This is a genomic window from Rhodococcus sp. 5G237, from assembly GCF_053764735.1.
In genome coordinates, this window is record NZ_JBSNCD010000003.1 from 56,439 (window position 1) to 114,109 (window position 57,671).

General features: G+C 69.2%; 51 protein-coding genes (2 of these 51 cut by a window edge). 26 read left to right on the forward strand and 25 right to left on the reverse strand.

What is annotated here, in order from left to right; translation table 11 throughout:
* Together ACWPOC_RS07035 and ACWPOC_RS07040 are read left to right on the forward strand one after the other, a co-directional pair.
* Positions 1-666, forward strand: partial view of a dihydrolipoamide acetyltransferase family protein gene (locus ACWPOC_RS07035; RefSeq protein WP_455408266.1) — the 3' portion only. The gene continues 630 nt to the left of window position 1, outside the view; 666 of the gene's 1,296 nt are visible here — the last part of the coding sequence; its start codon lies off the left edge, out of view; its stop codon occupies positions 664-666.
* Positions 667-697: 31 nt separating this feature from the next.
* Positions 698-1,867, forward strand: coding sequence for an MFS transporter (locus ACWPOC_RS07040; RefSeq protein ID WP_120282081.1), 1,170 nt, complete (start codon positions 698-700; stop codon positions 1,865-1,867).
* A gap of 61 nt (positions 1,868-1,928) precedes the next feature.
* On the opposite strand, the gene ACWPOC_RS07045 is transcribed toward ACWPOC_RS07040, so the two are convergent.
* From ACWPOC_RS07045 to ACWPOC_RS07055, 3 genes are read right to left on the reverse strand one after another with little or no spacing between them, the layout of a single operon-like run.
* Positions 1,929-3,353 (reverse strand): NAD(P)(+) transhydrogenase (Re/Si-specific) subunit beta, encoded by a 1,425-nt coding sequence (locus tag ACWPOC_RS07045; RefSeq protein WP_455408267.1) that lies wholly within the window; start codon positions 3,351-3,353, stop codon positions 1,929-1,931.
* Positions 3,353-3,682, reverse strand: coding sequence for an NAD(P) transhydrogenase subunit alpha (locus ACWPOC_RS07050; protein ID WP_006552916.1), 330 nt, complete (start codon positions 3,680-3,682; stop codon positions 3,353-3,355). Before ACWPOC_RS07050 ends, ACWPOC_RS07045 begins: the two co-directional genes overlap by 1 nt.
* Positions 3,683-4,810: a Re/Si-specific NAD(P)(+) transhydrogenase subunit alpha gene (locus ACWPOC_RS07055; protein ID WP_455408268.1), complete on the reverse strand. Its 1,128-nt coding sequence runs from the start codon at positions 4,808-4,810 to the stop codon at positions 3,683-3,685. It abuts the gene before it with no gap.
* A gap of 437 nt (positions 4,811-5,247) precedes the next feature.
* Here ACWPOC_RS07055 and ACWPOC_RS07060 point away from each other — a divergent pair, with 437 nt between their 5' ends.
* The 6 genes from ACWPOC_RS07060 to ACWPOC_RS07085 are packed head-to-tail and all read left to right on the forward strand — an operon-like array spanning position 5,248 to position 8,436.
* On the forward strand, positions 5,248-5,406 hold the full coding sequence (locus tag ACWPOC_RS07060; RefSeq protein WP_167388354.1) for a hypothetical protein: 159 nt from the start codon (positions 5,248-5,250) through the stop codon (positions 5,404-5,406).
* A 22-nt stretch (positions 5,407-5,428) separates the two neighbouring features.
* Positions 5,429-6,193: an SIR2 family NAD-dependent protein deacylase gene (locus tag ACWPOC_RS07065; protein ID WP_085469577.1), complete on the forward strand. Its 765-nt coding sequence runs from the start codon at positions 5,429-5,431 to the stop codon at positions 6,191-6,193.
* 9 nt (positions 6,194-6,202) lie between these two features.
* A complete protein-coding gene (locus ACWPOC_RS07070) occupies positions 6,203-6,643 on the forward strand; it encodes an HIT family protein (protein ID WP_059383670.1) in 441 nt (146 codons plus the stop codon).
* Positions 6,640-7,494: a maleylpyruvate isomerase family mycothiol-dependent enzyme gene (locus ACWPOC_RS07075; RefSeq protein ID WP_145707235.1), complete on the forward strand. Its 855-nt coding sequence runs from the start codon at positions 6,640-6,642 to the stop codon at positions 7,492-7,494. Before ACWPOC_RS07070 ends, ACWPOC_RS07075 begins: the two co-directional genes overlap by 4 nt.
* A 4-nt stretch (positions 7,495-7,498) precedes the next feature.
* Complete coding sequence (locus ACWPOC_RS07080; protein ID WP_455408269.1) at positions 7,499-8,149, forward strand: Type 1 glutamine amidotransferase-like domain-containing protein; 651 nt, start codon at positions 7,499-7,501, stop codon at positions 8,147-8,149.
* A complete protein-coding gene (locus ACWPOC_RS07085) occupies positions 8,146-8,436 on the forward strand; it encodes a GNAT family N-acetyltransferase (RefSeq protein ID WP_059383667.1) in 291 nt (96 codons plus the stop codon). Before ACWPOC_RS07080 ends, ACWPOC_RS07085 begins: the two co-directional genes overlap by 4 nt.
* A 4-nt stretch (positions 8,437-8,440) precedes the next feature.
* On the opposite strand, the gene ACWPOC_RS07090 is transcribed toward ACWPOC_RS07085, so the two are convergent.
* The 5 genes from ACWPOC_RS07090 to ACWPOC_RS07110 form a co-directional block, all read right to left on the reverse strand.
* A complete protein-coding gene (locus ACWPOC_RS07090) occupies positions 8,441-10,093 on the reverse strand; it encodes an ABC transporter permease (protein ID WP_059383666.1) in 1,653 nt (550 codons plus the stop codon).
* Positions 10,090-11,034, reverse strand: a complete 945-nt coding sequence (locus tag ACWPOC_RS07095) for an ABC transporter ATP-binding protein (RefSeq protein ID WP_059383665.1) — start codon at positions 11,032-11,034, stop codon at positions 10,090-10,092. The genes ACWPOC_RS07090 and ACWPOC_RS07095 overlap by 4 nt, the downstream gene beginning before the upstream one ends.
* Before the next feature lie 10 nt (positions 11,035-11,044).
* Positions 11,045-11,701, reverse strand: a complete 657-nt coding sequence (locus ACWPOC_RS07100) for a TetR/AcrR family transcriptional regulator (RefSeq protein ID WP_059383664.1) — start codon at positions 11,699-11,701, stop codon at positions 11,045-11,047.
* 104 nt (positions 11,702-11,805) lie between these two features.
* Complete coding sequence (locus ACWPOC_RS07105) at positions 11,806-13,344, reverse strand: carboxylesterase/lipase family protein (RefSeq protein WP_059383663.1); 1,539 nt, start codon at positions 13,342-13,344, stop codon at positions 11,806-11,808.
* A gap of 93 nt (positions 13,345-13,437) precedes the next feature.
* Positions 13,438-13,752: a non-ribosomal peptide synthetase gene (locus tag ACWPOC_RS07110; protein WP_225623759.1), complete on the reverse strand. Its 315-nt coding sequence runs from the start codon at positions 13,750-13,752 to the stop codon at positions 13,438-13,440.
* A gap of 341 nt (positions 13,753-14,093) precedes the next feature.
* Between ACWPOC_RS07110 and ACWPOC_RS07115 the strand changes: the two genes are divergently transcribed.
* A complete protein-coding gene (locus ACWPOC_RS07115; protein WP_455408270.1) occupies positions 14,094-15,092 on the forward strand; it encodes an alpha/beta hydrolase in 999 nt (332 codons plus the stop codon).
* A 49-nt stretch (positions 15,093-15,141) separates the two neighbouring features.
* On the opposite strand, the gene ACWPOC_RS07120 is transcribed toward ACWPOC_RS07115, so the two are convergent.
* The gene (locus tag ACWPOC_RS07120) at positions 15,142-15,348 is read right to left on the reverse strand and encodes a hypothetical protein (RefSeq protein ID WP_202400096.1); all 207 of its coding nucleotides are present in this window, start codon (positions 15,346-15,348) and stop codon (positions 15,142-15,144) included.
* A 149-nt stretch (positions 15,349-15,497) separates the two neighbouring features.
* Between ACWPOC_RS07120 and ACWPOC_RS07125 the strand changes: the two genes are divergently transcribed.
* Entirely contained in the window at positions 15,498-16,931 is a 1,434-nt protein-coding gene (locus tag ACWPOC_RS07125; RefSeq protein ID WP_268655481.1) for a T3SS (YopN, CesT) and YbjN peptide-binding chaperone 1, read from the forward strand.
* Here ACWPOC_RS07125 and ACWPOC_RS07130 read toward each other — a convergent pair.
* Entirely contained in the window at positions 16,922-17,452 is a 531-nt protein-coding gene (locus ACWPOC_RS07130; RefSeq protein ID WP_159418730.1) for an O-acetyl-ADP-ribose deacetylase, read from the reverse strand. The two genes, ACWPOC_RS07125 and ACWPOC_RS07130, sit on opposite strands and share 10 nt — an antisense overlap.
* Positions 17,453-17,513: 61 nt before the next feature.
* Between ACWPOC_RS07130 and malQ the strand changes: the two genes are divergently transcribed.
* A complete protein-coding gene (gene malQ, locus ACWPOC_RS07135) occupies positions 17,514-19,637 on the forward strand; it encodes a 4-alpha-glucanotransferase (protein ID WP_159418731.1) in 2,124 nt (707 codons plus the stop codon).
* 75 nt (positions 19,638-19,712) lie between these two features.
* Here the strand turns inward: malQ and ACWPOC_RS07140 are convergent, their stop codons facing one another.
* The gene (locus ACWPOC_RS07140; protein WP_268655479.1) at positions 19,713-21,503 is read right to left on the reverse strand and encodes an AMP-dependent synthetase/ligase; all 1,791 of its coding nucleotides are present in this window, start codon (positions 21,501-21,503) and stop codon (positions 19,713-19,715) included.
* Positions 21,496-21,984, reverse strand: a complete 489-nt coding sequence (locus tag ACWPOC_RS07145; protein ID WP_120282064.1) for a MarR family winged helix-turn-helix transcriptional regulator — start codon at positions 21,982-21,984, stop codon at positions 21,496-21,498. Before ACWPOC_RS07145 ends, ACWPOC_RS07140 begins: the two co-directional genes overlap by 8 nt.
* Positions 21,985-22,159: 175 nt before the next feature.
* Here ACWPOC_RS07145 and ACWPOC_RS07150 point away from each other — a divergent pair, with 175 nt between their 5' ends.
* The 3 genes from ACWPOC_RS07150 to ACWPOC_RS07160 are packed head-to-tail and all read left to right on the forward strand — an operon-like array spanning position 22,160 to position 29,099.
* Complete coding sequence (locus tag ACWPOC_RS07150) at positions 22,160-23,734, forward strand: DUF2397 domain-containing protein (protein WP_455408271.1); 1,575 nt, start codon at positions 22,160-22,162, stop codon at positions 23,732-23,734.
* Entirely contained in the window at positions 23,731-24,876 is a 1,146-nt protein-coding gene (locus ACWPOC_RS07155; RefSeq protein WP_455408272.1) for a TIGR02678 family protein, read from the forward strand. Before ACWPOC_RS07150 ends, ACWPOC_RS07155 begins: the two co-directional genes overlap by 4 nt.
* Positions 24,873-29,099: a TIGR02680 family protein gene (locus ACWPOC_RS07160; protein ID WP_455408273.1), complete on the forward strand. Its 4,227-nt coding sequence runs from the start codon at positions 24,873-24,875 to the stop codon at positions 29,097-29,099. The genes ACWPOC_RS07155 and ACWPOC_RS07160 overlap by 4 nt, the downstream gene beginning before the upstream one ends.
* A 94-nt stretch (positions 29,100-29,193) precedes the next feature.
* Here ACWPOC_RS07160 and ACWPOC_RS07165 read toward each other — a convergent pair whose 3' ends face one another.
* Both ACWPOC_RS07165 and ACWPOC_RS07170 read right to left on the reverse strand, forming a co-directional pair.
* The gene (locus ACWPOC_RS07165; RefSeq protein WP_455408274.1) at positions 29,194-30,378 is read right to left on the reverse strand and encodes a thiolase family protein; all 1,185 of its coding nucleotides are present in this window, start codon (positions 30,376-30,378) and stop codon (positions 29,194-29,196) included.
* A 192-nt stretch (positions 30,379-30,570) separates the two neighbouring features.
* Positions 30,571-31,554 (reverse strand): hypothetical protein, encoded by a 984-nt coding sequence (locus ACWPOC_RS07170; RefSeq protein ID WP_455408275.1) that lies wholly within the window; start codon positions 31,552-31,554, stop codon positions 30,571-30,573.
* A gap of 319 nt (positions 31,555-31,873) precedes the next feature.
* Here ACWPOC_RS07170 and ACWPOC_RS07175 point away from each other — a divergent pair, with 319 nt between their 5' ends.
* Positions 31,874-32,170: a chorismate mutase gene (locus ACWPOC_RS07175; RefSeq protein ID WP_085469565.1), complete on the forward strand. Its 297-nt coding sequence runs from the start codon at positions 31,874-31,876 to the stop codon at positions 32,168-32,170.
* 155 nt (positions 32,171-32,325) lie between these two features.
* Entirely contained in the window at positions 32,326-33,123 is a 798-nt protein-coding gene (locus tag ACWPOC_RS07180; RefSeq protein ID WP_060654350.1) for an SDR family NAD(P)-dependent oxidoreductase, read from the forward strand.
* Between the two features lie 27 nt (positions 33,124-33,150).
* On the opposite strand, the gene ACWPOC_RS07185 is transcribed toward ACWPOC_RS07180, so the two are convergent.
* Positions 33,151-34,575 (reverse strand): aldehyde dehydrogenase family protein, encoded by a 1,425-nt coding sequence (locus ACWPOC_RS07185; protein WP_349536257.1) that lies wholly within the window; start codon positions 34,573-34,575, stop codon positions 33,151-33,153.
* 329 nt (positions 34,576-34,904) lie between these two features.
* On the opposite strand from ACWPOC_RS07185, the gene ACWPOC_RS07190 reads away from it, so the two are divergent.
* The 5 genes from ACWPOC_RS07190 to ACWPOC_RS07210 all read left to right on the forward strand — a co-directional run bounded on the left by ACWPOC_RS07190 (position 34,905) and on the right by ACWPOC_RS07210 (position 45,650).
* Positions 34,905-40,400, forward strand: coding sequence for a glutamate synthase-related protein (locus ACWPOC_RS07190; protein ID WP_455408276.1), 5,496 nt, complete (start codon positions 34,905-34,907; stop codon positions 40,398-40,400).
* A complete protein-coding gene (locus ACWPOC_RS07195) occupies positions 40,397-42,160 on the forward strand; it encodes a sulfite reductase subunit alpha (protein ID WP_455408277.1) in 1,764 nt (587 codons plus the stop codon). The genes ACWPOC_RS07190 and ACWPOC_RS07195 overlap by 4 nt, the downstream gene beginning before the upstream one ends.
* A 150-nt stretch (positions 42,161-42,310) precedes the next feature.
* Entirely contained in the window at positions 42,311-44,353 is a 2,043-nt protein-coding gene (locus tag ACWPOC_RS07200) for an elongation factor G-like protein EF-G2 (protein WP_455408278.1), read from the forward strand.
* Positions 44,354-44,391: 38 nt separating this feature from the next.
* Positions 44,392-45,165 carry a PIG-L deacetylase family protein gene (locus ACWPOC_RS07205; RefSeq protein WP_230792013.1) on the forward strand — a complete coding sequence of 258 codons (774 nt, stop codon included), beginning with the start codon at positions 44,392-44,394 and terminating at the stop codon, positions 45,163-45,165.
* Positions 45,166-45,188: 23 nt separating this feature from the next.
* Positions 45,189-45,650: an SRPBCC family protein gene (locus tag ACWPOC_RS07210; protein WP_455408279.1), complete on the forward strand. Its 462-nt coding sequence runs from the start codon at positions 45,189-45,191 to the stop codon at positions 45,648-45,650.
* 1 nt (position 45,651) lies between these two features.
* Here ACWPOC_RS07210 and ACWPOC_RS07215 read toward each other — a convergent pair whose 3' ends face one another.
* Entirely contained in the window at positions 45,652-46,149 is a 498-nt protein-coding gene (locus ACWPOC_RS07215) for a beta-class carbonic anhydrase (protein ID WP_455408280.1), read from the reverse strand.
* A gap of 160 nt (positions 46,150-46,309) precedes the next feature.
* On the opposite strand from ACWPOC_RS07215, the gene ACWPOC_RS07220 reads away from it, so the two are divergent.
* Positions 46,310-46,504 carry a hypothetical protein gene (locus ACWPOC_RS07220; RefSeq protein ID WP_006552878.1) on the forward strand — a complete coding sequence of 65 codons (195 nt, stop codon included), beginning with the start codon at positions 46,310-46,312 and terminating at the stop codon, positions 46,502-46,504.
* Positions 46,505-46,511: 7 nt separating this feature from the next.
* On the opposite strand, the gene ACWPOC_RS07225 is transcribed toward ACWPOC_RS07220, so the two are convergent.
* Together ACWPOC_RS07225 and ACWPOC_RS07230 are read right to left on the reverse strand one after the other, a co-directional pair.
* Entirely contained in the window at positions 46,512-47,642 is a 1,131-nt protein-coding gene (locus ACWPOC_RS07225; RefSeq protein ID WP_423660579.1) for an iron-containing alcohol dehydrogenase, read from the reverse strand.
* Between the two features lie 116 nt (positions 47,643-47,758).
* Positions 47,759-48,739, reverse strand: a complete 981-nt coding sequence (locus ACWPOC_RS07230; RefSeq protein ID WP_455408281.1) for an ADP-ribosylglycohydrolase family protein — start codon at positions 48,737-48,739, stop codon at positions 47,759-47,761.
* 61 nt (positions 48,740-48,800) lie between these two features.
* Between ACWPOC_RS07230 and ACWPOC_RS07235 the strand changes: the two genes are divergently transcribed.
* Entirely contained in the window at positions 48,801-49,466 is a 666-nt protein-coding gene (locus ACWPOC_RS07235) for an NUDIX hydrolase (protein ID WP_059383645.1), read from the forward strand.
* Positions 49,467-49,470: 4 nt separating this feature from the next.
* On the opposite strand, the gene ACWPOC_RS07240 is transcribed toward ACWPOC_RS07235, so the two are convergent.
* Together ACWPOC_RS07240 and ACWPOC_RS07245 are read right to left on the reverse strand one after the other, a co-directional pair.
* On the reverse strand, positions 49,471-50,379 hold the full coding sequence (locus ACWPOC_RS07240) for a pseudouridine-5'-phosphate glycosidase (protein WP_106200222.1): 909 nt from the start codon (positions 50,377-50,379) through the stop codon (positions 49,471-49,473).
* Positions 50,380-50,399: 20 nt separating this feature from the next.
* Complete coding sequence (locus tag ACWPOC_RS07245) at positions 50,400-50,960, reverse strand: TIGR03086 family metal-binding protein (RefSeq protein WP_455408282.1); 561 nt, start codon at positions 50,958-50,960, stop codon at positions 50,400-50,402.
* A gap of 36 nt (positions 50,961-50,996) precedes the next feature.
* On the opposite strand from ACWPOC_RS07245, the gene ACWPOC_RS07250 reads away from it, so the two are divergent.
* The gene (locus ACWPOC_RS07250; protein ID WP_455408283.1) at positions 50,997-51,869 is read left to right on the forward strand and encodes a helix-turn-helix domain-containing protein; all 873 of its coding nucleotides are present in this window, start codon (positions 50,997-50,999) and stop codon (positions 51,867-51,869) included.
* Between the two features lie 155 nt (positions 51,870-52,024).
* Entirely contained in the window at positions 52,025-52,300 is a 276-nt protein-coding gene (locus tag ACWPOC_RS07255) for a hypothetical protein (protein ID WP_006552872.1), read from the forward strand.
* Between the two features lie 66 nt (positions 52,301-52,366).
* Here the strand turns inward: ACWPOC_RS07255 and ACWPOC_RS07260 are convergent, their stop codons facing one another.
* Positions 52,367-53,146 (reverse strand): maleylpyruvate isomerase family mycothiol-dependent enzyme, encoded by a 780-nt coding sequence (locus ACWPOC_RS07260; RefSeq protein WP_447816476.1) that lies wholly within the window; start codon positions 53,144-53,146, stop codon positions 52,367-52,369.
* A gap of 58 nt (positions 53,147-53,204) precedes the next feature.
* Here ACWPOC_RS07260 and ACWPOC_RS07265 point away from each other — a divergent pair, with 58 nt between their 5' ends.
* Positions 53,205-53,642: a PPOX class F420-dependent oxidoreductase gene (locus ACWPOC_RS07265; protein WP_455408470.1), complete on the forward strand. Its 438-nt coding sequence runs from the start codon at positions 53,205-53,207 to the stop codon at positions 53,640-53,642.
* Here ACWPOC_RS07265 and ACWPOC_RS07270 read toward each other — a convergent pair.
* The 4 genes from ACWPOC_RS07270 to ACWPOC_RS07285 form a co-directional block, all read right to left on the reverse strand.
* Positions 53,624-54,835 carry an MFS transporter gene (locus tag ACWPOC_RS07270; protein WP_455408284.1) on the reverse strand — a complete coding sequence of 404 codons (1,212 nt, stop codon included), beginning with the start codon at positions 54,833-54,835 and terminating at the stop codon, positions 53,624-53,626. The genes ACWPOC_RS07265 and ACWPOC_RS07270 overlap by 19 nt on opposite strands.
* 5 nt (positions 54,836-54,840) lie before the next feature.
* Entirely contained in the window at positions 54,841-55,758 is a 918-nt protein-coding gene (locus tag ACWPOC_RS07275; protein ID WP_455408285.1) for a TauD/TfdA dioxygenase family protein, read from the reverse strand.
* A 51-nt stretch (positions 55,759-55,809) separates the two neighbouring features.
* Entirely contained in the window at positions 55,810-56,880 is a 1,071-nt protein-coding gene (locus ACWPOC_RS07280) for a PhnD/SsuA/transferrin family substrate-binding protein (protein ID WP_455408286.1), read from the reverse strand.
* Positions 56,881-56,945: 65 nt separating this feature from the next.
* Positions 56,946-57,671, reverse strand: partial view of an ABC transporter ATP-binding protein gene (locus ACWPOC_RS07285; RefSeq protein WP_051032979.1) — the 3' portion only. 18 nt of this gene lie beyond the right edge of the window; the window shows 726 of its 744 coding nt (coding positions 19-744); its start codon lies off the right edge, out of view — the gene reads right to left on this strand; its stop codon occupies positions 56,946-56,948.

Below are 57,671 nucleotides of genomic sequence, written 5' to 3' on the forward strand. Positions count from 1 at the left end.
CGGACCGCCGAGGCAGTCTCCCGCAGCGCCTTCACCGCCCCGCACGCCAGCGTCTTCCTCACGTGCGACGCGACCGCCACCGTCGACCTGGTGTCGACCCTGCGCGCGTCGCCGGCCTTCGAGGGTGTCCGTCCGACAGCGCTGAGCATCGTCTCCCGCGCGCTGTTGCACGCGATCGCCGACGAGCCGTCGCTCAACGCGCACTGGGACGACGACACGGGTGAGATCGTGCTCCACCACGACGTGCATCTCGGGATCGCCACCGCGACCTCGGACGGCCTGAAGGTTCCCGTGGTCCGGGAGGCCCAGCGCCTGTCGTTGCCACGCCTGGCCCGGTCGATCGCCGAGGTCGCCGACCGCGCGCGGACGGGCCGCTCCACGCCGTCCGAGCTGACGGGTTCGACGGTCTCGGTGACGAACGTCGGGGTGTTCGGGGTGGACGGGGGAACACCGATCCTCAATCCCGGCGAGTCGGCGATCCTCGCCGTCGGCGCGATCTCCGACCGCCCGTGGGTCGTGGACGGTGCTCTCGCGATCCGGAAGGTGGTCACGTTGTCGCTGTCGTTCGATCACCGGCTCGTCGACGGGGAGCAGGCGGGACGGGCACTCGCGACGATCGGCGCGTTCCTGGGCGATCCCGTGCCCATGCTCCTCGCCGACACGTAGGGGCCGCGAACGCTCGGTAGCGTGCCTCCACGTGGTGGATTCGCAACGGACGACGGACCGGCTCGCGCACGCCCGTTCCGCGGTGTTCGCGATCTTCGGGCTCAACGGCTTCCTGCTCGCCCTGTGGGTCGTCCACATCCCGGCGATCCGGGAACGGGTGGGCATCGATCACGCGGCGCTCGGATCGTTGCTGTTGCTGCTCGCCCTCGGGGCGCTGGGCGGGATGCACGTGACGGGTCGGCTCGCCGACCGGATCGGTAGCCACCGCACGACGATCGTCTTCGCTCTGATGCTGTCCCTGACGGTGGTCGGGCCGGGCCTGGCCACGGCGCCGTGGCAGCTCGGACTCGCTCTCGCAGTGTTCGGTTTCGCGAACGGCGCGCTGGACGTGTCGATGAACTCCCAGGCGGTCGTGGTCGAACAGCGGTATCGGCGACCGATCATGTCGGCCTTCCACGGGTTGTTCTCCGCGGGCGGGATCGCCGGGTCGCTGGTGGGCGCGGCCACCCTGGCCGCCGGGGTCCGTCCCGCGGTCACGCTCGCGGTCGCCGGGGTCGTCGCGGCCGCGGCGGTGGGCCGGGCGGGGCCGCGCCTCGTCCGGACGGAGCCTCCGACCCGATCGTCGTCACCGGGGCCCCGGGCCGGTTACTCGCGCCGCGTGGTGCTGCTCGGAGGTGTGGCGTTCGCGCTGATGCTGTGCGAGGGGGTCGCGAACGACTGGAGTGCGCTGCAGGTGCAGGAACGGCTCGGCAGTCCGGAGTCGGTGGCCGCGCTCGCGTTCGGTGCGTTCTCGGCGACCATGACGATCGGACGCTTCGTCGCCGACCGGGTCACCGCCCGGTTCGGCAGCGCCGCCGTCATCCGGTACGGAACGCTGGTCGCCGCGGTCGGGATCGGCGCCGTGGCACTGTCGCCGTGGCTGGTCCTCACACTCGCCGGGTGGGCGTTGTTCGGCCTGGGGTTGTCCGGTGCCCTCCCGCAGCTGTTCAGCGCCGCGGGCAATCTCGATTCGGGATCCCCCGGCGCGAACATGTCCCGCGTCGTCGGTCTGGGTTATCTGGGTTTCCTGGCCGGCCCGGCATGCATCGGGTGGATCGCCGAGGCGACCTCCCTCACAACGGCGATGGTCGTACCGCTCGCATGCGTGCTGCTCGCCGCACTGCTGGCTCCCGTACTGACGCCGACGGCGCCCACGCGGTGATCCGCGTGGGCGCCGTGACGGAGCAGCGACAGGTCCGGCAGGCCTACAGGGCCTACAACGCCTACAGGGCCTTCAGTTCCTCGGTGACCTCCGAGACCATCTTCTTCGCGTCACCGAACAGCATCGACGTGTTGTCGGCGGTGAACAGCGGGTTGTCGATACCGGCGTAACCGGAGCTCATCGAGCGCTTGAGCACGATGACCGACTTCGACTGGTCGACGTTGAGGATCGGCATGCCGTAGATCGGGCTCGTCGAGTCCAGGCGGGCAGCCGGGTTGGTGACGTCGTTCGCGCCGATGACGATGGTGACATCGGTGCGGCCGAACTCGCCGTTGATGTCGTCCATCTCCTTCATCGCGTCGTATTCGACGTCGGCCTCGGCGAGCAGGACGTTCATGTGGCCGGGCATACGACCGGCGACCGGGTGGATCGCGTACTTGACCTCGACACCGCGGTCCTCGAGCAGCGCCGCCATCTCCTTGACGGCGTGCTGTGCCTGGGCGACGGCCAGGCCGTAGCCGGGCACGACGATGACCTGGTTGGCGTACGCCATCTGGATGGCGGCGTCCGAGGCCGAGGTGGCCTTGACCGTGCCACCCGACGCCGAGGCCACACCTGCGGCCGCCTCGCCACCGCCGAAGGCGCCGAAGACGATCGCGGGGATCGACCGGTTCATTGCCTTGGCCATGAGGTTGGTCAGGATGGTGCCCGAGGCGCCGACGATCATGCCCGCGACGATCATGGCCTGGTTGTTCAGCGCGAGACCGGCGGCTGCTGCCGACAGACCCGTCAGGGCGTTGAGCAGCGAGATCACGACGGGCATGTCCGCGCCGCCGATCGGCAGCACGACGAACAGACCCATCAGGCCGGCGGCGACGAGCAGTGCCAGGATCCACCACGAGGCGAGCGGCTCACCGTCGGCGCTGATGCCGATGTAGACGGCGATGGCGATCGACGCGAGGACGAGCACGATGTTGGCCAGCTGGAACAGCTTCGCCGACGCGACGAGCTTCTTCTCGAGGTTCTTGTTCAGCAGTTCCTGCAGCTTCGCGAAGGCGACGAGCGAACCCCAGAACGAGATCGAGCCGATGATCGCGGCGAACAGCGAACCGACGATCATGACCACGGTCGGGTCGTCGTCCAGCGTCGTGAAGCTGGTGGACTCGAGATATTCGGCCCACGCGATGAGCGCGACGGTGCCACCACCGACGCCGTTGAACAGTGCGACCAGCTGCGGCATGGCCGTCATCTTGGTCTTCAGTGCCGGCGGGACGCCGAGGATGATGCCGACGGCCAGACCGCCGATGATCAGACCCCAGTTCTCCGTGTGGCGGATGTCGATGAGCACCGCGACGACCGCGATGAACATACCGACGGCGGCGATGTAGTTGCCGCGGACGGCGGTCTTCGGGCCCGTCAGACCCGACAGACCGTAGATGAACATCGCGAAGGCGATGATGTACAGGACCGAGACGAGGTAGCCCATCAGGCGTCAGCCCCCTTCTTCTGTGCAGCCGGGGAGTCCTTGCGCTGCTTGAACATCCCGAGCATGCGGTCGGTGACGACGAAGCCACCGACGACGTTCAGGGTGCCGAAGACCAGAGCGACGAACAGGATGATCTTGATGCCCCAGTGGGCATCACCGGGCAGATGACCGAGCACGACGAGTGCGCCGAGCACGACGATGCCGTGGATCGCGTTGGTGCCCGACATCAGCGGCGTGTGCAGCGTGTTCGGCACCTTGGAGATGACGGCGAAACCGACGAATCCGGCCAGGACCAGAATCGCGATGTTCGCGAGTAGTTCGTTGTACATCTAGGAGTTCTCCTTCGAACGCGTCACGCAGGCAGCCGCGAGGATCTCGTCCGAGAAGTCCGGGGCCAGGGCACCGGACTCGTCGAGCAGCAGCTCGATCAGCGCGTACACGTTCTTCGAGTAGAGCTCGGAGGCATGCTCCGGCATCGTCGCGGGCAGGTTGAGCGGCGAGCAGATGGTGACGTCGTGCTTGACGACGGTCTGCCCCGGCTCGGTGAGTTCGCAGTTGCCACCGGTCTCGCCGGCGAGGTCGACGATCACCGAACCCGGCTTCATCCCTTCGACCGCGGCGGCGGTCACCAGGCGCGGCGCCGGGCGGCCCGGCACGAGCGCGGTGGTGATGACGACGTCGAAGCCCTTGATGGCGTCTTCGAGCGCCTGCTGCTGCTGGGCCCGCTCGGCCTCGGTGAGCTCGCGTGCGTAGCCACCCTCACCGGCGGCGTCGATGCCGAGGTCGAGCCACTGGGCACCGACCGACCGGACCTGGTCGGCGACCTCGGGACGCACGTCGTATCCGGTGGTGCGGCCACCGAGACGCTTCGCCGTGGCGAGCGCCTGCAGACCCGCGACGCCCACACCGAGCACCAGCACGGTCGCCGGCTTCACGGTGCCTGCGGCGGTGGTGAGCATCGGGAAGAAGCGCGTGGATTCGCTCGCCGCGACCAGCACGGCCTTGTAACCGGCGACGTTCGCCTGCGACGACAGGGCATCCATGACCTGCGCGCGGGAGATACGAGGAATGGCCTCGACGGCGTACGCCTCGACACCGGCCTGCGTCAGGGAGCCGATCTGGTTGTCGGCGTTGCGCGGGGCGAGGAAGCCGATCAGGCGCTGACCGGACTTCAGGCGTGCGATCTCGGCGTCGCTCGGCGGAGCGACCATGACGACGATGTCGGCGGACCAGGCGTCGCCGACGGTCGCGCCGGCTTCCTTGTAAGCCGCATCCGGAATGAGCGCGCCCTGGCCGGCACCGGACTCGACGACGACGTCGAGCCCCTTGCCGATCAAGGAGGGCACGATCTTCGGTACGAGCGCGACCCGCCGTTCCCCGTCGTTCGTCTCACGAACCACGCCGACGGTCGGACGGCGGTGCGCTCCGCTCCCCGTGTTCGATCCTTCGGTACTCAATTCTTGACTCCTGCGTCGATGAAAGTGCGCGTCGTGCCGCGATCGGCGGCGAAAGATGCGTTATCGAAGGCCATGTGACGGCCCGTCATGCACTGAAAGGCTTAAGCAGACCTACCGTGCCCTCCCGTGACCTCGCAACCTGGTGAAATCATCTGAATCGAGTCCGAACAGCAAGATGGCGCAAGTTTGTGAGGCAGCTCACCTCACAAATGCCATTTTCCTCCGGTGAGCAAGAGCGTGGAGGACGATCGGAAACGGTCCCGGGAACGGGCCGGGAAACGGCCTCCGAAGCGAAAGAAGGCGGTGTGCAAACAGATTCGTTCCGCGTGTACCGATCGACGGTGTGTACCGATTCAGAACACTTCGGAATCGATTCAGATACCGCGTCGCCGAACGACATCTTTGCGCTCGTCCGGCAGGCGGCGTAAGGGGCTCTCATGAGTCACGACCGCGAGAAGGACCACGACGACGACCTCGGCGGCGACCCGGTCTGCTGGCTCCATCTCCTCTGCCCCGACTGCGGAGCGATGCTCACCTCCGAGGAGGAGCCGTGCCCGCGATGCGGCAGGGAGCACCCGATCCCGGATCCCTCCTGACCCGAGCACCTAACCTGGCCACATGAACGTGCCGGCCCCCGTCCTCGACCTCGCCCGCTCGGCCCGCCGCGTCGCCGTCCTCACCGGTGCCGGGATGTCCGCCGAGAGCGGTGTCCCCACCTTCCGCGACGCGCAGACCGGGTTGTGGGAGAACTTCGACGCCACCGCGCTCGCCACACCGGAGGCGTGGGCGGACGATCCGGCTACGGTCTGGGCCTGGTACCAGTGGCGGGTCGCGCTCGTCCGCCGGGTGCAGCCCAATGCCGGACACCTGGCGCTCGCCGACTGGGCACGGGCGGCCCACGTGCAGATCGTGACGCAGAACGTCGACGACCTCCACGAGCGGGCCGGAAGCTCCGAGGTCACCCATCTGCACGGAAGCCTGTTCGCCCCACGCTGCAGCAGGTGCGAGCGCGCCGTCGACCTTCCCGATCCGCCGGAGGATCCCGTCGCTCGTCTCGATCCGCCGTCGTGCCCCGCATGCGGAGGCGACGGGCGGCCGGGCGTCGTGTGGTTCGGCGAGATGTTGCCGCAGGAACCGTGGGAGACCGCGACCGAGTCCCTGCGTGATGCCGACCTGCTGCTCGTCGTCGGCACCTCGGGTGTCGTCTACCCGGCGGCCGGCCTGCCGTCGCTCGCACGCAGTCACGGCGTACCGGTGGTGCAGATCGATCCACGCGAGACCGATCTGAGCGATCAGGTCGACCATGCCTGGCGCACCACTGCTGCCGTCGGTCTCCCCGCCCTCGTCGACACACTGGAGATCGGGGCCGACACACCGCGTTAAGGTGACCCGGTGAGTTCCTGTGTGTTCTGCGCCATAGCCGACGGCAGCGGTCCGGCGACACGGGTGTACGAGGACGACGAGGTCGTGGCCTTCCTCGACATCCGACCGATCGCGCGCGGGCACACCCTCGTGATCCCCCGCGTGCACACCGCACGCCTCGAGGAGCTCGATCCGGCGTCGGGTGCGGCAGTCTTCCGTGCCGGACAACGGATCGCCCGGGCGATGGCCCGTTCCGAACTCGCCACCGACGGAACCAATCTCGTCCTGAACGACGGACGAGCAGCCTTCCAGACCGTCTTCCACACCCATCTGCACCTCCTGCCCCGCTGGAACGGCGATCGTGTCCGGATGGGTATCGGTCTGGTCCGCCGTCGCCCCCACGACCCCGAGACCACCGCGGCGATCATCCGCGCCGGTCTCGAACGTCTCACCGCCGAGGAGCACCAGTGACATCACAGCCCGACACCACCCCCGACACCTCCGCTGCCGAGTTCCCGATCGACACGATCCGGCCGCTGCTGCTCGAGCAGTTCGCCGTGCTCGACGACCTGCTGGCGGGACTGACCGAGGACGAGTGGACGACCGCCACCTGCCTGCCGGGATGGACCGTCAAGGACATCACTGCGCATCTCATCGGCACCGAGTCGATGCTCGCGGGCATCGAGGCTCCGCGCGTCGAACGCGACGTGCGCTCGTTCGACCACGTGCGCAACGACATCGCGGCCTTCAACGAGTTGTGGGTGGAGTCGTTGCGTCCCGTCCCCGGCGCGGACGTGCTCGAGCGGTACCGCGAGATCGTCGCCCTGCGCACGGAGCAACTCGGCGCGATGACCCAGGAGGACTTCGGGAAACAGTCGAACACTCCCGTCGGGCCGGCACCGTACGGGCGCTTCATGCGGATCCGCGTGTTCGACTGCTGGCTCCACGAACTCGACATCTGCGACGCGCTCGGCAGGACGGGCAGCGAGGGCGGCCCGCGTGCCGAACTCGGATCCGCGGAGGTCTTCGGTGCGGTTCCGTTCATCGTCGGCAAGCGCGGCAAGGCCCCCGAGGGAGCGCGCATCACGCTCGAACTCACCGGTCCCCTCGCGCGCACCATCCACATCGAGGTGCACGGACGGGCCACCGAGGTGCCGGCCCTGTCCGAACCGGTCACGACCACGATCGCGATGGACTCCGGGTTGTTCGTTCGGCTCGCCGGTGGACGCGTGCGCGCCGAGGACCGGATCGAGGAGATCTCCCTCGGCGGCGACACCGAGGTCGGACGCCGCATCGTCGACAACCTCGCGTTCACGATCTGACGTCGTGCGGCTGTTCCTGTCCTCCTACCGGTTCGGCACCGATCCGGACGCCTTCGTCCGGTTGACGACGCCGGGCCGGATCGCGGTGATCGCGAACGCCGCCGACGCGTGGCCCGCCTCGGCCCGCACGGCGGCGGTCACGAGCGAGATGGGCCCGCTGCGGTCGCTCGGCTTCGAACCGGAGGAGGTGGATCTACGTGATCACCTCGACGATCCCGACTCGCTCCGGCGGCGCCTGTCGGACTTCACGTCCGTGTGGGTGCGCGGCGGCAACACTTTCGTCCTGCGAGCGCAATTGGCCCGCAGCGGAGGCGATACCGTGCTCACGGATCTGGTGAGCGACAACCGTCTCGTGTACGGGGGCTACAGCGCCGGGGCCTGTGTCGCCACACCGTCGCTGCGCGGCATCGAGTTCTCCGACGACCCCGACGAGGTCGCCGCGACCTGCGGTGTCCCGGTGGTGTGGGACGGACTCGGCTGGGTCGAACACGCGATCGTGCCGCACGCCGGTGACTCGCTGCTGGCCGACGACGGGATACGGCAGACCCTGCGCTACCTGCGCGAGCACGACGTCGAACACGTGGCGTTGACCGACGACGACGCGATCGTCGTCGACACTCCTCCCGGTCACGCCCCGAGTACGGTGAGATCATGACGCAGAACATCGACGGCACCGAACCCCGGATCGAGCACGACGCCGACAAGGCCCGTTTCGCGCTCTATCTCGGCGACGACCTCGCGGCCTACGCCGACTACACGCAGCACGGCGACCTGCGGGACTTCGACCACACCGTCACCGACCCGCAGTTCCGCGGCAAGGGCCTCGCCGGGATCGTGGTGAAGCACGCCCTCGACGAGACCAGGAAGCAGGGACTGAAGATCGGTACGTCCTGCTCGTACGTCGAGAAGTTCGTCTCCGAACATCCCGAATACCGCAACTGATCCGTCACACCTGCACGTCGCGGCGGCGGAAACCGACGATCGCCGCTGCGACGAGCAGCACCGCCGCAACCGCCGGGACGATCAGCGGCATCACCGTCACCCCCTCTGCGGGCACCAGCGGGACATGCGAGAACGGCGACAGTGCGACGAGTTCGTCGGGGAGGTTCAGCATCTCGCCGAGCCACGCGACGAACACCATCCACACCACGAGCACCCACACGAGCCCGGTGGCACGCGGCACGCAGCCCAGCAGCGCGAACGCCACGGCGACCACGAGGATCGCAGCCGGCGCGTAGGCCAGGGACGCCGCGATCATCCGCGGCATCCACCCCCAGTCGCCCACCGCGAGCGCGACCCCCAGTCCGGTCGCAGCACCGGAGACGAGCAGCGCCACGACCAACTGGACGACGATCACGCCGAGTGCCGCGAACAGCCATGCGCTGCGCGCCGTTCCGGTGACGATCACGAGACCGGAACGTCCACCGTCCTCCTCGCTGCGCATCCGCATCACGCCGGACACACCGAAGGCGGTGGCGCCGAGAGCGAGGAACATCAGCATCATCCCGGAGAATGAGGCGGTGAGGGCGTCGGGGTCCACGCCGACCATGTCCAGCACCTGCGGCATCTCGTCAATGAGGTCCTCGACGGAGCTGGCGAGAGCGCCCATCGCGACGCCGAACAGGACCAGTCCCGTCAGCCAGCCCACGAAGGCTCCGCGCAGCAGGCGGCGGATCAGACCGACCGGACCGAGCAACGCGGAATTTGCCTCGGCGGGTCCGGGTTTCGGTGCCCGCAGTCCGGCTCCGAGGTCGCGGCGCCGCGACAGTGCGACGGCGACGGTGAGCAGCACGACCGTCGTGGCGACGGACAACAACAGCGGCCACCACCGCTCGTCGACGTAGAGCCGGGTCTGCTGGGCCCAGGCGATCGGCGAGAGCCACGACAGCCACGAGCCGGTCGACTCGATGATGTCGCCGGCGCCGCGGACGAAGAAGGCCGCAGCGAGCACTGCGAGCGCGGTACCCGTGGCCGAGCGGGAGTGTTCGCCGAACTGGGCGGTCACTGCCGCGACCGCACCGAAGAGCACCCCGGTGACGGCGGAGGCCACACCGAAGGCGACCGAGCCGACGACATCGAGCCCGCCTGCGATGAGCGCGACGGTGATACCGGTGCCCACGATGAGGTTCGCGACCGAGACCAGCATCAGGGCGGCCGCCGGCGGAGCATAGGCCCCGACGGGCAGCGCCCGCAGAAGTTCGAGCCGGCCGGATTCCTCCTGCGCCCGGGTGTGCCGCACGACGAGCAGGATGCTCATGATCGCGGTCGCGACGAAGACGGTCAGGCTCAGTTCGTTCGCGGTCATCGCCCCGAGCGTGTAGTTGTCGATCCCGTAGGCCGGGCCCGTCATGAGTACGGCAGCCGGATTCTCCAGCAGGGCAGCACGGGCCTGACGGGAGGCCTCGTCGGGATAGACCGCGGCCAGGCTGAGGACGGTCGACCACACCGTGAAGGCGAGCGCGAGGGTCCAGACGGTGATGCGCACGCGGTCCAGCCGCAGGTAGAGCCGCAGCAGGGTGCCGAGCCCGGTGAACGGTGCCGCGGACGTCGCGGAGGTACCGCTCGGGGTCGGTACAGCTGTCGGTGTCGTCGTGGTCATCGTGAGGACACCTCCTCCACCGCACCGGCGCCGTTCCCGTCACCGGTGTCGAAGGTGTCGCCGTAGTGCCGCATGAACAGCTCTTCGAGCGACGGGGGCGTGATGGTGAGGTTCTCGACGCCGAGTCCGGCGAGTTCCTGCAGGACCGGGGCGAGGGCGGTGTTGTCGACGTCGAACGCGAGCCGGCCGTCGTCGGCGTAGAGGTCGTGGACCCCGGAGAGCCCGCCCAGTCGCTCGGCAGGGGCACTCGTGGTGGCCCGCACGGACGAGCGCGTCAGGTGCCGCAACTGCGCGAGGGTGCCGGTCTCGACGTCGCGCCCGGCCCGGATGATCGTCACCGTGTCGCAGAGCTTCTCGACCTCGGCGAGGATGTGGCTGGACAACAGGACGGTCGCGCCGCGGTCGCGGAGCCCTCGCACCTCGTCGGTGAACACCGCCTCCATGAGCGGGTCGAGACCCGAGGTGGGTTCGTCGAGCAGGTAGAGCTCGGCGTCCGATGCGAGTGCGGCGACGAGTGCGACCTTCTGCCGGTTGCCCTTCGAATAGGTGCGGGCCTTCTTCGTCGGATCGAGTTCGAACCGCTCGAGGAGTTCGGCGCGACGACGCGTGCGGACCTCGCCCCCGCGGATGCGGGTGAGGACGTCGATGATCTCGCCACCGGTGAGGGTGGGCCACAGGTTCGTGTCGCCGGGCACGTACGCGAGCCGGCGGTGGATCGCGACGGCGTCGGTCCACGGGTCGAGTCCGAGGACGCGGACGGTGCCGGAATCGGCACGCAGCATTCCGAGCAGCACGCGGATCGCTGTGGACTTGCCGGCGCCGTTCGGTCCGAGGAATCCGGCGACGGTACCGCGTTCGACGGTCATCGAGAAGCCGTCGAGGGCTCTCGTGGTTCCGAATGTCTTGACGACGTCGCGGATTTCGATGATCTGGGTGTCCATCTTTCCTCCGTCAGGAGTCGGGGGGTGCCTTCCGTGCTGCCAGAAATGCCTCGAGGAGCGTCGAGTCCGTCAGCAACGGCTCGGTGTAGAGCTCGAGCATCGGCAGCATGAGGCGCTCGGTGTAGGAACGCAGCCTGGCAGGAAACGTCTCGAGATCGAGATACTCGTCCGGACCCGGAAGGTCCATGAGCACGGCGCCGACGCTGAACGAGATGAGGGCGCGTGCTCGTTCGGAGGGGAACCGGCTGGGCCGCACGGTTCCGGCAGCCACCGCCTCTTCGAGATATGCCTCGGTGTCGGCGACGAGTCGGTCGAGGAAGTCGGCGGCGGGTGCACCGCCGGCCCGGAGGGTGCGGAAGAGATAGGCGACCGTGGTCGCGTAGTTCTCGATGTGCTCCATCTGGTCGTTCAGCGCGGCCGGCCCGGCCTGCGGGTCGAGGACGGCACTCTTCGCCTGCCGGATCCCGTCGAGCACGTACCGGTCGCAGTGTTCCTTCAATCCGGCGCGGGATCCGAAGTGATGCACGATCAGCGAAGCGCTGACGCCGCACTCTGCGGCGATGGTGCGTAGTGGCACGCCGACGCCGTACGCGGCGATGCACCGGATCGCGGCGTCGCGGATCCGTGCACGGGTGGTGAGGTCTTCACCGGCGACGGTTGAACGCACGTTTCAAGCGTTGCACACGTGTTCAACCGGATCAACGCACGGAATGTGTCATCGAAGGGTGTACCGCCGGTACTTGCAGATGTGCTCGGCGCTTCGGGATGCGCTCAGGTGAAGGCCATGACCTGACTGCCCCAGACCCGGCGCATCTCGCCGTCCGGATCCGACTCGACCCTGTCCGTGGAGTCGATGAGCAGGGTCGAACGTTCCTCCACCTCGTACTGCGGCCAGTGCTTCGAGCCGTCCAGCGCCGCCGGCACGCCGTGGTGCGCGAACGCGAGCCAGCGCCGCTGCACACGCCCGGAGACCTCCCCGGCGGACCTGCGGCCGCCGAGCCAGAAGGTCGGATCCCGACCGAGGGTGCCGAAATTACCGAATACGTAAGGTAATTCGGTTGCGTGCCCGGCACCGATCCGCGCAGCCTTGAGCATCGGGGTGGCGTGGTCGAAGCGGTACACCCAGGTCGGCGAATGCGCGCTGTGCGCTTCGGCGACCCACAGCACCGGCATCCGGAAACCGGCATCGCGCGAGAGTGCCATCGCTCCGGCGGGTTTGGGCAGGTCGGGATACGCCGCGACGATCTCGGCAAGACGCTCGGGAGGCAGATCCGTCCGATCGTCGGCCAGCGCCTTGAACATCGCTTGCACGGCCGTATCGTTCACGGGCATCAACGGCGACTTCATGAAGCGGAAGATCGACGGCTCGTCCTTGTTCGAGCCGATGATCAGCGGGATCCGGTGCGACAGCCCCTTCTGGAAGGCAGCGACCGGATACTTCGGCACCAGGTCGCGATCGACGACCGGGGTCATGGCGAGCGTTCCCGGCACCTTCGTGGGGGTCTCGGCGACGAGCACTTCCGACGCCTCGACCAGTGTGTCGGTCGACATCGTGAGCAGTTCGGCGGCTCGGGACGGCGGTAGGTCGAGGATCTCGAGGAAGCGCTGCGCGACCGTCGCGGCACGTTCGCTGCCGTACACCGAGGTGGCGGGCGGCGACTGGGCGATCGCGCGATGGAAGAAGCCTTCGGCCTTCGGGACCGTCATGAGTGTGGTGACCGACCCCGCACCGGACGATTCCCCGAAGAGCGTGACGCAGTCCGGATCGCCCCCGAAGTCGGCGATGCAGTCGCGCACCCACTCGAGGGCGGCGATCTGGTCCCGGAGACCGACGTTGGATTCGAAGGTGGCATCGGGTGTGGAGAACGACGACAGATCGAGGAAACCGAGCGCACCGAGCCGGTAGTTGATCGTGACGACCACGACATCGCCGCTCTCGCACAGGATTCGGCCGTCGTAGATCTTCTGACCCGAGTATCCGATGATGTAGGCGCCCCCGTGGATCCAGACCATGACGGGGCGGCGGCGGCCGTCGGGCGGCGGCGCCCAGATGTTGAGCGAGAGACAGTCCTCGCTCAACGTCATCTCGGGTTCGATCCCGATCGGACTCTGCCGACTCTGCGGAGCGATCGGTCCGAATCGTGCGCCGTCGAGGACGCCGTCCCACGGTTCCGGTGGTAACGGCGACCGGAACCGCCGGGAACCGGTCGGGGCCGCGTACGGGATGCCCTTCCAGACGTAGACCCCGCCGTCGCGATATCCGCGGACCTCGCCGTATTTGCAGGCGACGGTGAGCGTGTCGTCCTCCACGTGGCCTCCCACCCCGGTCGGTACCGCCGTGCAGTACCGTTCACTTCGTTCGTCGACCTACCGATTCGATGATGGTGGATGCCGGGTCGGTTGTCAGCCGGCTGCGGAGAGAGGTTCGGGGGCCACACAGTCGACGAGATCGATCACGAGTGCGTCGAGTACGTCGCGCAGGTCGCCGCGCGCCGAGTCGGCGAGCGCCGGGAAGACGGTCGCGAGCGCGATGGGCACGAGCGAGGCCTTTCCGAGCAGGATCCCCATGGCCGCATCGAGCTTGACGACCTCGTCGTGCAGCCGGGCGTAGGTGGTGGTGTCCACGCCGTGCGCCACGGCGATCCGGTCGGGCTCGCATGCCGCGGCGTCCGCCACCATCCGGGGCAGGTTCTCCGCGGTGATCTCGTCGGCACTCATGCTTGCAACGTCGAATTTACGCAACATCTCGCCTTCGTTCGTCCCCCAGGAGCGACGCCGGGCCGCGCGCCGCAGTCGAAACATACAGTCAGTGTGGCCCGAAAAGTACGGAATGTGTAGAAGGTCCGGAAAACTTTTTGCACTGCCGGTACCTGACAGAAGGTACATCGCCGAGAACCCACCTTCACCCGGAATCATCACCCTGAGACCAGGACCACAACGATTGCTCCGCGAACCCTCGCGACCTGGATGAACGGGCGTATCCTCGTAAATCCGAAGTCCGTGCAGCCACCCCGACCGGGTCCGACCACGACTCCGGGCAGACCGAGGAGGTACCGGTCGTGAGCGTCGCCCACGCCGAGTTGCTCCCTCTGCCCGCGCACCGCGCCACGACGCGCGAGTTCGCGGGGGTGAGCACTCAGTCCCGTGCCCTGTCCTTCTCCGTGCGTCGTACCGTGCGGCCGTTCATCGAGGCGTGGTCGTACGCCCCGACTCTCCCCTGGCCGGCGTCGGCGATCGACCACCTCGCGTTCCCTCTCGTGCCGGTGCCCGGCACGCATCGTCGACGGGTCGATCTCCCGACGTGCCGGGCGGAACTGCTGTGGGCGCCCGGCGCCGCACCGCCGGTCGGCCGGCACGGCACGGCCGTCCTGTACCTGCACGGTGGCGCGTTCCTGTGCTGCGGCCTCACCACGCACCGCCATCTGGTCTCCCGCATCTCCGCCGCAACCGGCGCGCCGGTTCTGGCGGTCGGTTACCGCATGCTGCCCCGCCATCCGATCCGGCGCGCGGTCGAGGACGGGCTCGACGGATTGCGCTGGCTCGTGGCACACGGCTACCCGGTCGAGCGTGTCGTGATCGCCGGGGACTCCGCGGGTGGCTTCCTCACCTTCGCCGTCGCCCACGAAGCCGTACGCCTCGGCATCGGCCGTCCGGCCGGCACCGTCGCCCTGTCACCCCTCACCGATCTCGACCCGCGGGGCAAGCTCGACCATCCCAATTCGCACCGGTGCGCCGTCTTCCCACGACGCGCCGTCGGCGTCCTGTCGACCCTCGTCGATCGCGCCGAGCGCCTCGGTGGCGAAGGCGCCGAGCCGGTCGCCTCCCCCGTCGATCTCGACCTGTCCGAGATGCCTCCCGCACTCATCCAGACCGGATCCGAGGAGATGACCTACGTCGACGCCGAGCTGATGGCCCGGCGGCTGCAACTCGCCGGCGTCTCCACCGAACTCCAGGTGTGGGAGAAACAGGTGCACGTCTTCCAGGCCGCGGCGGGGATCGTCCCGGAGAGCGGCCGCGCGCTCGCCGAAATCGGCCGCTTCGTGCGTGAACTGCGGTGAGACCCGCCTCCCGACGCCATTGCCCTCGAGCCCGCCCCGGCGAGCACGGTCATATCGAGACCCGGATCGCATAGTCCGCCACGGCATCCGTGGTGCATTCGGGTGTTCCGGCCGGTACGACGACGGGCCACACGGACGGATCGGCCGACCGTCCTGCGGGGATGCGGGCCGGCAGGGTCCGGACGAGACGGATGATGGCGTCGATCATGCGTCGATGGTCGGGCACCTCCGGACGGATCGACACGGTTTCGTTCACCGGGATCGGAACACCTCGGCGGGCCGTCGCAGGCCGAGAACCGTGTGCTTGGGCAAGCCGTCGCTCGTGCGACCCAGCGGAGGAATGCCTGTCGGTGCCGGCGACTAGTCTTTCTCTCGGCTCGACCGCACAGAGAAGGGGGTCCGATCATGGCCGACGCGCAGACCCGGTTCGACCAGGACGTCGACGCGGCCTGGCGCGAGTTCCGCACGCGCCTGGCCGACCATGTCGCGGCCATGTGCGACGGCGACGGCCTGGTCCTCGAACCCTTCACCGACGAGGCCGGTGGCCCTGCCGGGCCGTGCGTGCAGTTCTACGCGTGGGGAGACCGGCTCGTCCGCTGCGAGGTCCCGTCCAACGCACACCTCGCCCCCGACCGGCACCTCACCCCGGTCGACGAGCAGATGCTCCTCGAACTCGGGCTGCAGGCGCCCTCCCGCGGACCGGACGATCCGGAGGACGGCGGATCCCCGGCGTTCTGGATCGATCGTCCTGGCAGCTGGGCCGATCAGCTCGCCGTCATCGCCGTGCGTGCACTTCGTTCGGTGTGGGGTGTTCCCCACCCCCTCTTCCTGCGGGCCGAGACGTTCGGAACGGAGCGCTCGGTCACCGAGCTCACCTCGTTCCTCGTGCCCGAGACACCCCAGGCGGACCGCACCCAGGCCCCGGAGGTCCCGCTCGCGGTCGTCCCCACCGGCGACGACCATGTGCGCGAACTGATCGAATCCACCCTGCACGAGCGGATCGACGATCTGCCCGCCTGGGACGAGGACGGCGATCTCGTCCTGCGGATCGCCGGAGTGCTGGTGTTCGTCGGTGTCGGCCCCGGAGGCGGCACCGTCGACCTGTTCGCACCGATCGTCCATTCCATCACCGGACGCACGCGGGCCGCCGAGATCTGCGTCGACCTCAACCGCCGGTGGCCGCACCTGAAGTTCGTGCTGGTCGACGACCGCCTCGCGATCGTCGACCGTGTTCCGGCCGCGCCGTTCGCCCCGGCGCACCTGCTCGGATCGCTCGAGACCATCACTCAGTTCCTCGACACCGTCGACAGTTCGTTCGCCACCCACATCGGTGGCTCGCTGCTGCGCGATCAGGGATTCGACGGGGCGACGGGCGGTGCGACCGATCCGCCCTGGGGCGACGTCTCGCAGTTACCCGACGCCGAGGACGATCTGCCGGTGGCCCTGCTCGCGGTGCGCGACTTCCATCTCGACGGCGCGACCGATGTCGCCGCGAGCACCGTCGCGGCGATCGGCGATCGCAATCCCGAACAGTTGCGGCGGTTCCTCACCATCAGCACCGAACTGCAGGTGTGGTGGGACGGCGAGTCGCAGACCCGCGAGGCAGCGCTCAACACCGACGGTGCTCGGGAGGCACGGGCTCGGGCACTCGAATGGGAGGCGACGAGCCGCTCGCTCGCGGAGGCCCTGCAGTTCCTCGAACAGGGCGAGGGCACCGACTCGGCCGGATCGCGCGCATCGAGATCGAGCGCCGGCCGTGAGGCGTCGCCCGAGCAGCCCGCACTGTTCGACAACCCCGACGAACCGACCCTCTTCGACGGCTTCGGTGATTACTCCTGAGCTGATCCCGCTCGGGACACGGCGCGACGGAGCGCGTCGACAGCGGCGTTGTCGAAGCCGACGAGTACGACGGTCTCCACATCCGTCTGCGTCTCCCGGATGGTGGTGACGGCCTGCAGGGCGGCGTCGTCGAGCGGCCAGCCGTAGACGCCGGCCGAGACGAGCGGGGACGACACCGTGCGGGCGCCGAGGTCCTGCGCGACGAGCAGACTGTTGCGGTACGCCGAACGCAGGATCCCGGATCGGTCCTCGTGCGCCGACCACACCGGGCCCACGGTGTGGATCACCCATCGCGCCGGGAGACGCCCCGCGGGAGTCGCCACCGCACGGCCCGGTTCGAGTCCGTCGGGTAGCGAGGTCGCGCGGAGTTCGCGGCAGGCCGCGAGGATCTCCGGGCCGCCCGCCCGGTGGATCGCACCGTCCACTCCTCCGCCCCCGAGCAGGGAGGAGTTCGCGGCGTTGACGATCGCATCCACCGCGATGGTGGTGATGTCGCCGTGCGCGATGTCGAGAGCGGTCACGCTGTCGACCATATGTTCCGCGCGCTGCCCCCGAGTCGTTTTGCTGGCATGATTCAGGACCGTGACGTCCTCGGCGAAGCTGCGCGAACTGGCCGGAAAGCACGGCATCACCACCACCTACACGGGATGGGGTGGACGCGACCACGATGTCTCCGACGAGACGTTGCGGCGCGTACTCGCCGCGCTCGACGTCCCGGCCGGGACGGACGACGAGGTCGTGGCATCGATCGCCGACTTCGACGACCGCCCGTGGCGCTGCATGCTCCCGCCCGCGCTCGTGGTCGTCGAGGGCGACGACCGGACGTTCCCGGTGCACGTGCCGCACGGCGACCCGGTGTCGGTGTGGGTCGTTGCCGAGGACGGGGCGGAGGTCGACGTCGAGCAGCTCGACGTGTGGGTGGACCCGCGGACCGTCGACGGCCGGCTCGTGGGCCGCGCGACCTTCGCCGTTCCTCGACTGCCCCTCGGCTGGCATGTCGTGCACGCCCGCAGCAACGACATCGAGACCACCGCGGTCCTGGTCGTGACCCCGCGCCGGTTGTCCACCGCCGACCGGCTGCTCGAGAAGAAGCGCTGGGGTCTTGCGGCCCAGATCTATTCGGTGCGCAGCCGCCGGTCGTGGGGCATCGGTGATTTCGCCGACCTGGCCGATCTGGCGGCGATCACGGCCGGTTACGGCGGCGACTTCGTCCTGATCAACCCCGTGCACGCGGCCGAGCCCGTGCCGCCGCACGAACCGTCGCCCTACCTGCCGTCGTCGCGGCGTTTCGTCGACCCGCTGTACCTGCGTATCGAGGACATCCCGGAGTTGGCCTACCTCCCCGCGAAACACCGCAAGGAACTCGACGAGCACGCGCAGCGCGCGGCGAAGGCGAACCGGAAGGCACGGCGTCTCGACCGGGATGCGACCTTCCGCGCGAAACTCGACGTCCTCGAGCGCGTGTACCGGGTGCCACTCGGCCCCGCTCGACGCGCACGGTACGAGGCGTTCTGCGCCGAGGGTGGGCAGGCGCTCGACGACTTCGCGCTGTGGTGCGCGCTGTACGAGAAGTTCGGCGACCGCGCCGACCGGTGGGCGTCGCGCGCCCCGAGCCCCGACGACCCGAAGGTCGCCCGGTTGCGCGAGCGACTGGCCTCGCGGATCGACTTCCACCGGTGGCTGCAGTGGTTGTGCGACGAGCAGCTCGCGAACGCCCAAACCGCTTCGCTCGCAGCCGGTTCCGATATCGGCATCGTGCACGACCTCGCGGTGGGTGTCGGCCCGCACGGCGCCGACGCCTGGACACTGGGCGACGCGCTGGCGTCGGGCGTCACGGTGGGCGCCCCCGCCGACGACTTCAACCGCAACGGTCAGAACTGGAATCAGCCGCCGTGGCGGCCGGATCGTCTTGCGGAGCTGGGATACATCCCCTTCCGCGATGTGGTGCGCTCGGCGTTGCGGCACGCGGGCGGTGTCCGGGCCGATCACATCCTGGGACTGTTCCGCACCTGGTGGGTGCCGGAGGGGATGTCGCCTGCCGACGGCGCGTACGTCCGCAGCGACCACGAGGCACTCGTCGGCATCCTGGCGCTCGAGGCGCATCGCGCCGGCGCCGTGGTCGTGGGTGAGGACCTCGGGGTCTTCGAGGAGTGGGTGCAGGAGTATCTTGCCGAGCGCGGCATCGCCGGGACGTCGATCCTGTGGTTCGAACGCGACGAGGACTCCCCGCGCGGGCCGGAGACCTACCGCCCCCTGTGCCTGACCTCGGTGACCACACACGACCTCGCGCCCACGGCGGGATATCTGGCGGGCGACCACATCCGGCTGCGGTCGGAGCTCGGTCTGCTCGAGGGCGACCTCGACGCCGAACTGACCGATGCGGCCGCCGAACGCGACTCCGTTCTGGCGCTCGCGGTCGAACGGGGTCTGCTCGACGAAGGCGAGACCGACGTCGATCGCCAGGTCGAGGCACTGCACCGGCTGATCGCGGCGAGTCCGTCTGCGCTGCTGGGTGTTTCGTTGGCGGATGCGACCGGTGAGCGACGCAGCCAGAACCAGCCGGGCACCGTCGACGAGTATCCGAACTGGCGGGTTCCGCTCGCCGATGCCCGCGGCAAGGTCGTGCTCGTCGAGGATCTCGTCGACCACGACGGATTCGCGAGACTGGCCCGTGCGGTCTCCGGAGACACCTCACCGGTGGAGTGACATCACACGAAGGCTGCGGCCGCCGATCCGGATGTCGGATCGGCGGCCGCGGCTCGAGTACGCACCCCTAGGGCATCACTTCGCGTACAGGGCGTCGATCTCGTGGGCGAAACGCTCGGTGACGACGTTGCGCTTGATCTTCAGCGTCGGGGTGAGCTCACCGGACTCCTCGGTGAGATCGCGGTCGAGGATGACGAACTTCTTGATCGCCTCGGTGTGCGAGACGAGGGTGTTGGCGTCGTCGACGATGGTCTGCACCGCGTCGCGTAGCGCGGGATCGTGGCGCAGGTCCGCGATCGTCGCGCCGGCGGGCTTTCCGTTCTCGGTCTTCCAGTTCTCGAAGACGTCCGAATCGACGGTCACCAGGGCTGTGACGAAGCTGCGTCCGTCGCCGACGACGACGGCCTGGGAGACGAGGGTGTGCGACCGCATGCGGTCCTCGATCGGCCCGGGCGAGACGTTCTTGCCGCCGGCGGTGATGATGAGGTCCTTCTTGCGCCCGGTGATGGACAGGTAGCCGTCCTCGTCGAGCGAGCCGAGGTCGCCGGTGCGGAACCAGCCGTCGTGGAACGCTCCCTCGGTGGCCTCGTCGTTGCGCCAGTAGCCGTCGAAGACGACCATGCCGCGCAGCTCGATCTCGCCGTCGTCCGCGATGCGCGCCGAGTTCCCGCCCATGGGACGTCCGACGGTGCCGATCTTCTGCGCGCCGGGCGTGTTCACGCTGTGTGCGGCCGTGGTCTCGGTGAGGCCGTAGCCCTCGTAGATCGGCACGCCGACGCCGCGGAAGAAGTGACCGAGGCGGGGGCTCAGGGCACCGCCGCCGGAGATCGCGTACCAGCACTCGTTGCCCATGGCCTCGCGCAGCTTGGAGTAGACCAGCTTGTCGGCGACGGCGCGCTTGGCCTTCAGCGTCAGGGTGGGGCCGCCCTGGTCGAGCGACTCGCTGTAGGCGATGGCGGTGCGCTCCGCGAAATCGAAGATCGCCGCCTTGACCGGTCCACCGGCCGCCGCCTTGCCCGCTGCCGCGTCGCGCACCTTCTCGAAGACGCGCGGCACACCGAGGATGATGTTCGGCGAGTACCGGGCGAACTGCGCGGAGACGGTCGAGAAGTCCGCCCAGTGGGCCTGCGCCGTGCCGGATTCGAAGAGCGCGAGCGACACCGCGCGCGCCAGCACGTGCGCGAGGGGCAGGAAGGTCAGGCCGCGGTTGCCGGGCTTGGCGACGATACCGACGTCCGAGGTGAGGATCGACCGGACCTCGGCGAGGAAGTTGCGGTGGGTGAGCATGCAGCCCTTGGGCCGCCCGGTGGTTCCCGAGGTGTAGACGAGGGAGGCCAGGCCGCTGGAACGGATTCCGGCCAGGCGCGTGGTGATCTCGGCGTCGTCGACGTCGGCGCCGTCGGCCGCGAGCGTGTTCACCGCGCCGTCCTCGATCTGCAGGATGCGACGGAGGGTGTCGGGCATGTCGACGAAGAGCTTCTCGTGCCGCGCGGTCTCGACGACGGCGAGGACGGCCTCGGAGTCCTGGAGGATCCAGCGGATCTGCTCGGTGGACGAGGAGTCGTAGATCGGTACCGACACCGCGCCGGCCGTCCAGATCGCGTAGTCGAACAGCGACCACTCGTAGCGGGTGGCCGAGAGCAGCGCGACACGATCACCGGGCTGCACACCGTTGGCGATCAGGCCCTTGGCGACGGCCTTCACCTGGTCGGCGAACTGCTGCGCGGTGACCGCGACCCAGTCGTCACCCTGCGGCCGGGAGTACATCACGCGGTGCGGAGTCTTCTCCGCATGGGTGAACACCGTGTGGACGACCGATTCGTCGTCACCGATGGTGAACGGGGCCGGGGTCGAGTACTCACGCACTGCAATCTCCATCGTTCTGGTCGGGAGTCCGGTCGTCGGAATCGATTCCTGCACGGAAGCGACGCAGGAGATCCACGAAGCGTTCGAGTTCGTCCTCGTCCCAGCCCTCGAGGCCGGCGCGGACGTCATCGAGACGACGCACGACCGCACCTTCGAGAACTGTCGCTCCGTGGTCGGTGAGCCGGAGAGGATGTCCGGCACGTGCCGGACCGGTCCCCGCCTCGACCCAGCCCGCATCGACGGCGTGACGCAGTTGGCGCGACACGGTCGAGCGGTGGACACCGAAGACCTCGGATATGTCGGTGGCGCGGCAGCCCGGATTTCGGGAGATGAAGCCGAGAAGCGAATGCTGGACCAGCGAGAGTCCGTTGTCCTGCGCTCGTGCTCCGGACGTCAGGAAGCGCACGAGAAGCACGAACTCCTCGTATACGCGGGCAACGCCGTCCGCGGACGGCCGCCGGGCCTGCCGATTGTGTTGCACAGGGCAACTATAAACGCGAGTGAGGCACGGCACGAATCCGCGCGGTGTCCTGCCGATTCCCGGTCTGTCTCTTCACAGCCCGTGCGCGCACCCGGTGAACTCGCCCACCCCGCTCGGCGTTCACCGGGCTAGCCTGTCTGTCCGTACGGCGTCAGCACTCGGGAGAAGAGGTCGGATGGGCGAACACATCGGTCGCGACCTGTTCCGTCATCTCGTCGCCGACGAAGCGGACGAGTACCTCGCGGTGATGGACTGCTTCACCGACCTCCTGCTCGCCGATCTGTCCACCGACGATATCGCGGTCTCGTGTGCGCGGCGCGGCGTGGCGCTCGACATCACGGTCGTCGCCGCCCGGTGCCGCAGCCTGGTCCGGTGGGGCAATCTCGCGCTCACGAGCGGCGGAACCGGCGGCGGTGGCACCGGCGGCGGTTCCCACCGGCGGAGCGCCCCCGAGACCGCCTCGACCGAGAGCCTCGCCCGGTACCGGCCGACACCCGCCGGGCTGCGGGTGCACCGCGAGACCGGCAGGCTCCTCTCCACCTCCGACGACGTGCGCGGCGTGGCACGCGAGTCGCTCCGGTGTGTCGCGGACGGACTCGCCCGAATCGAGGAGCTGCTGGTGGACGACGGGAGCGTGCTCGACCGGGACGAACTGGCCGCCCACGTCACCGCCCTGTTCTCGCACCACCGGTCGTTCACCGACAGCGTCGCCGACTTCTATGCGCACCTCGCCGAGATCCTGAGGCGTCTCGAGCACTCCGGCCGTCTCGGACACTCCTCCGAGCACGAACGCGCCGGGGTGGTCGACGACTACGCCGAGACCAAGAACCTGCTCCTCGACTACGTCGACGTCATCGGTTCGGACGTCGAGCGTCTCGCCCCTCTCGTCGCCGGCAGGCTCGACCGGATCAGGCCGCGTCTGGACTCCCTGATCGCCGCGTTGCGCGAGTCCGGCCTGCCGAACACCGTGCCTACCAACACAGTGCCTACCAACACAGTGCCCGGCCGGTCGCCCGGTCGCAGTCGCACCGACTGGAACGAACTGGCGCAGTGGTACGCCGAGGACGCCGGCCCGCGCCGCATGCGCGAGGCAGCGGCGGCGGCGCTGAACCGGCTGCTCGTGCGCACTCGGCGGATCACCACGAGCACGTCGGGCTTCTCGCACCGCGCAGATCTCCTGCGCCTGGCCCGGTGGTTCACCGAATCGTCCGACGAACAGGCCCACCGGTTGTTCGCCGCGACCTTCGGTGCCTTCCCGAGCCGGCACCTGCTGCTCGGCCCCGACGATACCGACCCGCGAGTGGGTGCGGGCACGTCGTGGTGGCGGGCCGATCCCGTCGTCGTGCCCGTGTCGTTGCGCGAACGCGGCGACCACACGTCTCGCGGGGCCGTCGGCCGACTCCCCGATTCGCTGCCCGGCCGGGTCCGGGCCGACGAACTCGCCCGGCGCGAGTCGCGCCGCCGCTCCGACGCCGTCGCCGAACTGGGTGCGGCGGGCGACCTGCACGGAGCGGACCTGTCGACGGAGGCGCGCGACATCCTGCTCGACGTCCTCGCCGCTGCGCTCGCGGGCCACCGCACCACCGACGGTCCGATGCATGTGGACGATCCCGATCTCGGGTTGTCGCTGACGGCGGAGCCCGGCGCCGACACCGTGGTGCACTCCCCCGACGGCGATCTCACCGTGCACGGCTTCTCGCTGCGCATGTCGGTCACGACATCGCTCGACCACAGTGCGGTGGCGCCGTGAGCACCTCGTACGCGAGCGCGGTGTCCGGGGACGTCTCCGGTCGGCGGGACGCCGCACGGGCGCTGCTGCAACAGCCGATCGTCACCGCCGCGACCGATCGGGAGACCTTCGGCCTCGTTCGGTGTCACGCCCCGGCCCTGAAGTCGATGTTCGCCGACCGCCTCGGATACCGGCTCGTCGTCGAACCGACCTTCGCCCGCCTGATCAAGGCACCGCTCGGTCCCACGTCACCGCACCGCACTCTCCGCCACGCCGACGGTTCCGAGTTCGGCGCGATCACCTATGCGTGTCTCGCGCTGGTGTGCGCGGCACTGATCGAACCCGGGACCGGCGAGAGGGTGTCCGTCGACGACCTGCTCGAGCAGGTACGCGCCGACGCGCGCGAGACCGGGATCGTGTTCGGCGACCCGGTGTCCGAGGAGCGGAACTTCGCCGCGGCCCTGCGCGTCCTCGAGGAATGGGGCGTGATCACCGAGTCCGCCCGCGGGGACGAGGCGAGTGGCGACGAGGCGACCGGCGACGGGCCGCATCTCGACGTCCACCGCGACCTGCTCCCCCACCTGCTCGACACTCCCCTGCACGGGATGCCCGGTCCCGCAGCGGCACTCGCACGTCACGAGCACGAACCCGCCGCCCGCCGCCTGTACCGCAGGCTCGTCGAGGATCCGTTCGTCGCGCGTGACGAACTGGACGACGAGGCGGCGGCAATCCTCGCCCGCGACCGGCACGAGCTCGCCCGGATGCTGGAGGACGACTTCGGTCTCGTACTCGAGGTGCGTGCCGAGGGTGCGCTCGCGTACGACCCGGCCGGCATGCTCACCGACGAGGCGTTCCCGGGGTCCGGCACCCTGAAACACGCCTGCCTGCTGCTCCTGACCGAACTCACCGAGCGGTTCGGTGCCTCGGCGGCGACCACGCTGCACGTCGACGTCCACACGCTCGACTCGGTTCTCGCCGACCTCGCCGCCGCACGTTCCCGCACCTGGAAGAGCATCTACGTCCGCGATCTCGCCCTCCTGCGCCGGGACGTGGTTGCACTGCTCGTCCGGCTCGGGCTGGCGCGCCCGCACGAGAACGGACTCGAACTGACCGCACCCGCCGCCCGCTACCGCCCCGTCCCCGCCGAAAGCAAGTGTCGATGACCCACTCGTCCGATCCCTCCGCCCTCGACGAGATTCCTCCACCCCGTTTCCCGGATCGCTGGCGTCTCCACCGCGCCGGCATCGTGAACGTCTGGCACTACCTGGACGTCGAGTTCGTCCTGTCCGGTGGGCGGATGATCCTGCGCGGCACCAACGGATCGGGGAAATCCCGCGCCCTCGAGATGTTGCTGCCCTTCCTGCTCGACGCCGACCGCAGGCGCATGGACGCGACGGGCGCCGCGAAGGTCGATCTGGACGAACTCATGCGCACCGGGGCATCGGACACCACCGACCGTGTCGGATATCTGTGGCTCGAACTGGCGCGCCCCGGCGGACATCTCACCGTCGGAGCACAGATCCGGCACCGCGCCGACGCCCGTCGCAGCGACGTGCACTTCTTCACGACACCCCTCCGTGTCGGCACCGACCTGCACCTCGTCGACGACGCCCGTATCCCGCTCTCGCGGGAGCGACTCGCCGAGCTCGTCGGTACCGACACCCTCACCCGTGATCCGGAGCGGCATCGCGAGGCCGTGCGGAGGCTGGTGTTCGGGCTGCACGGGGAGACCGGACGCGAACGCTACGACGGCCTGCTGCAACTGCTGCACACCCTGCGCTCACCCGATGTCGGCCACCGCATCGACGAGGGCCGCCTCCCACAGATCCTGTCGGACGCGCTTCCACCGCTGACCGAGAACATGCTCGCCGAAGCGGGAGGCCGTCTCGACCTGCTCGGTGACACCCGCCAGGAGCAGGTCCGTCTCGAAGCGGCGCACGCACATGTTCTGCGTTTCCACGAGGTGTACCGGAAGTACGCGGCGGATCTGCTGCGCGCCGACGCCGAGACCGCCCGCGACCTCGCGCAGCGGGTCATCGAGACGCGACGCGCACTCACCTCCGCGGAAGCCGAGGCGGCCGACCTCGACACGCAGGCCGCCGCGGCGGACACCCGCCTGAAGGAGCGCCGCGACCAGGTCGCCGAACTCGACCGCGCGATCCGCGGACTCGAGACCCACCAGATGTTCCGGTCCGCGGACGATCTCGCGCAGCGCCGGCTCTCCGTCGATGCGCTCCGCCGCGCCGCTGAGCACGCGGCCGCTGCCGCCGATCGCAACCGCCTGCACGAACGGCGCGACGCCGACCATGCGGCCCGCGCCCTCGACGAACTGTCCTGTTCGGTCACGCGTGCCGCGCGACGGCTTGCGACGGCAGGCCGCGACCTGCTGTCGGTGGGTCTTCCGCACGACACCGTGCCGACCACGCTGCACTTCTCCGTCGACCGTCCACCCGCTGTGCTCGAATCCGTGCGCACCGGCATCGACGACACCACCGAGCAGGTGGTGCGGCCGGTCGTCGCGACGGTCCTCCTCGACGCCGGACACGTCGACGAGGTCCGTGATGCGGTCCTGCGTGCCGCGGAGGCGATCCGTCGCCGTCGAGATCAGGCGGGCCGGAGACTGCTCGAGGCGCGTCGTCTCGACGCTGCCGCGCACGCGGTCCGGGAAGCCGAGGCGGCGGCCGACCGCGCGGCCCGCGATGCCGAGCAGCGTGCCGTCGATGCCGCCGAGACGGATGCCGGTGTCGGTGCGGCCGCCGCGGGTCTGCAGCACCGGTGGCGCGAGTGGATCACCGCCGACCGCACGACGGCTCTGCTGCCGGAACTCGAGCGGGATCGGGTCGTCCTGATGCGCGGACTGTCCACGCGACTCGACGCACTGATCGACTCCTCCCCCGCCGACCCCACCGAGACGGACTCCGAGGGCGTCGACCTCGATTCGACGCTCGCCGAGTTGGATTCGCTGCCCGCCGCTGCCGCTCGGTCCGCTCTGAGCGACCTCGCCGGCGCGCCGGCCGAGCGCGAGCGCCGGGAACGTGAGGCGCGGACCGCGCGCGAGGATCTCGTCCGGGAACAGGCGGCACTCGACGCGATCGGTGAGGGACCCGAACAGGCACCCTGGCACGTGCGCACCGACGGTGTCCCCCTGTGGCGGGCGGTCGAGTTCGTCGACACGCTCGGGGACGACGACCGTGCCGGGATCGAGGCTGCGTTGCTCTCCGCGGGTTTCCTCACCGCCACGGTCGACGGCGAGGGTCGCTTGCGTGCGCTGGGCGGCCAGGTCCTCGTCTCGCCGCGCGGCGAACCACCGGCGCAGTCCCTGTCGACGGTCCTGCGCCCGGACCCCGAGGCCGACGTGCCGCGCCCGGCGATCGAGGCGGTCCTCAACACGATCGGATTCGAGGACGCCACCGCCGTGGCTTCGGTCTCGCGGGACGGCCGCTGGCACAACGGCGTTCTGCGTGGGCGCCACACCGCCGAGACCCCGCACTGCATCGGCAGGCCTGCCCGGGAGGCCGCGACCGCGGCACGGCGGGTGCGTCTCGACGAGATCCGCGCCGAACTCACCCGGATCGACCTGGCGGTGGAACAGCTGCGCGTCGACTATCCCGACGCGGCGCACCGGCGGGCGGAGATCGACGCGCACCTGTCGACCGCGCCGACCTCGCACGCCCTGCGCGCCGCGCTCGAACGACGTCGGCACGCGTACGCGCATGTGCGGTCCGCGGCGAACACCGCGGTGGAACTGCGCGAGCGGGCGACGACGCTGCGTGCTCGCTGGACCGCCGAGCTCGACGCCCACCGCACGGCGTGCGAGCACTTCGGCGTGCCCTGCGACGTTCCAGAACTGGAGGCGCTGGTCGCCGGATGTGCGTCCGCCGACACGCTGTGCACCGAGCTGGCACGCGATCTCGGTGACGTCCTCGCCGCCCACGCCAGGTTCACGGATGCCACCGAGCGGTATGCGCAGGCCACTGTCGAACGGGTCGACGCGGAGGAGATCGCCGAATCGTGCCGCTACGAATGGCACGCGAAGGCCGCCGTGGTCGCGGCGCAAACGGCGGCCGTCGACGTCGACTCCGCCGACCTGGCGCAGGAACTGCGCGACTCGGAGGCCGAACGGGCCCGCGCCGACGAACAGTTCCGGCGCACGGTCGCCCATCGCGACCACCTGGGCCGTGCCGTCGCCGAGGTGCTGCAGCGATGTGCTGCCGCACGCGAACGGCTCGACCGCGACCGTCGCGAACTCGCCGCGGCCGCCGAACTGCTCGCCGCTCACCTGCAGCTGCCCGAACTGCGCGCCGCACTCGAGGAGGATCCGGAGTCGGACTCCGCCTCTGCCCGGACGGTTCTGCCTCCCGTTCAGCTCGAGGATCCGGATCACGTGCTCTCGGTGGCCCGCACCCTGCTTGCCGCGTTGCCGCCGCGCACGGGAGTCGACGACAACGCGATGCTCGTCGCGCTGCAGCAGTTCGACCGCGACCTCACGGCCCGGTTCGACATCGAGCACACGGTGACGCACGGCGCCCATCGCGTCCGGATCACCGGGGCGGGCGACGACACCACGCCCACGGGTGTCTCGGCCACCCTGACCCGGCAGGTCGAGGACGGCCGGCGGGCACTGTCGCAACGCGAGCACGACGTATTCACGGGATTCGTGCTCGGCGGTGTGGCCGACGAACTGCGCCGGCGGATCGAGCGGGCACGACAGGTGATCGCCGCGATGAACGACAGTCTCGCCGACAGCCGCACGACGCACGGGATCGGCGTGAGGATCGAGTGGCGCCCCGGTGGCGAGGACACCGACGCGGCGCGACTGACGCAGCTGCTCACCGCCACCGAACGGTCACCCGAGGATGCGTCCGACCTGGTCGGGATGCTGCGGCGCCGGGTGGAATCCGCTCACACCGCCGATCCGTCCGCCGGCTACGCGCAGCACCTGTCGCAGGCACTGGACTACCGGCGCTGGCACGAGGTCGAGGTGACCATCCTCGGTCCCGAACCGGACCGGGAGAGGCGGATCTCCGCGCGCGCCAAGATATCCCAGGGTGAGACCCGGTTCGTGTCGTACGTGGCACTGTTTGCGGCGGCGGACGGTTATCTCTCCGGCTTGCCCGACACCGGCACCGCACTGCGGCTCGTACTGCTCGACGACGCATTCGCCAAGATCGACGACCCGACGATCGGTGAACTCATGGGCCTGCTCGTGCGGCAGGACATCGACTTCGTCATGACCGGGCACGCACTGTGGGGTTGTGTGCCCGAGGTGCCCGAACTCGACGTCTACGAAGTCCGGCGACTCGCCGACGGTGCGGCCGTGACGACCCGCGTGCACTGGGACGGCCGCGTGCGGCGACTCCGACCACTCACCGAGCTGTCGACGTGACCGAGCCGGAGACATGACCGGGTTTCGGAGATGACTGTGGCGGGCGCGACAGGGATCGCGCCCGCAACAATTGGGTCTTTCCGAGGCGCCCGGATCAGGCCACGCGGCGCAGCAGCGCGGCGAGTGCCTGTCCGCCACCGATGCACATGGTGACGACGCCGAGTTCGAGATCGCGGCGGATCAGGTCCTTGGCGACGCGCAGCGTCAGGATCGCGCCGGTCGCGCCGACCGGGTGGCCCAGGGCGATCGCACCGCCGTAGGGGTTGGTCTTCTCCGGGTCGAGCTTGGCGTCGCGCGCCACCGCGAGGGCCTGCGAGGCGAATGCCTCGTTGAGCTCGACGGTGTCGATGTCGGCCGGCGTCAGGCCGTTCTGCTCGAACAGCTTCACCAGCGCGAGGGTCGGGGCGTAGCCCATCAGCTCGGGCTCCATCGCCGCGGTGACCACCGACTCGAGTACGACGGAGGCACCGAGGCCGCGTTCGCGGGCGACCGACTCGCGGGCCAGGACGAGCGCAGCAGCGCCGTCGTTGATGCCGGAGGCGTTACCGGCGGTGACGGTGCCGTCCTTGATGAACGCCGAACGCAGCTTGCCGAGCACCTCGAGGGTGGTGTCGGGCTTGGGGTGCTCGTCCTCGGTGACGGTGACAGGCTTGCGGCCACCGATCTCGACCGGGGTGATCTCCTCGGCGAAGGCGGCCTTCGCGGCGTCGGTGGCGGCGCGGCGCTGCGATTCGAGGGCGAACTCGTCCTGCTGCTCGCGGCTGACGCCGTACTCGCGGGCGACGTTCTCGGCCGTGACACCCATGTGCTGTCCGCTGAACGGGTCGGTGAGCATGCCGACGGTGCCGTCGACGAGCTCGCGGTTGCCGAGCTTGTAGCCGTTGCGGGCACCGAAGTCGTAGAACGGCATGCGCGACATGCTCTCGTCGCCACCTGCGACGGTGATCTCCGCGGCACCCCACCGGATCTCCTGGGCCGCGGACCACACGGCCTGCAGACCCGAGCCGCACAGGCGGTTGACGGTCAGGGCCGGGGTGGAGACGGGAAGTCCGGCGGCGAGGGTGACACGACGGGCGTTGTAGGCGTCGGCACCGACCTGACCGATGCAGCCCATGACGACCTCGTCGATGTCCTCACCTGCGACACCCGAGCGCTGCAGCGCCTCGCGTACGGCGGTGGCGCCGAGTTCGTGCGCGGGTACGTCCTTGAGTGCGCCGCCGAAGCTGCCGACGGGGGTGCGTGCGCCGTCGACGATGACGATGCGTTCCGGAGCGGTCATTTCTCGTCCAATCTGGTCGAACACCTGGGGTCCACGCGCCGGCACCGCCGAGCGCACGGATCTTCGGGAAGGCGTCCTCCCGAAGCGTCTGACTCGATGCTACGGCACCGAGTGCCGCAATTGCGAAGGTCCGAACACGCGTTGCAGGAACGGGAACGGAAACGCCATTCTACAATACTGACTACGTCATTTTCACTCGTCGTCGACGGTGAACGGAGGACCCTCCGCGAGACGTTCCGCAGCGGCCGGTGTGCCCAGTTCACGACGGTGGCGAGGGTGCTCCACATAGAACTCGAGGAAGCGGTACAACTGCACGGGATCGACAGCCAGATGCCGTGAGTCCACCTCGATCCGGGGTTCGGGCGGCAGTCGCTCGAAGAGGAACACCCGACTCGTGCGTCGACGCGCCCACGCCGCCGACCCGTGCCCCTCGATCCAGATCTCCGGGAACCCCCGGTCGATCGCACGGAGACCCCGCACCGAGACCCACGGCAGGTAGGACTCCACGAACCAGCCGCGCAACCTGATCCCGTCCGGTCCGAGAACGAGCGAACCGGCCCGGATGCGCCCGAGTGCCACCTCCACGAGGAAGGCCAGGCACACCCCGGCGACGAACGCCAGCACCAGCGCCACGAGGGGTAGCCCCTCGTTCCCGACCACGATTTCCACGGCGGCGCCGAGCGAGAGGAACGTCCCGCACAGCACCATCACGAGCAGCAGACCGAAGACGGGACGGCGGCCCCCGATCTCGGTACCGCCGCGACCGGCCGTCTCGACGTACCGGACCCGCGGTGTGCGGCTCGGTGGTGACGACGACGGTCGCCGACCCCCGGATCCGGCAGGCCACCAGAAGGTGGCTCCGAAGGCCGCCGTCAGCAGCATCAGCAGCGCCAGGATCGAATAGAAGCGGTCGGCACCCACCGAATCGGTGCTCCACGCCCCCGCTCCGCGGGCCGCGGCGAAGACCGCCACGAGCACCGCCGCGCCGGCCGCTGCGTACACGTGCAGATTGCGCGTGCCGTGCTGCCATTCGCTCGGCGGTTCGGTGCCGGACGTCGCATCGGTGTCGGACGTCGGTTCGGTCTCGGAAGTCGGTTCGGTGTCGGTAGTCGCATCGGTGTCGGAAGTCGCAGCCTCCGTGCCGCGCCCACCCCACGGGACAACAGGTCGTCGCATCGGTCTCCCCTCCCGGTGTACCGAGGAGCCCCGACGTCCTCGGCCCTGCCGGTCGGCCGGAACGCTACCTCGAGCGGCGGACCCGATGCGGACCCTTCGGGCGCGATGTCACCGACGGGCACACGAGTTGGCACCGGTCGGTGTGACAATTAACATACCCCTCGGTCATCAGAGTGTTGAACCAGGTCACGGCCGTTTCTGAAGGGACAGGACGCGCATGGGAGAGTCTCGCGAGAATTTTTCCCTACGTGTCGGTAACACCTATAGGCGTGAGCACGACACAATCTGTGACGATTCAGACGAGACCGGAGGAGTCTGCATGACTGTCCAGCTTGATTCGCCTGGCATCGCGTCCGTCGGCGAAGCTTCGTCGGCCGAGGCAGAGCTCGGGGAGCTGTTCGAGCAGATCAAGGAGCTCGACGCTCAGCTGCTCGCGGTGATCAAGCGGCGTTCGGAGCTCGTTCAGCGCGCCGGAGCATCCGCGAAGGGCACCGACGCGAGCCGCGAAGCACAGGCCGAGGAAATGGCCGTCCTGGGACGCTTCGCCGAACTCGGCACCGACGGCAGCACGCTCGCGATGACGCTGCTGCGCCTCGGCCGCACCCGCAAGGCCTGAGACCTACAACCGACGGCCCCCGCACCACACGGTGCGGGGGCCGTCGCCGTACCCGGAGCCGTCCACCGATTCGCATCACGCCGGTCGCAAACGTGGCCGCCCGCTCCCCTGTCGGCATACCGTCGGGACATCCCCGAAGAACGGACAGGAGCAGCATGGATCTCGGACTCACCGCGAAGAGGGCCATCGTCACCGGCGGTAGCCGCGGCATCGGCTACGCCATCGCGCGGGCACTGGCCACCGAAGGCGCCGACGTGGTGATCGCGGCCCGTACCGCGGCCGATCTCGACATCGCAGCGAAGACCCTCTCGGAGGAGACCGGGCGACGAATCGTTCCCGTGCCCACCGACACCGGCGACCAGGCCTCGGTCGACGCGCTGGTCGCGCGGGCCGTCGCCGAACTCGGCGGGGTCGACATCCTCGTCAACTCCGCCGCCACTCCCTGGAGCGCCAACAAGCCGACGGACTTCGCCGCGACCACCGACGACGTCGTGCGCAACGAGGTCGAGATCAAGGTCCTCGGCTGCCTGCGCACCGCACGCGCCGTCGCTCCCTATCTGATCGAACAGGGCTGGGGCCGGATCATCAACATCAGCGGCCTCGGTGCGCGCAGCGCGAACTCCATCGCCCAGACGGTCCGGAACGTCAGCGTTGCGGCTGTGACGAAGAACCTCGCCGACGAACTCGGCCCTCACGGCATCAACGTCACCGTGGTGCACCCCGGCCGGACCCGCACCGAGCGGCTGGCGGCACGCCTGGCCGAGGAGTCGGCCGAGACCGGCACGCCGGTAGCCGAACTCGAACAGCAGATCGCGAAGAACTCCGTGAACCGCCTCATCGACGCGAGCGAGGTCGCCGACGTCGTCGCGTTCCTCGCGAGCCCGCGCAGCATCGGCATCACCGGCGACGCGATCGCTGTGGGCGGTGGCGTGCCCGGCGCGGTCTACTACTGACCGGTCCGACGAAACGATGCGGCACCGTCAGCGCAGGATCGTCTTGATCTCCAGGAACTCCTCGAGCCCGAAAACGCCGGCCTCGCGTCCGATACCCGACTGCTTGTAACCACCGAAGGGTGCGTCGGTGTTGAAAGCGCCGCCGTTGATGTAGACCTGACCGGTGCGCATCCGGCGGGCCACCGCCTCCGCTCGCGCCGGGTCGGCCGACCAGACCCCGCCGGACAGGCCGTACTCGCTGTCGTTGGCGATGCGCACCGCGTCGTCCTCGTCCTGGTATCCGATGATCGACAGCACCGGCCCGAAGATCTCCTCGCGGGCGATCGTCATCTCCGGCGCGACGTTCGTGAACACGGTCGGGCCGACGAAGTAGCCGGTGGTGAACTCGGTTTCGCGTCCGTCGAGCACCAGTTCGGCACCCTCCTCGACGCCCTTGTCGATGTACGCCTTCACGCGTGCCTGCTGCGTTCCGCTGACGAGCGGGCCGAGCTTCGACGACGGATCGTCGGGCAGCCCGACCGTGTAGGCCCGCGCGACCTGCTCGGCGATGGCGGTGGCCTCCTGCAGACGGTCGGCGGGGACGAGCATGCGGGTCAGTGCGGTGCAGGTCTGGCCGGAGTTGAGGAAGCACTTGCCGACACCCTCGGTGACGGCCGCGGTGAGGTCGGCGTCGTCGAGGATGATGTTGGCGGACTTGCCGCCGAGTTCGAGCGCGACCTTCTTCACCGTTTCCGCAGCGACGACCGAGACGCGCTTGCCGGCACGCGTCGAGCCCGTGAACGACACCATGTCGACGTCGGGGTGCGCGGCGATGGCCTCGCCGACGACCGGTCCGTAACCGCTGACGAGGTTGAACACGCCCGGCGGCAGGCCGGCCTCGTCGACGATGTCGACGAGCGCGTAGGTCACCAGCGGCGCGACCTCGGTGGGCTTGAGCACCACGGTGCATCCGGCGGCGAGCGCGGCGAACACCTTCAGCACCACCTGGTGCAGCGGGTAGTTCCACGGGGTGATCGCCCCGACGACCCCGATGGGTTCGCGCACGACCAGGGCGTTGCCGATCTCCTGGTCGTCGAAGTCGTACGTTCCGGCCAGCGACGCATAGCCGGCGATGTTCTTCAGCGGCATACCGACCTGGATGGCACGCGCGAAGTGGGCGGGCATCCCCATGTCCTGGGAGACGACCCTCGTGAGCTCGTCGGCGCGCTCGTTCGCCAGCGAGGAGACCTTCTCCAGGTAGGCGGCACGTGACGCGCCACTGAGCGCGGCCCAGGCCGGGAAGGCGGCCTTCGCCGCGGCGACGGCCCGGTCGACATCGGAGGCGACACCCTCGGCGACCACCGCGACGACCTCTTCGGTCGCCGGATTCACGACCTCGATGCGGCCGCTGCCGTCGGAGTCCACCCACTGCCCGTCGATGTAGATCTTCGTGCGGTCGAGAATGTCGGTCATATCGCTCTCCCCTGCTCGTAGGCCGGCCTGTCGACGCCGTTGGGCGCGAGCGTAGCGAAGACCCCTCCCGCAATACAGCGTTTACTCCCGGCGGGTTGTGATGTATCCCGCCGTCATCGGAGTTAACACGTGCGCTACACTGGCCATTGCTGCTCGCGCGCTCCACCGTCGCAACGCACGGCGCATTCGGACAAAGACGTCTGCATTCACACACATTGTCTCCGGCACACGTCTATGCACCTCAGGAGCTGCGCCTTCCCACGCGTTCCCTCTCCTTCGCATCGTCACTGCCGGTCGACGCCGAATTCGATGCACCGAGGAGGACGTCCGTGACGCACGCCAGTGACACCGGCCTGTACGACAGCACGCTGGACAAGAGCAGTTGTGGTGTCGGTTTCATCACCCGCAAGGACGGGGTGCAGACCCACGACGTGCTCACCCGCGGCCACGAAGCCCTGTGCGTCGTGCCGCACCGCGGTGGCATGTCCGCAGAGGGTGTCGGCGACGGAGCCGGCATCAACGTGGACCTGTCGGTCGCCTTCTTCTCCGAGATCACCGGAAAGCCCCTGCAGGAAGGGAACTTCGGTGTCGGAAACTTCTTCCTCCCCACCGATCCCGCGGCGCATGCCGATGCCGAGGAACTCGTCTCGTCGGCACTCGCCGGAGCCGGGGTCACCGTGCTCACGGTGCGCGACGTTCCCGTCGACGACAGCGTGTTACGTCCTGCCGCAACGAAATACCAGCTGCCGATCCGGCAGTGGATCTTCACCCGGCCCGACGCGTGCGAGACAGTCGACGAGTTCGACCGGCTGCTGCACGACGTGCTCCTCGAGGTCGAGGCCCGCGCCTACACCGAGCCGGAACTGGGCGGGCTGTACCCGCTCTCGCTCAGTGCGCGCACGCAGGTTCTCAAGAACCGCTTGAACTCTCACGAGGTCATCCCGTACTTCCGCGATCTCACCGATCCGCGGCACGCGGTGCACACCCTGTTCTTCCACACCCGGTTCTCGACGAACACCGATCCGCATCCGACGATGGCGCAGCCGTTCCGCCTCATGGCGCACAACGGCGAACTGAACACCGATCGCAAGAACCGGCTGTTCGAGGGCGCCCTCGCCCGCGCGATGGGCCGCGACATCATCCGCCCGCCGGGACAGTCCGACAGCTGCCGCTTCGATCAGACCCTGGCCTCGCGCATCGCCCACAACGACCTCGACCTCGTCACCGCCGTCGTGCAGATGATGCCGCCGGCCTGGGAGAACGACACCGAGCTGTCGCCTCATGTGCGCGCGATGCTCGAGTTCTTCTCGCTGTACGAGGAGAAGAACGACGGCCCCGCCGCGCTGATCTTCGGCAACGGCACCGTCGTCGGCGCGCGCCTCGACCGCCTCGGCCTGCGTCCGCTGCGCACCGTGGAGACCGAGGAGTACCTCGCCGTCACCTCCGAGGCCGGTCAGTTCGATTTCGCGCCCGAGACCGTGCTGCGTCGCGGCCGCATCGAGGCCGGCGGCATGCTGTACTTCGATCACCGCACGCGCCGCTCCTACGGAACCGTCGAGGCGCTCGAACTTCTTGCTGCCCGGCAGGATTACGCGTCGCTCGTCGACGAGGCCCGTCGCGATCTCGATGCCCTGCCCGAGGTTCCCGCCGAGAAGGCCGGTTCCCCGCTGCGCTACAACGGCGATCTCGGCCGCTACCAGCGCTACGTGTCCTACAGCATCAACCAGGAGTCCTTCCGGTTCATGCTCGACCCGATGCTCGCGTCGGGTCAGGAGCGCATCTCCGCGATGGGCTACGGCAACGCCATCAATGCGCTGTCGGATCAGGAAGGCGGTGTGGCCAAGTACTTCTCGCAGCGCTTCGCCCAGGTCACCAACCCGTCGCTGGACTCGATCCGCGAGGCGGACGGCATGACCCTGCGCGTCGCGCTCGGTGCCCGCCCCGGTAGCGGTGCACCCGCCTCGTCCACGACCCAGATCGTGGTGCCCACCCCGATCCTCACGCACCTCGACATGCTGCGTATCCGCGAGCAGTCCGACACCCCGGTGCGGCGATTCGAGATGCTGTACTCCCCCGTCTTCGACGACGCGAAGGCGAACGCGGCCGCGCTCGCCGCCGCGATCGACGGTACGGCCGAGGCCATTGCCGATTTCGCTCGCGAATCCGGTGGCATCGCCGTGCTCACCGACCGGCACGTCTCTACCGACCGCGCCGGACTGCCGATGGTGCTCACCGTCGCCGCGGTCAACCAGCGCCTGATCGACGAGGGACTGCGTCTGCGCGTGTCCGTTATCGTCGAGTCCGGACAGTTGTTCTCGTCGCATCACATCGCCGCGACCCTCGGCTTCGGTGCCGCTGCGGTGTATCCGCTCACGGTGCAGATGCGCGCCGAGGAGAAGTTCGGCGACGACGCCGACGCCGCGTTCCTGAAGTTCCGCAAGGCCGCCGAGAAGTCGCTCATGAAGACGATGGGACGCGTCGGCCTGTGCACCGTCGAGTCGTACATCGGCGGTGAGTTCTTCGAGCCGAGCTATCTCGACACGAGCGACGAGGTGCTCGCGCGCTGGTTCCCGAACGTCAAGTCCCCGGTCGGCGGTGTCGGTTTCACCACCCTCGCGCAGGCCGTCGCCGACTGGCACCGTCGCGCCCTCACAGTCGAGACCGAGAAGGACGTCCCACTGCTGGGTCTGTTCAAGGAGCGCGCCGAGGGCGCCGGTCACTCGTTCGGCACGACCGCCGTACGCGGCTTCGTGGACATGACCGAGGAACCGTCCACGCTGCCCGTCGAGAAGGAGGCCGAGCCGGACCTGACCGACGCACTGCGTCTGCTGCCGCTGCACCGCCTCTCCGACGCGCACGGTCTCGACGACGCGTCGTACCGCTACGGCGGTTTCCGTGCCCTGACACCCGCCGAGATCGATGCCTTCGAGATCACCCCGGGCTACCGCGCGTTCGCTCGCACGATGGCCGACGAGCGCGCGCAACGTCCCGCGGCGCTGCGCGACGTGCTGGCGTTGCCCGCCGACGTCACTTTTGCCGTCACCGCCGAGGACTTCACCAAGGAGATGGGCCGCTTCGCACGGTTCGGCAACAACTCGATGCTCGTGCGCGGAATCTCCGCCGCGCGGGTCGGCGAGAGCGAGTTCGTCCTGCGTCTGACCGGTCCGCTCGCCGACGACCACCGTCGCCCCGATGCGCTCGCGGCCTCGCTCGTCGCCCGCTTCGGCGACGGCATCGTCTCGCACCGCTGCTACGGCGACACCCTGACCGTGCACGCGATCGGTGATGCCGCGCGCTATCTCGAGCAGGTCCGTCAGGCCCCGCTGAGCGTGCGACTCGACCGGGTGCAGCCGGCGCACGAGATCACCCCGACGCTCGCGTCGGGCGCGATGAGCCACGGCGCGCTCAACTCCAACGCCCACGAAGCCGTCGCCCACGGCACCAACATGGTCGGCGGCATGTCGAACTGCGGTGAGGGCGGCGAGCACATCTCCCGCTACGGCACCATCCGCGGTTCGCGCATCAAGCAGTTCGCGTCCGGACGCTTCGGTGTATGGGCCGGTTACCTCGCCGATCCGATGCTCGAGGAGATCGAGATCAAGATCGCGCAGGGCGCCAAGCCCGGCGAGGGCGGCCAGCTGCCCGCCAAGAAGGTCACGGTGGAGATCGCCGCGGCACGTGGTGCGACCCCGGGCGTCGAGCTGGTCTCGCCGCCGCCGCACCACGACACCTACTCGATCGAGGACCTCGCCCAGCTCATCCACGACGCCAAGGCGGCGCGGGTGCGGGTGATCGTCAAGCTCGTCTCCTCGGAGGGCATCGGCACGATCGCTGTGGGTGTCGCCAAGGCGGGCGCCGACGTCATCAACGTCGCCGGCAACACCGGCGGCACGGGCGCCGCCTCGGTGACCTCGCTGAAGTACGCGGGCCGGTCCGCGGAGATCGGTGTGGCCGAGGTCCATCAGGCCCTCACGGCCAACGGTCTGCGCGACAAGGTCGTGCTGCGGTGCTCGGGTGCGCACCAGACGGCGTCGGACGTCATCGCCTCCGCGTTGCTCGGCGCCGACAGCTTCGAGTTCGGCACCACGGCGCTGATGATGCTCGGTTGCGTCATGGCGAAGAACTGCAACGTCAAGTGCCCGGCAGGTCTGACCACGAATCCCGAAGTGTTCAACGGTGATCCGCGGGCGATGGCCCAGTACCTGCTCAACGTCGCGCACGAGACCCGCGAGCTGCTCGCCCGCCTGGGTCTGCGGTCGCTACGCGACGCGCGCGGCCGCGCCGACCTGCTGCACCTGCTCGACCACCCGTCGAGCGTGGGCCGGCTGGACCTGCGGGCGATGCTCGCGGTGCTGCCCGAGGTGCACATCGACAACCCGGTCTACATGGAGAAGGACTACTCGCTCGACGAGGCGTGGGTGGCCCGGCTGCGCGAGGCCCTCGTCGATGGGATGGAGCTCACCGTCGCGCTCGGCGACGGCGTGCAGCTGACGAACAACAACAAGAGCGTCGGTGCGCAGCTCGCGATCGACATCGAGCGCATGCTCAACCACGAGGATCTCGGCGTCCTGCCGGCCGTGCTCGACGACGAGCGCGGACGCCGCTGGTTGCGCGACGGCACCGTCACCATCACCACTTCCGGTTCGGCGGGCCTGTCCTTCGGGGCGTTCTGCAACGACGGCATGCACATCGAGCACACCGGTACCGCCAACGACGGCGTCGGCAAGGGCCAGTGCGGTGGGCAGATCGTGCTGCGTTCACCGGGTGGCGGCAGCGACGATCGCGGTGGCAACGTGCTCATCGGCAACTTCGCGCTCTTCGGTGCGACCGGTGGTCGCCTGTTCGTCGAGGGCGAGGCCGGCGACCGCTTCGCGGTGCGCAACTCCGGTGCCACCGCCGTCGTCGAGGGTGTCGGCGAGTTCGCCTGCGAGTACATGACCAACGGCGCGGTGCTCAACATCGGCGAGTTCGGCAAGGGCTTCGGCAACGGCATGTCGGGCGGGTTCGTCTACCAGTACGACCCCGAGGGCCTGCTCCCCCGCAAGGCCAGCGCCGACTCGATCGTCCTCGGGTCGATCACCGGCGACGACCCGCAGGCCGCGATCCACAACGCCGCGGTGCTGCAGCTGCTGCACCTGCACGTCGAGGCGACCGGCTCGGTGAAGGCCCGCTTCCTGATCGACAACTGGCAGGTCGAGCAGCACCGGTTCGCGTACGGCATGCCGCGCGCGCTGCTGCAGTACCAGGACCTCGACGAGATCCTCGCCGCAGCGTCGCGCAAGGCCCTCGCTGCCGAGGTCGCCACGGCGCTGGTCGCGCACCAGGTGCGCAAGTTCAAGGAGAACTACCGCTCGGGTGTTCCCGTCGCCGGTGGTGTCACCCCGGACGCGACCGACACCGAGGCCATGTACGCGCTGCTCAACAACTACACGGTGCTTGCCGCCGCGCAGGAGATGGCGCTGCAGAAGGTGCCCGGCGCCACCGACGTCGCCGACCCGGCGGTGCAGAAGGCCGCACGCAATCTGCTGCTCACCGAGGACTTCTTCCTCGTCGCGAAGCTCGAGCGCTACGCCCTCGCGGCGATCGCCGACCACACCGACGAGCAACTCGCAGCGCTGGTCGCCGACAAGCGCCTGAACGACTACAAGCAGGCCCTGGCCCTGCGCAACGTCCGCTCGGTCGATGCGCCCGGTACCTACGGCTGGATCCTCTTGCAGAGCCGCAAGAATCTCGACGCCGCAGGTCGCCTGCCCGGTTACGAGGAACTGTTCGCACGCAACGCCGTCCCGAACGTCCTCACCTCCACGATGGGAGTCTCCGCGTGACCACCACCGGCCCGTTCATTCCCCTCGACGCCCCGTTCACCGCCGATCAGCGGTCGTGGCTCTCCGGCTTCGTCGCCGGGATGCAGACCCGCCTGTTCTCCGGTGGTCCCGCCGACGATGCCGGGACCGCCGGCTCGGCACCCGCTCTGCATGTGCTCTACGGCTCGCAGACCGGCAATGCCGAAGCCGTCGCCGAGGACGCCGCGGTCGCGGCCCGCGCCCAGGGCTTCGCGCCCGTCGTGTGCGCTCTCGACGACATGGACCTCGACCGGTTCGCCGGTCTGGCCCAGGTCCTGATCGTCACGTCCACCTACGGCGAGGGCGAGATGCCCGACAACGCCGAGCTGTTCTGGGAGGCACTGTCGGCCGAGAGCGCCCCGCGTCTCGACGGCATGAACTTCGCGGTGCTCGCTCTCGGCGACACCGGTTACGACGGGTTCTGCCAGGCGGGCAAGCTCATCGACATGCGACTCGAGCAGCTCGGTGCGCAGCGCATCATGCCGCGGGTGGACTGCGACGTCGAGTTCGAGGAGCTCGCCGCGACGTGGATCGCGGAGACGCTGCCGCTCGTCGCGGCCGTCGAGGGCATCGTGGGCGACGGCGCTCCCGCCCCCGCGGCACCGGCGGCACCCGCCCCGGCGAAGTCGCAGTGGACCCGCAAGAATCCCTATCCTGCGGTGCTGACGTCGAATGTGCTGCTGTCCGGGGAGGACTCGGCCAAGGAGATCCGGCACTACGAGTTCGCGCTCGCCGATTCCGGTCTCGAATACGAAGCGGGCGACGCGCTGAACGTGGTGCCTGTCAACGACACCGAACTCGTACGCGCGATCCTCGGTCGGCTCGGTCTCGACGGCGCGACCGTCCCCGAGGGTCACGACGACACGCTCGAGCATCTGCTCACCTACAACTACGAGATCACCGCTCCGTCCGTCGATCTCCTCGAGGAGATCGAGAAGCACACGGGCAACGAGGAACTCACCTACGTGCTGCGGCACGGCGACAAGGCCGCGCTCGACGAATGGTTGTGGGGCCGCGACATTCTCGATGTGCTGCTGCTCGATCCCGCACCCGAGCTGTCGGCCGAACAGTTCCTGGCGCTGCTACGTCCGCTGCAGCACCGGGCGTACTCGATCTCGTCGAGCCCGAACGCGTGCGACGGTTCGGTGCATCTGACGGTCGCGGCGGTGCGCTACGGCACCGACGGCCGCGAGCGTCGCGGCGTGTGCTCGACCTTCCTCGCCGATCGTGTCGGTGAGAGCAGGGTCGGCATCTTCGTGTCGAAGAACAAGGCCTTCCGCGTCCCCGCCGACGACACCGCACCGATGATCATGGTCGGTCCGGGCACCGGCATCGCGCCCTTCCGCGGCTTCCTGCAGGAACGTCGCGCACGGGGTGCGACGGGGAAGAACTGGCTGTTCTTCGGCGACCAGAAGCGCGGCTGCGACTACATCTACGAGAACGAGTTGGCCGAGTTCGTCGACTCGGGCGTGCTCACGCGCCTGGACCTGGCGTTCTCCCGCGATCAGGCCGAGAAGATCTACGTGCAGACCCGCATGAAGGAGCACGGTGCGGAGCTGTTCGCGTGGCTCGAGGAGGGCGGACACTTCTACATCTGCGGCGACGCGTCGCGGATGGCGAAGGACGTCGACCGTGCGCTGCACGAGATCGTCGCCGAGCACGGCGGCATGAGCGACGAGCAGGCCGCCGAGTACGTCACCACCCTCAAGCGCGAGAAGCGGTACGTGCGCGACGTGTACTGAGCAGGCCGGGGTACGCACCAGCACCTCGAGGCTCGCAACACCATCGGTCACCGGTGGCGTTGCGAGCCTCGAGCGCGTGTTGCGAACCTCCCCGGAGGGACGATCGGAATGCCTTAGACTGTGCTGCAGGTCACACGAGGGAGTAGCTCGATGCCCGATCGCTCCGCAGCACGCAGCCGGCAGGCACCGACCGCCGACAGTCCCGACCGGATCCGCAACGTTGCCCTGGTGGGGTGCAGCGGCTCCGGGAAAACCACCCTCACCGAGTCCCTCGCCGTCGCAGCGGGCGCCGTCGGCCGCGCCGGGCGCGTGGCCGAGGGCACCACGGTGTCCGACTACGAGGAGATCGAGCAGCGCCACCGCCGGTCGGTGCAGCTGTCCGTCGTGCCCCTCGAATGGAACAACATCAAGATCAACCTGATCGACACACCGGGACATCCCGACTTCGACGCCGAGGTCCGCGCCGGTCTCCACGCCGCCGACGCGGCGATCTTCGTCGTCTCCGCCACCGATCCCATCAGCGCCGCGACCCGCGCGCTCTGGCGCGAATGCGACGACGAGGCGATCCCCCGCGCGATCGTGGTGAACAAACTCGATGTCGCCCGGCACAGCTTCGACGACATGCTCACCGACTGCCACGACGCCTTCGGTCTGGGGCCGGACACCCTCCGGGCCATGTTCTATCCCGTCTACGACGGCGACCGCCCGATCGGGTCGATGGGTCTGCTGACGGGCCGCAGCTACGGCGAACCCGGTCCGTGCCCGGTGTCCACCGAGGCGCGCGAGAGTCTCGTGGAGGCCATCTCCGGCCAGGACGACACGCTCATGGAGCGGTTCATCGCCGGCGAGCAACTCGACACGGCCTCCCTGCAGGAAGGACTCACCCGCGAGATCCTGGCGTGCACCCTGCACCCGGCCGTCCCCGCCGACGAGACGGGGATCGGCGCCGTCGAATTGCTCGAGTTGATCACCACCGGTTTCCCGGCACCGACGCAGCGCGGTCGTGGTGCACCGCCGTGCGATCCGGACGGTCCGCTCGCCGCGCAGGTCGTGCGCGTGGCCGGCGACTCCTATGTCGGGCGGATCAGCCTGGTGCGCGTCTACTCCGGCACGCTGCGACCCGACACGATCGTCGCGCTGGCCGACGGCGACCGCGACAGCCGCGAACGCATTCCCGCCCTGACGAGCCCGTTCGGCAAGCAACAGCGCCCGGTCGGCGAGGCCGTGGCGGGAGACATCGCCTCCGTCGGGAAGCTCGCGACGGCACAACCCGGCGACGTCCTGTACGACCCCGACCATCCGGTCCCGCTCGACCGGTGGCCGACCCCGACTCCCCTGCTCCCCGTCGCGATCGAGGCACACACCCGCACCGACGACGACAAGCTGTCCCAGGCCCTGTCGCGCCTCGCCTCCGAAGATCCCGCGCTGCGCGTCGAGCAGAATCCCGAGACCCATCAGCTCGCGCTGTGGTGCACGGGTGAGGCGCACGCCGAACTGGTCCTCGAACGGTTGCGCACCCGGCACGGTGTCCAGGTCGACACGGTCGAGCATCGGGTGCCGCTGAAGGAGACCTTCGCCGGCCCCGCGAAAGGCCACGGCAGACTCGTCAAACAGTCCGGCGGGCACGGCCAGTACGCGGTCGTCGACGTCGAGGTCGAACCACTTCCGGTGGGCAGCGGGGTCGTCTTCGCCGAGAAGGTGGTGGGCGGTGCGGTTCCGCGCCAGTTCATCCCGTCCGTGGAGAAGGGCGTGTACGCGCAGGCCGAGAAGGGCGTGACGACGGGATATCCGCTCGTCGACGTGCAGGTCACCCTGGTCGACGGCAAGGCCCACTCGGTGGATTCGTCCGATGCTGCATTCCAGGCGGCAGCCGGGCTGGCCCTGCGGGATGCGGCCGCGCACAGCACCGTTCGCGTACTCGAACCGGTCGCCGCCGTGCGGGTGATCGTGCCCGAGGAGTATCTCGGCGCGGTCCTCGGCGATCTGTCGGCCCGGCGCGGACGGGTGCTCGGCACCGAATCCCCCGAGCCGGGTGTCGCCCTGCTGCGCGCGGAGGTTCCCGAACTCGAACTCGGCCGCTATCCGGTCGAATTGCGGGCGATCACGCAAGGCACCGCCGATTTCGCCCGCCAGTATCTGCGGCACGAACCGATGCCCGAGAACCTCGCGGCCCGATACGGCGAGTCGGACTGACCACTGCAACGGACGGGCAGCGTGTCAGCATGAACGCCATGAGCGTTCTGCTGTGCTTCCACGCACACCCCGACGACGAGGTGTTCCTCACCGGTGGCGTGATGCGCCGGGCCGCCGACGCCGGGCATCGCGTCGTGCTCGTCGTCGCCACCGACGGTGCCCGCGGCGAGTATCCCGATGGGCTGCTCGCGCCCGGCGAATCCCTCGCCGCCCGCCGCACGAAGGAACTCGAGGAATCGGCCCGGGCGCTGGGTGCGGCGCGGGTGGTGCCCTTCGGATACGGCGATTCGGGGATGGCCGGCACCGCCGGCAACCACGATCCGAATTCGTTCGCCAACGCCGATCCGAGCGAGGTGGGAGCCAGGCTGGCCGCCGTGATCGAGCAGGAACGCGCCGATGTCGTCACGATCTACGACGCGCACGGCGGCTACGGCCATCCCGATCACGTCCAGGTCCACCGTGCCGGGGTCCATGCCGAACGGATCACCGGACACGACGCCGTCTACGAGGCATCCACGAACCGGGACCATCTGATGCGGCTGCTCTCGGCGCTGCCGGACACCCCCGACGACGTGCGCCCACCGGACCTCGAGACCTTCGGCCTGCCGGAATCGGAACTGACCACCGCCGTGGACGTGTCGACGACGCTGGGCGCCAAACGCGCGGCGATGGTGGGCTACGAGTCGCAGATCGGCGACTTCGGGCCGATGCTGAACATGCCCGAGGAACACCTGCGGGCGGCCTTCGGTGTCGAATGGTTCCGGCGCCGTAGCCTTCCGCCCGGGTTGCAGGAGACCGAGCTCCCGCTCTGACCCGAACGATCACGAGGAGAGAAGTGGAACAACGCATCGAGGTCTCCCGCCACATCGCCGCACCACCGTCCGCGGTGTGGCGGGTGCTCACTGCACTGGACGAGGCACCTGTCACCCTGCGCGGGGTGAAGGCCGTGGAACGACTGGACGGCACCGGCTACGAGGTGGGGACGCGATGGCGGGAGACCCGGGTGATGTTCGGGCAGTCGGCGACCGAGGAGATGCAGGTCGCCGAGGTGGATCCGGAGCGGCGCACCGTCGTCGTCGCCGAATCCCGCGGCGCCCGTTACCGGACCGTCTTCGACCTGACCCCCTCGGCGGGCGGCACGGATCTGACCGTGGATTTCTCCGGGGAGAGCGGACCTCTCGGGGCCTTCGCGCAGCTCGCGATGACCTTGTTCGCCCCGCTGGCGAAACGCGCGACCCGCAAGGCCCTCGAACAAGACCTCGCCGACATCGCCGCCGCGGCCGAGCAGACCCGATGAGCTAGGCGGCGGGCACGGTCTCCTCGAGCTTGCCGGTGGCCACGTCGAAGACGAACCCGCGCAGCGAGGTGGTCTTCGTGACGAACGGGCTCGTCTCGATGCGGCGCAGCGACTGGCGCACGTCCTCATGTGGGTCGCGGAAGGACTCCGGTGCCCAGGCCGGGCGGATACCGATCTCGTCCTGCACCGCGCGCGTGAACTCGTCGTCGGTGAAGGTCAGCATGCCGCAGTCGGTGTGATGGACCAGCACGATCTCGGTGGTGCCGAGCAGTCGCTGGCTGATCGTGAGCGAGCGGATCACGTCGTCGGTCACGGCTCCGCCGGCGTTGCGGATCACGTGGGCCTGGCCCTCCTCGATGCCGAGCGCCCGGTACACGTCGAGCCGGGCGTCCATGCACGCCACGATCGCGATGTGCTTGCTGGGCGGAAGCGGCAGCGGGCCGGAGAAGCCGGCCGCGTAGGTCTCGTTGTTCTTCAGGAATTCCTCGGTGACGGTCATCCTCGTCCCCCTTCGTCGTCGGACAGGCCGCCCCGATGATCGCCCGGATCGGCCCGCCCGTACAGGGTGGTGATCGGCGTGAGCAGAACCGTTGCCCGTTTGACGGTTCCGGCCCTCGGGTACCGCTCCCCTGCACCCTACGAACGAAGGACGGACGTCGATGGACAACGCCCCCAAGCACGGTTCGGGCCGCCCCGAGGACAACGACGACCTCACCGGCCAGAAGATCAAGCATCTCGTGGACAAGCTCGAGCAGAAGGTCGAGAAGGAACGCGAGGAGGAGGGTGCGCCCGGCAACGTCGCGGACCGGGTGAGGACGGAGAAGGTCGAGCCCGACGATCAGGCTCCCGAATGAGCCGCCCTCAGCCGTAGATCCGCCCGTAGAGTTCGCGGATCTCGTCGGCCGTCGGGATCCTCGGGTTGTTGTTCGGGGATCCCGACGCCAGCGCCTGCTCGGCCATGACCGGGACCCTCTCGTCCCAGGCCTGCTTGTCGATGCCGTACGACTTCGGTGTCGGCACCTCCACGTCGCGGCACAGTTCCTTCAGCGCGACGACCAGGTCGGCGGCGGCGGTCGCATCCGAGGCGTCCGCCGAAGCCGCGCCGAGGGCACGGGCGCAGTCGGCATAGCGGGACTCGGCGGCATCCACGGAGAATTCGGTGACCGCGGGAAACAGCATCGCGTTCGACAGTCCGTGCGCGACGTGGAAGTGCGCGCCGATCGGCCGGCTCATGCCGTGCACGAGCGCGACGCTGGAGTTGGAGAACGCGATGCCCGCCTGCGTGGCGGCCAGCATCATCCGCTCGCGCGCCTCGGCATCCTGCCCGTCCGCGTAGACGCGTCGCAGCACCTGTCCGATGGTGCCGATCGCGACGAGCGCGAGGCTGTCGGAGAACGGGTTCGCCTTCCTGCTGACATAGGCCTCGATGGCGTGGGTGAGTGCATCCACGCCGGTGTCCGCGGTCAGGCGCGGGGGCATCGTCAGGGTGAGCCGGTAGTCGACGATCGCGGCGACCGGCAGGAAGGCCAGACCCGGGCACAGCATCTTCTCGTCGGTCTCACTGTCGCTGATGACCGTGAACTGGGTTGCCTCCGAGCCGCTTCCCGCGGTGGTGGGCACGGCGATCACCGGTAACGCCGGACCGATGTTGTTACGCGGCGCCTTGTAGTCGCGCATGTGGCCGCCCTGCCGGGCGAGCAGGCCGAGTGCCTTGGCCGTGTCCATCGGGCTTCCCCCGCCGAAACCGATCACGCAGTCGGCGTCGTGCTCGGCGACCGCCGCGACACCCGCGTCGAGCGACGCGGTGGTGGGGTCGGGCACGGTCTCGGCGAAGACCGCGGGGTGCAGTCCGGCGGCCTCGAGCTGCGCGACCATCCGATCCACCGCACCCGTGCCGACCAGGAACTTGTCGGTCACCACCAGCGGCCGGGCGAGTCCGAGTCCGGCGACGACCTCCCCGATCTCGTCGACGGCGCCCCCGCCGACGCGCATGATGCGTGGAAGTGCGATGGAAGCCACGTGCGATCCCTCCTCGAGTATCCGTCCGACGGGTCGTGTCTACCGCATCACAACCGTGAGCGGAGGCATCCGGCGGATCTCGGGGAGTCTCAGCTCTGGACGATCCGTAGTACATCCCCGCCTGCCCCGGAGCCCTTCCGCGCGGTGAGCAGCCCGAGGCGCTCGAGGTCGTCCGCGCGGTAACCGGGCCATCCGTGCAGCATGCGACGCCACCGCCCCGGCACCGCGGACGCACCCCACCGGGCGCCGAGCAGTCCGCCCGCGATGGCCGCGACCGTGTCGGTGTCGTTGCCTGCGCGCACGGCCAGTTCGAGCGCCTCCGGCAGGTGTCCGGGGCCGTCGGTGCGGGCGTGCGTGATCGCCCACCACGCGGCCTGCAGGGCGTGGACGACCCAGCCGTTGTTGTCGAACACGCGCGGGCTCGGCGCGGCCTCCGCCTCGTCCAGCAGCACCGCCCACCGCTGTGCGGCGGGCTGGGACAGGCAGGACAAAGCGACCCGCACCCCGTCGAAGGTGCCGTGGAGGACGGCGTGACGGATCGCGAACGACCACAGCCGGCACGCTTCGGATGCCTGCTCGTCCGCGTGGGTGAGGCTGCTGATCGCATGGGCCGCGGCCAGGCACCGCTCGGCGTCGTCGAGGTAGGCGAGCCCGACGGGTGCGGTGCGCATGAGCGATCCGTTGCCGCCGGTGCGCCCCGGGAGGCTGCGGGCGCGCGCCGTCATGGTGGCGGCGGTGGGTCCCGCCTCGCGCAGGACGGCACGCGTCTGGTTGCCGATGTCCTTGGGGTCGGTGGCGTACCAGCGGAGGAACTGCGCCGCGACCGCGTCGAGTCCGGCACCCTCACCGATGTCGATGCCGGTCGCCGAGACCTCGGCGATGGCGAGGGCCATCGAGGTGTCGTCGGTCCACTCGCCGGGCGCGAACGGCCCGAGTCCGCCGCCGATCATGTCGATGGGCGTAATGTCCGTCGGATACGTGAATTCGTATCCCGCCCCGAGTGCGTCGCCTGCTGCGGTGGCGAGCAGGACTCCGGCGGCCCGGTCGTTCTGTGCTGCGGTCGTTTCCATGAGCCCCTCGCTTCGATCAAGTCTGCGCTAAAGTTAGCGCATCGATGATTGAATGTCCACCATGGGCACACCGACCGATTCGACCGGCAGGTCGCTCACCGACTACCCGCGCCCCTCGGTGGCCGTGGACGTCGCGGTCCTCACCGTCGACGAAGTACTGAAGGTACTGGTCGTCGAACGTCCCGACGGCAACTTCGCCCTGCCCGGCACATTCCTGCACCCCGGTGAGCGACTCGCCGAGGCCGCCGAACGCGCCCTGCGCGACAAGGCCGGGCTCACGGGCGTCGACTTCCACCAGCTCGCCATGCTCGACGATCCCGAGCGCGACGACCGCGGATGGGTGCTGTCGATGGCCCACGGCGCCGCGGTGCCGGTCGCCGAGATCCCTGCGGAGGCGCATCTCGTGCCGACGACCGAGACCACCGACCTCGCCTTCGACCATGCCGAGATCGTCGACCTGGCGGTCGCCGACCTGCGACGCCGGTACTCCGCCGAGGTCGACCCCGGCAACTTCCTCGGCGAACAGTTCACCGTGCTCGACCTGCGGATGCTGTACGAAACCGTCTATGCCCGCAGCTATCCCAAGGACACCTTCCGCCGGCACCTGTTGCACGGCCTCGAACCCACCGGCGAACTGCGCAGGGAGGGCACGGGCCGCCCCGCCGAGATCTACCGCCGGCGCGGCACTCCCCTGCCGTCGTCCACCGCCGCCTTCCTCCTGCAGTGACGAATCAGGACGCCAACGCGTGCGCGATCTCCGCGGCGACCGCGACGTTCCCGTGATAGACCGCGACATTCGTCTCGAGCGAGCGCCCCTCGGTGGCCCGGTGCATGTGCTCGAGCAGGAACGGGGTGATCGCCTTGCCGCGTGTCCCGGCCTCGGCGGCGGCGTGCTCGGCCTCGGCAAGCACGCGATCGTGCAGTTCCGGATCGATCTGAGCCTCGGCCGCCACCGGATTCCCGACGAGCACCGCCGCCCGCAGACCCAGCCCGTCCCGCGCCCGTGCCACCGCTGCGGCCTGCTCCGCCGACTCCACCTCGTCGACATCGCAGCCGCTGTCGCGCACATAGAAGCCGGGAAAACGCGTGGTCCGATAGCCGACCACGACCACCCCGAGCGTCTCGAGCCGTTCGAGTGTGGCAGGGATGTCGAGGACGGATTTGACGCCGCCGCTCACCACGAGGATCGGAAGTGTCGCCAGCGCAACGAGATCCGCGCTCTCGTCGAAGGTCGACGAAGCTCCCCGATGCACGCCGCCCAGGCCGCCGGTGGCGAATACGTCGATCCCGGCGCGATGCGCGAGCAACGCCGTCGCCGACACCGTGGTCCCCCCGTGCAATCCCTTGGCCGCCGCGACCGGCAGGTCGCGGATACCGAGCTTCACGACCGGGACGTCCTCGGCGCCGAGCATGCGGATCTGCTGTTCCGACAGACCGACCGTCGGCGTGCCGTCGACGACCCCGATGGTCGCGGGTAGCACCCCGGAATCGCGCAGACGTTGCTCGGCGTCGAGCGCGACCTCGACGTTGCGTGGCCGGGTGAGGCCGTGTGTGAAGATCGTCGATTCGAGCGCCACGATCGGCCGTCCGGCCGCGATCGCTTCGCGCACGTAGTCCGCGACGCGGATCGTTTCGCTCATACGACCGACGATAACGCGGCCTAACCGATCGACGCGGCCGTGCGACGTCCCATCTTCGCGAGGATCCGGGCCGTGCGGTCTGCGTCCTCGGGAACCGGCACCGCCGGAGCACAGACACCGTCCATGTAGAGCGCGTCGCCGAAACTGTCGGCGCCGGCCTCCATCCGGTCGAGTTCGGCATCCGAGAAGGTCGCATCGACCCCAGCGCTGCGCGCGATGTCCCATCGGTGCACGAGCATGTCCCAGATGTAGAACTGCTCGAAGGTCGCGCCCACCGTGGTCGGCCCGAAGTATCCGTCGTAGGTCGTCGAGACGAGTGCGTCGTCGGCGAGGATCTCGGCGATTCGTGCCGTGTGCGTCCTCCACGCCTCGGCCGGGCGGTCGGTATCGGGCCGCTCGCCCACCTCGACGCCGCGCCCGGCGAAGAAGTCCCGCTGCGTGTCGATGATGTGGGCCAGGACGTCGCGTGCCGTCCACCCCTCACACGGCGACTGCACGTCCCAGTCGGTGTCGCGGAGCGACGAGATCACGTCGGTGAGCGGCTTGTCGGCCTCTGCGTGTCGCAGTGCTGTTGTATTCATGACTCGATACTGACGACCGGCGAGGGCAGGGTATTGATGAAACCCGACGGCGGCGACCCCCTCGGCGGTCGCGACGACACCGACCGTGTCGGCGGTCGCGACGACATCGAACGCGCCCACCTGAAGGATCCGCGCGATGCCTCGCACACCATGCACCGTTATCCCGCCGCGCCCGACCTCACGGATCTGATGCAGCGGTACTGGATTCCCGTGTGGTCGGTGCCGGCCGGCCGGGAGGCACCCCAGCGGGTGCTGCGCTATCCCGTCTGCCAACTGGTGGTCGCGCACGACTACGCGCGCTTCTACGGTGTCGAACACGGACTGTCCACGGTCACCCTCACCGGTGAGGGCTGGGCGGTCGGGTCCATGCTCAGTCCGGCGGCCGGTGCTCTGATCACCGGCACCTCGCTCGCGGTGTTCACCGACCGGGCCGTCGACCTCACCGACGTCCTCGGAGATGCCGGTGCGCGTCTGATCACGCAGGTACGCGAGGCGATGGCGCACGACCCGGACTCTCGCGAGTCGCACCGCGCCGCGACGGAGGCGTTCGACGACGTGCTGCGCGCCTATCTTCCGATCGACGAGGAGGGGCGACTGGTCAACCGGGTGGTGGCATTCGTCGAGGGGAACTCCGACGTTCTGCGGGTCGAGCAGGTGCGGGCGGAGTTCGGTCTCGGTGAGCGCGCGCTGCAACGCCTCGTCCAGCGACGGATCGGGCTGACGCCGAAGTGGCTGATCCAGCGGCGGCGACTGCAGGAGGCCACCGGTCGCCTGCGCGAGAAACCCGGTTCGTTGTCGGAGGTCGCCGCGGTCCTCGGTTACGCCGACCAGCCGCATTTCGTACGTGATTTCGCGAGGGTCGTGGGCATGACGCCGGGCGCGTTCGCGGCTCGCTACGGCGGTGGATGACCGCCCTTGTCGGACAGGTCCCTCGGATTCGGGCGGATGTACCACATAGTGGAACGTCATAAACCTGCGACGCTTCTCGATCAGGTAAATGTAACGAAGCACACAGTGAAGACGACCTACCTGTCGAAGCACGAGAAAGAACGAAGGGGTTCATCGTGGGACACGACCGCCTACTTTTCATCGGACGTCCGGATGCGGACGAGGTCGCGCACTGGAGCACTCTGCGCGAACTCGCTCCTCAGCGAGGATGGAAGCCCACCCGGACATTCGAGCCCGGCGAAGTCGCCTGGGCCGTGGCCGCCGGTAGCGCCTTCGAGCAGTCCGGACCGATCGCCGAGGTGATCCATTCGCTGCAGGAAGCTCATATTCCCTGCACCAGCGCACTCGACGCGATACGCCACGCGTACTCGGCCTCGCGCCTGTCTGTCTGACTCGCAGGCGGGTAGCCGCGCCTCAACGTCGCGGTGCGGCCACCCGCTGTGCGTTCTGCCTTCGGGCTACCCGAAGGGACTGACGTCGAGCCAGGACGCCAGGAACCCGGTGTCGCCGAAGACCTCCACGTCGGCTGCCTCCACAGCGCGCCGACGATAGAGCACCAACAGCAGTTCCGTCAGCGGTCCGCGTACCGCCACGGCACACTTCTCGTGGGCATGCCGCCACGCGAAGTCCTCGCCGGTCAGGTCCACGACCCACTCCGCCGACGTGTCCGTCGCGTGGAAGTGCAGCGTCCGGGCGGGTCCGTGCAACGCGCGGTGCCGTTCGACATCGAGTCGTGGCCAGGTGACCACCGCCAGGTCGAGCCATTCGTCCACGCAGTCCACGGCGAGATCGTGAGCCGGCTCGAAATCCGCTCCCAGTGCGAGCGCGGCGTCGGCGCGATGCACCACGGTCTCGTGGGCGAAGCGCCTGGCGAAGAACTCCGGGGTCTTCTTGCCGCCCGGGATCGGTGTCCACACCCGCATGTTCGGACCGACCTCCCGCAGCGCGGCCTCGAATTGGCGCGCTCCTTCCCGTAACCAGGGAATCAGCGCGTCCGGATCCTCGTCGGCGTAGTCCGCCAACTCCCGCATCGCACGGTCGGTGCGCGGCATCGCCCCTTCACCGCGGACCGCTTCGCTCGCCCAGCGGTGGCCGTAGCCGATGTGCCGGGCGAGCTGACCGAGGTTCCATCCCGGGCACGACGGCACCGGTGTGGTCATGTCCTGCCCGGCCAGTGAGTCCACCAGCAGTTCCGTCTGTTCGACGATCTCTCCGCAGTAACGCGCGTAGTCCAGCATGCCTGCCCTTCGTGCTCGGCTCCCGTACCCGCCCCGATTCTGCACGGTCGGCCGTAGTCTGGGCGCCATGCCGGCCGACGAGAGTGCACTCGAAGCCCTGTTCCCGCCCACCGGAGTCGCCGCGCTCGCGACGATCAAGCGCGACGGACGACCCCAACTGTCGAACGTCACCTACCGGTACGAGCCCGCGACCCGCACGTTCTCCGTCTCGATCACCGACGACCGGGCGAAGACCCGGAACATGCGCCGCGACCCGCGTGTGAGCCTGTTCGTCGACTCCGACGACAAGTGGTCCTACGCCGTCGCGGAGGGCGAGGCCGAACTGTCCCCGGTGGCGGCCGATCCCCACGACGACACCGTCGAACAGCTCGTCGAGTTGTACCGGGCGGTGCAGGGTGAGCATCCGAACTGGGACGACTTCCGGGCCGCGATGGTCGCCGATCGCAGGTTGCTGCTGCGTGTGCGGGTCTCCCGCTTCTACGGCGCCGCGCGCTGATCCTGCCGCACCGCGACGGGCACCGGCACGTATCGCGGGATGTACCGGTACATCACTCCGGCGCCGACGAGGGCGAGCGCCCCGATCGCGGTGGCACCACCGGCGAGCGACACCGTGGCCACCGCTCCCACGACGAGAGGTCCGGCGAACGATCCGGTGTCGTGGGTCAGTCGCCACGCGGCGAGGAACTCGGCACGCGCGTGCGGTGGTGACACGTCGGCGCCGAGCGTCATGACGATGCCGTTGCTCATGCCGTTCGCCGTCCCGAGCACCACCGCGACGACCACGAGCCACCACAGCTGCTGCGACAGCGGCAGGATCAGGAAAGCCGTGCCGAACAGCAGCAGCGCCGGTACGGCCGTCACCCGGCGGCCGAAGCGGTCCATCAAGACTCCGGACGGGTAGGCCAGTGCCACATCCACCGCCGCCGCGACACCGAAGATCAACGAGACGGTCGCCGGCGCCACCCCGATGTGATCGGCCCACAACGGCAACACCGCGTCGCGTGAGGCGCGCGACGCCCCGACGAGCATCGCGCCGATACCCAGCGTTCCGAGGACCGTCCGGTGGGAGGCCGCCACCGCGATCACGCCACCGCTACGCTGCTGCGACCTGTCCGGTTCCGGCACAGCGGAATTCGCGATGAGCGCCCCGGAGACGACGATCGCGATCACCTGGACGATCAGCCCTCCGCTCACGCCCGTCAGGTGCACCGCGCCGGCCCCGACGAACGGACCGACGAACACACCCGCCCGGCTCATGGCGGCGTTCGCGGAGATACCGCGGGCGCGCATGCGCAGCGGCAGGGCACCGGCGAGATAGCTCTGCCGCGCGAGCCCCCACACCGCGTTCGCGAAACCGGTGAGCGTCGCGCCCACCGCGAGCACCGCCGGTGTGGGCGCCGACAACGAGACGAGGACGCCGGTCGCACCGAGCGCCGATCCGAGGACGATCGCGCGACGTTCCCCGAAGCGCGCGACCACCGTGCCCGACGGCAGGTCGCCGAGGACCGCCCCGAACGCGACCAGCGCGACGATCAGTCCCGCGACCGGCACGGACGCGCCGAGTTCGCGGGCGAGCAGCGCCATCATGGGAGCACCGGCACCGGTGCCCAGACCGAAGATTGCCGACGGGACGAACAGCGACAGGAAGAACGGACGGAGCCCGGGTTCGGGCTCCGTCCGTTCGGTCACGCGGTTCAGACTGCCTCGAACGGTTCGCCCTCGAGCGCGACGGATTCGCGTCCGTCCGGTCCGACCGGCACGTCACCTTCGAGGGTGATGCGGTACAGGCGCCGGTCGTGTTCGGTGACGAGATCGCTCGGCGCGAGATGCACGGCGGATCGGTTGTCCCAGAATGCGATCGATCCCGGCTCCCACTTGAAGCGGACCGTGTACTCGGGACGGCCGAGTTCCTCGAAGAACAACCCGAGCAGACGCCGGCCCTCGTGCGGCGAGACACCCGAGATGTACTGCGTGAAGCCGGGGTTGACGTACAGCGCCTTCTCCCCCGTCTCCGGGTGCACCCGCACGACCGGGTGCTCGCTCACCAGGGGGCGACGTTCGACGCGGCGCAGGTAGTCCTCGGTCGGTTTCGCACCGTCACCCGGGGTGAAGCGGTGCACCGCGCGCAGTTCGTCGGCGAGTCGCTGTACGGGCGCCGACAGACCGTTGTAGGCCGCCACGGCGTTGGACCATTGGGTGTCACCGCCGTAGGGCGGGAGGGTCTCGGCGCGCAGGATCGACGCGAACGGCGGGTTGACCGCCGCCGTGACGTCGGCGTGCCAGCGCACCTTGTCGTAACCGCTGCTGTTCGCGATGCGCGCCTTGAAGCGGTCGCGGAAGATCGGGTAGATGGTCGGGTAGTCCGGATCGGGGATCGAGTCGAACAGCGGATGCGCCGGGGTCGGCTTCCCGAAGTACGACGAGAACCGCAGATGCTGGTCGTGGTCGAGGAACTGGTCGCGGAAGAACACCACCTTCCACTTCAGCAGCGCGTCGCGGATGGCGACGATCTCGTCCTCGGCGAGTTCGCGGGTCAGGTCGACGCCGCGGATCTCGGCTCCGGCATGGCCGGACTGAGGAACGACGTCGAGGCGGGTTGCGGCCTGGGTCATGGGACTACTCCTTCTATCGGTGGAACATCGGTGACGAGGTGACGGGCCGGATCAGGGAAGCGGATCCGGGACGCTGTCGTCCGCCTCGTTCTGCGCGACGACGATGTCGTTGTAGCGGCCGTCCACATACGGCGAGATGTCGACGGGGACGGACATCGTGCCCGTCTCGTAGAGCCCGTCCGCCACGCTCTGGAACAGCGCGATCGACTTCTCGTCGATCGGATAGAACCGTCCGGTACCCGTGTGGTCGAGCAGTTCACGGCCCTCGTCGGGTGTCATCCCCTGGGTGCCCACGTGATACGCCTCCACCCACTCGTCGGGATGCGAGGCGATCCAGTTGTTCGCGGCGACCGAGCGTCCGACGTAGTCGCCGATCGCCGCGGCCTTCGCGGGATCCTCGAGGGTCTGCTTCCGCACGATCAGGGTGTTGATGCCGGTATTGATCCCCGACCCGTCGCCGAGGATCGGCGGTGAGCCCACCTTGTAGTACTGCACGCCCGTGAGGATCGCGGCCTCCACGGCTCCCGAGGAGAAGGTCGGCGCGACCTCAGCACCGGCCAGTTCGACCGCGTCGATGTCGGTCTTCGGGTCGAGCCCGGCCTTCGCCAGCAGGCCCGCGACGATCATGTGCCGTCCCGTTCCGGGCGGGTAGGCGACCTTCCTGCCCTTCAGATCGGCCACCGTCTCGATGCCACTGCCCGGCTGCGCCACCAGGAAGTAACCACCGCTGCTGCCGGGATTCGCTTCCAGTGCGATCGCGACGATGTCGGTGATCCCGTTCGCGACCGCGATCGGGATGGGTGCCTCACCCAGGGCACCGATGTCGGCGGCACCGGAGCGCAGTGCCTCGATGACGGCCGGCCCACCGCTGAAATCGGCGAACTCGAGGTCGTACGGCAGGTCCTCCCCCGCCCCGGAGAGATAGAGGGGTTGCGAGCGGGTCGCGTTCTGCTCGGCGACGACGAGCTTCACACCGTCGGGGATGTCCTCGCCGGTGTGGGCGATCGTGGCCTCGGAGAGGGCTTCCTGCCCGTCGGCACCGCCGAGGCCGCACGCGGATGCCGCGAACAACACTGCGAGCGACGGCACCACGAGCCATCGCAAGCGAACACTACGAAACACAGTCGATCCTTCTCGGGAGGCGTCCGGACCTGCTGTCCGGACACAGATGGGAATACGGGCCGCGCTCAGCGCGAGTCGGGCTGGTCGCCGACACCGAGTTCGGTGAGCAGTCGGCGTCGCAGGGCGACGAACTCTCGGGAGTCGCGCCCCCTCGGTCGCGGCACCTCGACTTGCGACGACAGGGAGATCGCCCCGTCGGTGAGGACGATGACGCGATCCGCGAGCAGGATCGCCTCGTCGACGTCGTGGGTCACGAGGAGCACGGCGGGCCGGTGCTTGGCCACCAGCTTCTCGAGCAGGCCGTGCATGCGGATGCGGGTGAGTGCGTCGAGAGCTCCGAAGGGTTCGTCGAGCAGCAGCAGTTGCGGTTCGCGGACGAGTGCCCGGGCGAGCGCGACCCGCTGGGCCTCTCCCCCGGACAACGTTCGCGGCCATGCCTTCGCCTTGCTCTCGAGCTCGACCTCGGCGAGCGCATCGAGTGCCTCGGCTCGGGTCCGCGCGTTGTCCGGTCGCCCGATGTTGACGTTCGTCAGCACTTTCTGCCACGGCAGCAGCCGGGGATCCTGGAAGACGATGGCCTGTTTCGCCGGCACCCGGAGGTGCCCTTCGACGTCGGGATCCAGGGCTCCCAGCGCCCGCAGGAAGGTGGACTTACCGGACCCGCTCCGGCCGAGCAGCGCGACGAATTCTCCGGGGGCGATGTCGAGGTCGAGACCGTCGAGCACCACCTGCTCGCCGAACACGCGCCGCACGCCGCGGGCGACGACGACGGAATCGAGCGCGGTCCGTTC

Coding starts and splice junctions, on each gene's coding strand:
- ACWPOC_RS07250 (WP_455408283.1), top strand. CDS start 50,997: ATGAAACCCGACGGCGGCGACCCCCTCGGCGGTCGCGACGACACCGAC.
- ACWPOC_RS07240 (WP_106200222.1), bottom strand. CDS start 50,379: ATGAGCGAAACGATCCGCGTCGCGGACTACGTGCGCGAAGCGATCGCG.
- ACWPOC_RS07275 (WP_455408285.1), bottom strand. CDS start 55,758: ATGACCCAGGCCGCAACCCGCCTCGACGTCGTTCCTCAGTCCGGCCAT.
- ACWPOC_RS07065 (WP_085469577.1), top strand. CDS start 5,429: ATGAACGTGCCGGCCCCCGTCCTCGACCTCGCCCGCTCGGCCCGCCGC.
- ACWPOC_RS07230 (WP_455408281.1), bottom strand. CDS start 48,739: ATGGAAACGACCGCAGCACAGAACGACCGGGCCGCCGGAGTCCTGCTC.
- ACWPOC_RS07170 (WP_455408275.1), bottom strand. CDS start 31,554: ATGCGACGACCTGTTGTCCCGTGGGGTGGGCGCGGCACGGAGGCTGCG.
- ACWPOC_RS07050 (WP_006552916.1), bottom strand. CDS start 3,682: ATGTACAACGAACTACTCGCGAACATCGCGATTCTGGTCCTGGCCGGA.
- ACWPOC_RS07125 (WP_268655481.1), top strand. CDS start 15,498: ATGGCCGACGCGCAGACCCGGTTCGACCAGGACGTCGACGCGGCCTGG.
- ACWPOC_RS07060 (WP_167388354.1), top strand. CDS start 5,248: ATGAGTCACGACCGCGAGAAGGACCACGACGACGACCTCGGCGGCGAC.
- ACWPOC_RS07185 (WP_349536257.1), bottom strand. CDS start 34,575: ATGACCGACATTCTCGACCGCACGAAGATCTACATCGACGGGCAGTGG.
- ACWPOC_RS07215 (WP_455408280.1), bottom strand. CDS start 46,149: ATGACCGTCACCGAGGAATTCCTGAAGAACAACGAGACCTACGCGGCC.
- ACWPOC_RS07220 (WP_006552878.1), top strand. CDS start 46,310: ATGGACAACGCCCCCAAGCACGGTTCGGGCCGCCCCGAGGACAACGAC.
- ACWPOC_RS07245 (WP_455408282.1), bottom strand. CDS start 50,960: ATGAATACAACAGCACTGCGACACGCAGAGGCCGACAAGCCGCTCACC.
- ACWPOC_RS07235 (WP_059383645.1), top strand. CDS start 48,801: ATGGGCACACCGACCGATTCGACCGGCAGGTCGCTCACCGACTACCCG.
- ACWPOC_RS07085 (WP_059383667.1), top strand. CDS start 8,146: ATGACGCAGAACATCGACGGCACCGAACCCCGGATCGAGCACGACGCC.
- ACWPOC_RS07165 (WP_455408274.1), bottom strand. CDS start 30,378: ATGACCGCTCCGGAACGCATCGTCATCGTCGACGGCGCACGCACCCCC.
- ACWPOC_RS07205 (WP_230792013.1), top strand. CDS start 44,392: ATGAGCGTTCTGCTGTGCTTCCACGCACACCCCGACGACGAGGTGTTC.
- ACWPOC_RS07110 (WP_225623759.1), bottom strand. CDS start 13,752: ATGAGTGCCGACGAGATCACCGCGGAGAACCTGCCCCGGATGGTGGCG.
- ACWPOC_RS07200 (WP_455408278.1), top strand. CDS start 42,311: ATGCCCGATCGCTCCGCAGCACGCAGCCGGCAGGCACCGACCGCCGAC.
- ACWPOC_RS07175 (WP_085469565.1), top strand. CDS start 31,874: ATGACTGTCCAGCTTGATTCGCCTGGCATCGCGTCCGTCGGCGAAGCT.
- ACWPOC_RS07180 (WP_060654350.1), top strand. CDS start 32,326: ATGGATCTCGGACTCACCGCGAAGAGGGCCATCGTCACCGGCGGTAGC.
- ACWPOC_RS07160 (WP_455408273.1), top strand. CDS start 24,873: ATGACCCACTCGTCCGATCCCTCCGCCCTCGACGAGATTCCTCCACCC.
- ACWPOC_RS07260 (WP_447816476.1), bottom strand. CDS start 53,146: ATGCTGGACTACGCGCGTTACTGCGGAGAGATCGTCGAACAGACGGAA.
- ACWPOC_RS07090 (WP_059383666.1), bottom strand. CDS start 10,093: ATGACCACGACGACACCGACAGCTGTACCGACCCCGAGCGGTACCTCC.
- ACWPOC_RS07150 (WP_455408271.1), top strand. CDS start 22,160: ATGGGCGAACACATCGGTCGCGACCTGTTCCGTCATCTCGTCGCCGAC.
- ACWPOC_RS07225 (WP_423660579.1), bottom strand. CDS start 47,642: ATGCGCGTCGGCGGGGGCGCCGTCGACGAGATCGGGGAGGTCGTCGCC.
- ACWPOC_RS07045 (WP_455408267.1), bottom strand. CDS start 3,353: ATGGGCTACCTCGTCTCGGTCCTGTACATCATCGCCTTCGCGATGTTC.
- ACWPOC_RS07095 (WP_059383665.1), bottom strand. CDS start 11,034: ATGGACACCCAGATCATCGAAATCCGCGACGTCGTCAAGACATTCGGA.